Source organism: Edwardsiella ictaluri ATCC 33202 (assembly GCF_000264785.1).
Classification (GTDB): Bacteria; Pseudomonadota; Gammaproteobacteria; order Enterobacterales; family Enterobacteriaceae; genus Edwardsiella; species Edwardsiella ictaluri.
In genome coordinates, this window is sequence record NZ_AFJI01000033.1 from 1 (window position 1) to 43,434 (window position 43,434).

The 43,434-nt window shown below is 57.2% G+C and carries 38 protein-coding genes, 1 tRNA gene and 3 pseudogenes; 18 read left to right on the forward strand and 24 right to left on the reverse strand.

The features are described from left to right. Together EIEH_RS19480 and EIEH_RS04055 are read right to left on the reverse strand one after the other, a co-directional pair. Window positions 1-612, reverse strand: a 612-nt coding sequence (locus tag EIEH_RS19480; RefSeq protein WP_204365806.1) for a hypothetical protein, incomplete at its 3' end; no start/stop codon positions are given. An 82-nt stretch (window positions 613-694) separates the two neighbouring features. Next, window positions 695-1,093, reverse strand: a complete 399-nt coding sequence (locus EIEH_RS04055; RefSeq protein ID WP_015872044.1) for an InvB/SpaK family type III secretion system chaperone — start codon at window positions 1,091-1,093, stop codon at window positions 695-697. A gap of 294 nt (window positions 1,094-1,387) precedes the next feature. Between EIEH_RS04055 and EIEH_RS17300 the strand changes: the two are divergent. Then, window positions 1,388-1,574: pseudogene (locus EIEH_RS17300) on the forward strand (IS1 family transposase); the annotation flags it as partial. A gap of 78 nt (window positions 1,575-1,652) precedes the next feature. On the opposite strand, the gene EIEH_RS04060 reads toward EIEH_RS17300, so the two are convergent. The 4 genes from EIEH_RS04060 to EIEH_RS04075 form a co-directional block, all read right to left on the reverse strand. After that, window positions 1,653-1,727: transfer RNA gene (locus EIEH_RS04060), tRNA-Arg, on the reverse strand. A gap of 199 nt (window positions 1,728-1,926) precedes the next feature. Continuing rightward, window positions 1,927-3,591 (reverse strand): FUSC family protein, encoded by a 1,665-nt coding sequence (locus EIEH_RS04065; protein ID WP_015872042.1) that lies wholly within the window; start codon window positions 3,589-3,591, stop codon window positions 1,927-1,929. 8 nt (window positions 3,592-3,599) lie between these two features. After that, the gene (locus EIEH_RS04070) at window positions 3,600-4,589 is read right to left on the reverse strand and encodes an HlyD family secretion protein (RefSeq protein ID WP_015872041.1); all 990 of its coding nucleotides are present in this window, start codon (window positions 4,587-4,589) and stop codon (window positions 3,600-3,602) included. Between the two features lie 11 nt (window positions 4,590-4,600). Further along, the gene (locus tag EIEH_RS04075; RefSeq protein WP_015872040.1) at window positions 4,601-4,810 is read right to left on the reverse strand and encodes a DUF1656 domain-containing protein; all 210 of its coding nucleotides are present in this window, start codon (window positions 4,808-4,810) and stop codon (window positions 4,601-4,603) included. Between the two features lie 425 nt (window positions 4,811-5,235). Between EIEH_RS04075 and EIEH_RS18380 the strand changes: the two are divergent. The 11 genes and pseudogenes from EIEH_RS18380 (at window position 5,236) to mlaA (ending at window position 14,432) form a co-directional block, all read left to right on the forward strand. Beyond that, window positions 5,236-6,040 (forward strand): annotated as a pseudogene (locus tag EIEH_RS18380) (IS5 family transposase). 366 nt (window positions 6,041-6,406) lie between these two features. Further along, entirely contained in the window at window positions 6,407-7,030 is a 624-nt protein-coding gene (gene ccmA / locus EIEH_RS04080; protein ID WP_015872038.1) for a cytochrome c biogenesis heme-transporting ATPase CcmA, read from the forward strand. Continuing rightward, the gene (gene ccmB / locus EIEH_RS04085; protein ID WP_015872037.1) at window positions 7,027-7,686 is read left to right on the forward strand and encodes a heme exporter protein CcmB; all 660 of its coding nucleotides are present in this window, start codon (window positions 7,027-7,029) and stop codon (window positions 7,684-7,686) included. The genes ccmA and ccmB overlap by 4 nt, the downstream gene beginning before the upstream one ends. A gap of 175 nt (window positions 7,687-7,861) precedes the next feature. Continuing rightward, window positions 7,862-8,614 carry a heme ABC transporter permease gene (locus tag EIEH_RS04090; protein WP_015872036.1) on the forward strand — a complete coding sequence of 251 codons (753 nt, stop codon included), beginning with the start codon at window positions 7,862-7,864 and terminating at the stop codon, window positions 8,612-8,614. Further along, window positions 8,611-8,844, forward strand: a complete 234-nt coding sequence (gene ccmD, locus EIEH_RS04095) for a heme exporter protein CcmD (RefSeq protein WP_015872035.1) — start codon at window positions 8,611-8,613, stop codon at window positions 8,842-8,844. Before EIEH_RS04090 ends, ccmD begins: the two co-directional genes overlap by 4 nt. After that, entirely contained in the window at window positions 8,844-9,368 is a 525-nt protein-coding gene (gene ccmE / locus EIEH_RS04100; RefSeq protein ID WP_035608796.1) for a cytochrome c maturation protein CcmE, read from the forward strand. The genes ccmD and ccmE overlap by 1 nt, the downstream gene beginning before the upstream one ends. Continuing rightward, window positions 9,365-11,332: a heme lyase CcmF/NrfE family subunit gene (locus EIEH_RS04105; RefSeq protein ID WP_015872033.1), complete on the forward strand. Its 1,968-nt coding sequence runs from the start codon at window positions 9,365-9,367 to the stop codon at window positions 11,330-11,332. Before ccmE ends, EIEH_RS04105 begins: the two co-directional genes overlap by 4 nt. Further along, entirely contained in the window at window positions 11,329-11,883 is a 555-nt protein-coding gene (locus EIEH_RS04110; protein WP_015872032.1) for a DsbE family thiol:disulfide interchange protein, read from the forward strand. The genes EIEH_RS04105 and EIEH_RS04110 overlap by 4 nt, the downstream gene beginning before the upstream one ends. After that, window positions 11,880-12,383: a cytochrome c-type biogenesis protein gene (locus tag EIEH_RS04115; protein ID WP_015872031.1), complete on the forward strand. Its 504-nt coding sequence runs from the start codon at window positions 11,880-11,882 to the stop codon at window positions 12,381-12,383. Before EIEH_RS04110 ends, EIEH_RS04115 begins: the two co-directional genes overlap by 4 nt. Continuing rightward, a complete protein-coding gene (gene ccmI / locus EIEH_RS04120) occupies window positions 12,380-13,594 on the forward strand; it encodes a c-type cytochrome biogenesis protein CcmI (RefSeq protein WP_015872030.1) in 1,215 nt (404 codons plus the stop codon). The genes EIEH_RS04115 and ccmI overlap by 4 nt, the downstream gene beginning before the upstream one ends. Before the next feature lie 70 nt (window positions 13,595-13,664). After that, the gene (mlaA, locus tag EIEH_RS04125; protein ID WP_015872029.1) at window positions 13,665-14,432 is read left to right on the forward strand and encodes a phospholipid-binding lipoprotein MlaA; all 768 of its coding nucleotides are present in this window, start codon (window positions 13,665-13,667) and stop codon (window positions 14,430-14,432) included. Between the two features lie 292 nt (window positions 14,433-14,724). On the opposite strand, the gene fadL is transcribed toward mlaA, so the two are convergent. Continuing rightward, entirely contained in the window at window positions 14,725-16,041 is a 1,317-nt protein-coding gene (gene fadL, locus EIEH_RS04130; RefSeq protein WP_015872028.1) for a long-chain fatty acid transporter FadL, read from the reverse strand. Between the two features lie 396 nt (window positions 16,042-16,437). On the opposite strand from fadL, the gene EIEH_RS04135 reads away from it, so the two are divergent. Together EIEH_RS04135 and sixA are read left to right on the forward strand one after the other, a co-directional pair. Further along, window positions 16,438-16,734 (forward strand): YfcZ/YiiS family protein, encoded by a 297-nt coding sequence (locus tag EIEH_RS04135; RefSeq protein ID WP_015872027.1) that lies wholly within the window; start codon window positions 16,438-16,440, stop codon window positions 16,732-16,734. A gap of 382 nt (window positions 16,735-17,116) precedes the next feature. Then, window positions 17,117-17,593 (forward strand): phosphohistidine phosphatase SixA, encoded by a 477-nt coding sequence (gene sixA / locus EIEH_RS04140; protein WP_015872026.1) that lies wholly within the window; start codon window positions 17,117-17,119, stop codon window positions 17,591-17,593. Window positions 17,594-17,643: 50 nt separating this feature from the next. On the opposite strand, the gene smrB is transcribed toward sixA, so the two are convergent. After that, window positions 17,644-18,189, reverse strand: a complete 546-nt coding sequence (smrB, locus tag EIEH_RS04145; RefSeq protein WP_035608785.1) for an endonuclease SmrB — start codon at window positions 18,187-18,189, stop codon at window positions 17,644-17,646. Between the two features lie 210 nt (window positions 18,190-18,399). Here smrB and prmB point away from each other — a divergent pair, with 210 nt between their 5' ends. The 3 genes from prmB (at window position 18,400) to mepA (ending at window position 21,342) form a co-directional block, all read left to right on the forward strand. Then, entirely contained in the window at window positions 18,400-19,332 is a 933-nt protein-coding gene (gene prmB / locus EIEH_RS04150; RefSeq protein WP_015872024.1) for a 50S ribosomal protein L3 N(5)-glutamine methyltransferase, read from the forward strand. A gap of 86 nt (window positions 19,333-19,418) precedes the next feature. Further along, entirely contained in the window at window positions 19,419-20,504 is a 1,086-nt protein-coding gene (gene aroC / locus EIEH_RS04155; protein ID WP_015872023.1) for a chorismate synthase, read from the forward strand. Between the two features lie 13 nt (window positions 20,505-20,517). Further along, window positions 20,518-21,342 carry a penicillin-insensitive murein endopeptidase gene (gene mepA, locus EIEH_RS04160; RefSeq protein ID WP_015872022.1) on the forward strand — a complete coding sequence of 275 codons (825 nt, stop codon included), beginning with the start codon at window positions 20,518-20,520 and terminating at the stop codon, window positions 21,340-21,342. A gap of 620 nt (window positions 21,343-21,962) precedes the next feature. On the opposite strand, the gene EIEH_RS04165 is transcribed toward mepA, so the two are convergent. The 16 genes from EIEH_RS04165 to EIEH_RS19615 all read right to left on the reverse strand — a co-directional run bounded on the left by EIEH_RS04165 (window position 21,963) and on the right by EIEH_RS19615 (window position 42,748). Continuing rightward, on the reverse strand, window positions 21,963-25,745 hold the full coding sequence (locus EIEH_RS04165) for a type VI secretion protein IcmF/TssM N-terminal domain-containing protein (RefSeq protein ID WP_015872020.1): 3,783 nt from the start codon (window positions 25,743-25,745) through the stop codon (window positions 21,963-21,965). Continuing rightward, window positions 25,742-26,392: a DotU family type IV/VI secretion system protein gene (locus EIEH_RS04170; protein WP_015872019.1), complete on the reverse strand. Its 651-nt coding sequence runs from the start codon at window positions 26,390-26,392 to the stop codon at window positions 25,742-25,744. Before EIEH_RS04170 ends, EIEH_RS04165 begins: the two co-directional genes overlap by 4 nt. Next, entirely contained in the window at window positions 26,389-27,777 is a 1,389-nt protein-coding gene (tssK, locus tag EIEH_RS04175) for a type VI secretion system baseplate subunit TssK (protein ID WP_015872018.1), read from the reverse strand. Before tssK ends, EIEH_RS04170 begins: the two co-directional genes overlap by 4 nt. Before the next feature lie 96 nt (window positions 27,778-27,873). Next, the gene (gene tssJ / locus EIEH_RS04180; protein ID WP_035608788.1) at window positions 27,874-28,503 is read right to left on the reverse strand and encodes a type VI secretion system lipoprotein TssJ; all 630 of its coding nucleotides are present in this window, start codon (window positions 28,501-28,503) and stop codon (window positions 27,874-27,876) included. Beyond that, window positions 28,490-29,560, reverse strand: coding sequence for a type VI secretion system protein TssA (tssA, locus tag EIEH_RS04185; protein WP_015872016.1), 1,071 nt, complete (start codon window positions 29,558-29,560; stop codon window positions 28,490-28,492). Before tssA ends, tssJ begins: the two co-directional genes overlap by 14 nt. 13 nt (window positions 29,561-29,573) lie before the next feature. Beyond that, window positions 29,574-29,876 (reverse strand): PAAR domain-containing protein, encoded by a 303-nt coding sequence (locus EIEH_RS04190; RefSeq protein WP_015872015.1) that lies wholly within the window; start codon window positions 29,874-29,876, stop codon window positions 29,574-29,576. Between the two features lie 94 nt (window positions 29,877-29,970). Then, window positions 29,971-31,956: a type VI secretion system Vgr family protein gene (locus EIEH_RS04195; RefSeq protein ID WP_015872014.1), complete on the reverse strand. Its 1,986-nt coding sequence runs from the start codon at window positions 31,954-31,956 to the stop codon at window positions 29,971-29,973. After that, on the reverse strand, window positions 31,947-34,568 hold the full coding sequence (gene tssH, locus EIEH_RS04200; RefSeq protein ID WP_015872013.1) for a type VI secretion system ATPase TssH: 2,622 nt from the start codon (window positions 34,566-34,568) through the stop codon (window positions 31,947-31,949). Before tssH ends, EIEH_RS04195 begins: the two co-directional genes overlap by 10 nt. A gap of 119 nt (window positions 34,569-34,687) precedes the next feature. Then, window positions 34,688-35,713, reverse strand: a complete 1,026-nt coding sequence (tssG, locus tag EIEH_RS04205) for a type VI secretion system baseplate subunit TssG (RefSeq protein WP_015872012.1) — start codon at window positions 35,711-35,713, stop codon at window positions 34,688-34,690. Next, the gene (gene tssF, locus EIEH_RS04210) at window positions 35,710-37,551 is read right to left on the reverse strand and encodes a type VI secretion system baseplate subunit TssF (RefSeq protein ID WP_015872011.1); all 1,842 of its coding nucleotides are present in this window, start codon (window positions 37,549-37,551) and stop codon (window positions 35,710-35,712) included. The genes tssG and tssF overlap by 4 nt, the downstream gene beginning before the upstream one ends. A gap of 3 nt (window positions 37,552-37,554) precedes the next feature. Continuing rightward, on the reverse strand, window positions 37,555-38,031 hold the full coding sequence (gene tssE, locus EIEH_RS04215) for a type VI secretion system baseplate subunit TssE (protein ID WP_015872010.1): 477 nt from the start codon (window positions 38,029-38,031) through the stop codon (window positions 37,555-37,557). A gap of 8 nt (window positions 38,032-38,039) precedes the next feature. After that, window positions 38,040-39,251 carry a hypothetical protein gene (locus tag EIEH_RS04220; RefSeq protein ID WP_015872009.1) on the reverse strand — a complete coding sequence of 404 codons (1,212 nt, stop codon included), beginning with the start codon at window positions 39,249-39,251 and terminating at the stop codon, window positions 38,040-38,042. A 129-nt stretch (window positions 39,252-39,380) separates the two neighbouring features. After that, window positions 39,381-39,872, reverse strand: coding sequence for an Hcp family type VI secretion system effector (locus tag EIEH_RS04225; RefSeq protein WP_015872008.1), 492 nt, complete (start codon window positions 39,870-39,872; stop codon window positions 39,381-39,383). A gap of 69 nt (window positions 39,873-39,941) precedes the next feature. Next, on the reverse strand, window positions 39,942-41,429 hold the full coding sequence (gene tssC, locus EIEH_RS04230) for a type VI secretion system contractile sheath large subunit (RefSeq protein ID WP_015872007.1): 1,488 nt from the start codon (window positions 41,427-41,429) through the stop codon (window positions 39,942-39,944). Next, on the reverse strand, window positions 41,429-41,941 hold the full coding sequence (gene tssB, locus EIEH_RS04235) for a type VI secretion system contractile sheath small subunit (RefSeq protein ID WP_015872006.1): 513 nt from the start codon (window positions 41,939-41,941) through the stop codon (window positions 41,429-41,431). Before tssB ends, tssC begins: the two co-directional genes overlap by 1 nt. A gap of 249 nt (window positions 41,942-42,190) precedes the next feature. Beyond that, window positions 42,191-42,748, reverse strand: a complete 558-nt coding sequence (locus EIEH_RS19615; protein ID WP_172468355.1) for a hypothetical protein — start codon at window positions 42,746-42,748, stop codon at window positions 42,191-42,193. Window positions 42,749-43,119: 371 nt separating this feature from the next. Here EIEH_RS19615 and EIEH_RS04245 point away from each other — a divergent pair. After that, window positions 43,120-43,434, forward strand: a pseudogene (locus tag EIEH_RS04245) (transposase); the annotation flags it as partial.

The window sequence follows — 43,434 nt, forward strand, 5'->3', positions numbered from 1 at the left end:
TCCATCGACTACCGTCGCATCAGCAGAAGCGCTGCTCGTTAATCGGATATCTTTGGTATCTTGGTGTACACCGATATTAGAGAGTATTTGTGCAACCATCCCCATGGTAAAGTATCTATCACCAACCGTTATAGCGTCTAGCCCTGCCTTCCCTCCGCCAACGATGTATATTTTTTGATCCGGATTAAAATTAAAATCCCCCGCGTAGTGCGCGTCTATGTTCTTTATTGCATAAAGAAAAGCATGATTTAGGCCTTTGTCGTCATTACTTCGCGGAGGCGGAGTTGCTGACGCCTCCGGAAGCTTGTCCCGTAGTTGACAGAATGTCTCATACCCTTGTCTAGTCGAAAAGACCAAAGGATACTGTGCTAAATCCTTATTCCCTAGGCGATGCAGGTAGCCACCTATAGTAGAAAGAAGATCCTTCTCCATTGTGATATCGGCACTTTGTGGCGTTCCTAAGAATAGCGTAACCCTCTCATGTTGATTGGATATAGGACTACTGGCATTGGAGGAGCTTACTCCTGTCATCAATGATGAGACGCTTGAAACGTGTCTCATCGGATTAAGGCCTACAGTAGGCTGGCCGGTCTGTATGGTTATATTTGGCATAGATAATATCCTGTGTGTTTGATTATCTTTTGAGATAATTTCCCATCCATTTAATTAACTCATGAGATAATTTCCCATGTGTTCAATTAACTTCTGAGATAATTCCCTGCAATTTTCTGATAAACCCTTCGATAGTTAACTTTACGGATTCGCTTGAGTTGAAATTTGTTGCAGTCATTGATGCCTTTAACTCCAAGCCATTGTCTGTTTGTAACATGAAAACTCCAGCGCCATCAGCGCCGTTAAGTGTGGAAGATAAAATATCAATAATTCTTAACGCGCCAGGTGAGTCTATTTTATTCAGCCCAAACGGTAATAAACTCCACATCCACAGTTTGTCATCATGACAAGAAATAAAAACATCCGGAGTGTCTTGTATATGCATTGATATAGCAGGGTAATTATCCATTTCATCAATAATTGCACGAGGTAAGCCAAATGAAATCAATACTTCTTTAATTATTTGCCTATCGATAATCACAGACAGTCTCCATCACTATTTGTATCATGATATACTAATCATTCAATTTGTAAAAAATTAGCTTGGAATAGAATCTCTTCGTTGATTATATGTTGATTTTTCGTGATTTTGTGTGATGAATTCACCACTTCGGTGAGAGGCTTCACTATCATTATTTTATCTATAGTACTTTCCTATTTTTACTTTATAAATTAATGAAATTTTGTTTTTTATATGATGCGTATGGTGGACTGAGCCCACCCCGGAGGTAAACATGGGCTGGCAAAAGTGTAGCGGTATTCGGCGCGGCTATTTAGGGAGGTTCCCCGCGAGATGCATCTGAGCGGGAAAATCTTCATGCAGCGCATTGAGCGTAACAACCTGACCTGACGTTCAGAACACGCATCAAGCGATTCGCTCTAAAACCATCTGCTTCTCTCGCTCTGTGGAGCTCCATGATCAGGTGATGGGTGCCTTTATCGAAAGGTACCACTTCGACTGACTAGAGGCATCACCAACAAGAAATTGAGTTTTAATTCAGTAAGTTATGGAGTGAGTTGGACTTGCTGAGATGTGATTATGGCGTTCCCTGCAGGAATCGAACCTGCAACTAGCCCTTAGGAGGGGCTCGTTATATCCATTTAACTAAGGGAACACGCAAATAAGATGTGACGCTGCGGCGCTATCCGTGCTGAAGCGTTGAGCTATCCTACCGTATTCCCTCTCTTTTTTTCAAGCCGAACTGGGGGATAAGGGAGAGAACGCGTTATTTTTACGCACTGCTGCCTGCTAAATGCGCAGTCTACGGCTCCTCGCTGAACGGGGGATCCGGTGGTGGCGTAACCCTATGGGTATCAGGCGCTCGTCGATGTGGCGGGTGTTTCGAGATACTCCCAGCGCTGGATACGCGTCAGCATCAATGGTATCGCTGATATCCTTTTACGCCAAATCTCCTGCTGCGCCGGATCGAGTTTGCTGTACAGGCTGAGGATGATATCGGTGCGGCGCTCCAGGCGTACCAGTATCTTGCTCCGTTCCTGGCCGCGGTGGCTGAGAAAACGCTGGCGCTCTTTGGCCCATCCTTCGATTTGTGCCTTGAGGCGGGTCTCGGTATCGTTCACCACCAGCAGACTCAGCACAGCCGAGCTGATGGTGATGACGGCGATCAGGGCGAACAGGAAGGTGGTGTAACCGTTAAAATAGTCATTGCCGGGCACGTAGTTGTGGCTGTTGGCGTTGATCATGACGGCGACGGCAAAGGCAATCAAGGGGATCGCCCGTACTTTGTATTGTCCATTCATCACAAAGGCCACCGGAAAATAGATTAACAACATACTGAGCCAGAATGCGTTGGCGTTGTGTAGGTTAGGCAATAGAAAAATAAAGATCGGGAAGGCGAATAGCGTGCCGATGCTAAAGCCGATGGCGAACCCTTTGGGCGACATGCGCTCACCGTATTGACACATGACCAAAAGCACCGCAGTCAAGAGCATTACCTGCGGACCGCCGGGCCAGCCATAACGCCAGAGCAGCAGACTCAGAATACAGCTGACGAAGAACAGCAGTGAGCTGGTAAAGGCGGAGTCGGTTCCGGCGCTGAACATGCGGTTTTGCCACTGCCAGCGAAAGCGGCTTTGCGCATCAGTGCTGGCATTTTTCTGCACGATGCTGTGCAGATCGGCGGCGATTAGCGTCAGCAGTGAGGCGTAGCGCGATGAGTGTGCCATCGTAACCGGGGGGATGGGCTCATACGCCTTGACCGCAGTGATAGCCGCGCTGATCCATGCTTTAGTCTGGCTATCCAGGGCGTGTTGCATCCGTAGGGAATAGAGGTGACGGCTGAACTTCTCTAGCGCATAGATGCTATTGATTACATTGTATTCATGGGCATAGATGATTCGGTAGTCGCCATAGTTTAAGGACAGAGATTGGCGCAACAGGTCGATCTTTTGCGATAGCTCCAGGTATAACGCCACCGCATCCGCATCGTCTTTATTGAGTAGGGTGTCCAGCTTTTCCAGGATTGCGTGATACTGCTTCTGCCATGACGCGGCATACTCCAGCGGCCACAGCAGGTTGAATATGAAGATCACCGAGGAGCCAATGAACACGCAGCCTACGCGGTCGAACAATACGCTGAAGGCGCGGCTGGGACTGGAGAGAGAGGCGCTAAAGACGATGATGAAACCGATAATCACCCAACGCCACATATCCTTGTATTGGAAATGGGTCAGGCTGATGTAGGTGCAGACGCTGCCAAACAGCGCAGCGCAGAGCATGATGCTGAAGGGATCCTGCGCTAGCCACCAGATGACGAAAAATCCGATGCTGCCACCGACAAAGTTACCGACGATGCGCTGCCACCAGCGGCTGCGAATTTGGCCGATCGTTCCCAGCGAGACGATCAGCGCGCTGGTTACGGCCCAATCCGGCGAGTGCATCCCCAGTCGCATGGCAATATAGAGCGAGAGCATGACGGCTAGGGTGAGCCGCAGGGCTTTTAAACTTTGCAGTAGCATGGGGCGCCTTACTTAATGATATTGACGGTCGCGCTGAGTCCCGGAATGAGATTCTCCATATTGGTACCGGGATCCAATTGAATATTGACCGGAACGTTTTCCGCCAGGCGAACCCAGTCAAAGACTTGCGGCAGTTCAGAAAGTAAGCCCGGATTTGGCAACTCTTTGGAGTTGATCGCCGAGCCGATGCTTTGTACATGGCCGTGGTAGACGGTGTTGGTATCGGCCATCAGGTAGATCCTGGCCTTATCGCCGACGCGAATGCCGGTGATGACGGTTTCCGGGAAGGCGCCCTCAACCCAGACATTATCGGTATCGACCTCAGCCAGAACCGCGCTGCCGGGACGAGCGTAGTCGCCTGCGTTCAGGTTGACCGTGGCGATGTTGCCGTTGCTGGGCGCATAGACCCGGGTACGGGAGAGATCCAGCTCGGCCTTGGCCAAGGCTGCCCTGGCGGTCAGCAGCTGGGCGTTGTCCGGGCCGATGGCACCGCGTGCGGCGATTGCCTGCTGCAGACGTGCCTGCGCAGTGGCCACATTTCCCTTGCTCACGCTGAGATCCGTCCCGGCCTGCTGGTAATCATTGGTCGAGGCAAAATCACGTTGCTTCAGGTTACTGATGCGCTGGAAGTTTGCCTGCATATAGCTGCATTGGCTCTGCGCGTTTTGCAGCGCCGCCTTGGCCGAGAGAACCGCCGCGCTCTGCTCTAACAGCTGTTGTTCGACGTTAGCCAGATTCGCCTGGGCCTTCTGGACGCTGATCTTGTAGTCGCTGTCGTCGATGGAAAAAAGCAGCTCCCCCTTTTTGACTGACTGATTGTGGCGCACATTGACCTGAGTAACCAGACCGCTCACCTGAGGCGCGATATCGATGATATTCGCCCGCACAACGCCATGGCGGGTACTCAGTTGCTGGTTGTACTTGTGGATGCCAAAGATAATGATCGAGAAGGTAATGGCGAGAAATAGCGCCGTGCGTGAAGCGGGTGACTTTAACATATCATAACCTGTTAAATATAAATGATGGCGATAACCAGTAATGCATAGATGGCTGATGCATAAGCCCAGACGATCAGACGTGGATGCCAGAAATAGCTTAATAGACGATAGCGTGCGGCAAATTTCACCGACAGCTGAGTGATAATGAAACAAAGAATGCCTAAGACCACCAGCTTGGGGATAAAGGCATTCAGCAACACGATATCGTTAAAGAGTTCCATGATTACCTACAGTTATTATAATAGTAGTTCTATTTTGGTATTATATATCACACTATTGATAATATACATTACTATTTCGTGTGATAATGAAACAGATTTTTATAAGCAAAGATATTGCATACATAAAGCCCACGCACTGTCTGGATTGATCGGGTTTATAAGAAAAATAATCATATTTATCATGTTATTATAATCGCTGTCATCCGTTGTGTCAGCGCGAGTGGTGCAATGGGCAGGTGAGTGTAGATGCACCCAGCATCACGGGTTGTATGTGCTGTAACGCCGGGGGATCCCATTCGGAGGACGGCGAGGACCATGCTTTTTAATCTGCAATGGTGGTATTTGTTTTTATAATATATATTCTTTATATATCAGCATAATATAATTAATCGCCTATCCTAAAAGGAGTTGTCAGTTAATACATCATGACAATTTCTGAGAGCGAAATATGGCAGGCAGCTGATCTGCGATCAACCCGGGAAAAGATGGCACCACTTATCCCTGGGCATAAACCCCTTCATCTTCTGGGTAGACACCGTAAACACGTTGAGCATCGTGCGGTAATGAACGCCGTATTCTTTGTGCTCAGAAGGGGTTGCCAGTGGAGTGCACCCAACGCGACAGATATCAGCCCATCATGCTCTGCCCATCGTCGTTTCCAGGAATGGTGTGATGCCGGGGGTGTTGAACGGTTCTGGCAGAACGGATTGCGTGCCTGTGAGCAGTTGGATGCCATCGACAGAGCATGGTTATCGGTGAATGGGTGCACCGCTGACCGGTTTAAAAAAAACAGGCCACAATCCCACAGACAGAGGGATGCGGGGGGAGTAAGGTGAAGTCTGATGACAGACGGGAATGGATTTCCGCTCTCACCGCACCGGCCGTCGCAGGGGCAAACACTCTCGGCATCACGCGGGTTGCAGAGACTCTCACTGCTCTTCCGACGGGCAGAACCGGCAGAAGGCTTAATCTGTACATGGATAACGTTTATGCAGCCGAAGGGCTGGAGGACTCCCCGAAAAGCCGTCGTCATGAACTGCATACCCGGCCACGAAAAAAGGAGGCCGATGCCATCAGAACGGTGGATGTTAAAGCACATGGCAGAGTCATGGGGAAATGCCCCGCGGGGCGAACCGCAGCTGCCGCATCCTGACTCGCCGGGAGAAAAAGGCCGGAAACTATGAGGTCATGCTGTATTTTTCCTGCGGCATCATTTTATTTCTGGAGTAAAAACCTATTGGGATAGGCCCCAAGAAATAATGAAACCTCCGTTGCGCCGGGCGATGATTATCGGTTGCCGGGGAAAGCGTATGGTGCGCGGAGGCTGACGCGAGCGTGTTCTTCGCCCCCTTGTTCGCGCTGCGTCTCTCCCGACGCCTTTCCCGCTGCCGACTGACCACGCGCCGGGCGGTAAAATGTGAACTACGTCGGCATGGGCGGCATTTTAGATGCCTTAGCGGGATCTAACCGGTGTTTATCCTTGATCCCACGCGTTATTTTACCCCAAATGAGTTAGGTGGAGGGAGTTTACGGGGGTTCGGGGGATGAAGAGCTTATGCTATTATGCAGCGATTAAAATCAGGACAGAATCTATCCATGTTGACCATTTCCCGGCTGGGATGCCGCCGCGATGAGCGTGTGCTGTTTGACGATCTGGACTTTCGGGTACAGGCGGGGGAGATCATTCAGATTGAGGGGCCTAACGGGGCGGGAAAGACCACGCTGTTACGAATGATGGCGGGGCTGGCCTTACCGGATCGCGGCGAAGTCCTGTGGCAGGGGCACTCCATCCGTCGCCAGCGTGAGATATATCAGCAGAATTTGCTGTACTTAGGGCATCACCCCGGCGTCAAAAGCGTGATGACGGCGTTTGAGAACCTGGCGTTTTACTGCCGGGTACTGGGGCGGGCCGATGAGGCCCCGATTTGGGATGCGCTGGCGCAGGTCGAGCTGGTTGGCTTTGAAGATGTTCCTGTCGCCCAGCTGTCGGCGGGGCAGCAGCGCCGGGTGGCACTGGCGCGCCTGTGGCTGAGCCAGGCGCCGCTGTGGATCCTGGATGAGCCGCTGACGGCGATCGATAAACTCGGGGTGGCCCGGCTGATCGGGCTGTTTGAGCGCCACTGTGCGGCCGGGGGCGCTATCGTGCTGACGACCCATCAGGAGCTGAATTATCCCGCCATGCGTCGCCTGCGTCTGCGCGGTGAGGAGAGGGCGGTATGATACTGGCGGTCATTCGGCGTGAGCTCCGCATCGCGCTGCGCAGCGGAGCGGAAATTATCAATCCGCTATGGTTTTTTCTGATTGTGGTCACGCTGTTCCCGCTGAGCATCGGCCCGGAGCCGCAGCTGCTGGCGCGCATTGCACCGGGGATCGTCTGGGTCGCGGCGCTGCTGGCGGCGTTGTTGTCGCTGGAGCGGCTGTTCAGGGACGATTTTCTGGACGGCTCGCTGGAGCAGCTGGTGTTGCTCCCGGCGCCGCTGACGCTGACGGTGCTGGCCAAGGTGATCGCCCACTGGCTGCTGACCGGATTGCCGCTGCTGATCCTGTCACCGCTGGTGGCGCTGCTGCTGTCATTTAACGCGGCGACCTGGCAGGCCGTCGCGTTGACGCTGCTGCTCGGTACGCCGACCCTGAGCTTTATCGGGGCTATCGGGGTCGCGCTGACGGTCGGGCTGCGCAAGGGCGGGGTGCTGCTGAGCTTGCTGGTGCTGCCGCTGTATATCCCGGTGCTGATTTTCGCCACCTCGGCCATCGATGCGGCCTCGATGGGGATGCCCATCAGCGGCTATCTGGCGATCCTGGGGGCGATGCTGGTGGGCAGCATGACGCTGGCGCCCTTTGCCGCCGCCGCCGCGTTACGGGTAAGTATTCAGTAGGGTGACAGTTATAGGCCGATTCTTATATGCAGCGATAACTAAAACCATGTTGATACCAAGGCTATCTGCAGGACAAAATTTGCGGCGTTTATTGTATATAAATGCTGAATTTGAATGAGTTTTCATCATTCCGGGCTTCAGCCCGGACCATTCATTACAATTGTGAGCAATCGCTATGTGGAAATGGCTTCATCAGCTTGCCATGCCGGAACGGCTCTATCGGCTGTGCGGCAGACTGACCCCCTGGCTGGGGGGGCTTGGTATCCTGTTTCTTCTGGCCGGCCTGATCTGGGGATTCGGCTTTGCACCGGCCGACTATCAGCAGGGCAACAGCTACCGCATTATGTATCTGCACGTTCCCGCAGCTATCTGGTCGATGGGGATCTACGCCGGCATGGCCGTGGCAGCCTTTGTCGGGCTGGTCTGGCAGATGAAGATGGCGGATTTGGTCGGTGCGGCCATGGCACCGGTCGGCGCGGTGTTTACCTTTATTGCGTTGGCGACCGGCTCGGCCTGGGGTAAGCCAATGTGGGGCACCTGGTGGGTGTGGGATGCCCGTCTGACCTCCGAGCTGGTGCTGCTGTTTCTCTACCTGGGGGTTATCGCCCTGTATAACGCCTTTGAGGATCGACGTCTCGCCGGGCGGGCCGCGGGCATTCTGGTGCTGGTCGGGGTGGTCAACCTGCCGATCATCCACTTTTCCGTAGAGTGGTGGAACACGCTGCACCAGGGATCCAGCAATATGCAGCAGAGCATCGATCCCAGCATGCGTGCCCCGCTGCGGCTGAGTATCTTTGGTTTCCTGTTTTTCTTTGCCACGCTGACGCTGATGCGCCTGCGTAACCTTATTCTGCAGCAGGAGCGGCACCGCCCCTGGGTCGCCGCATTGCTGTCGTCGTCGGTTTCTCCAGGGAGGCGCCCGCAATGACACCGTTCTTTGTTTCCTGGCAGGCGTTTTTTGCGATGGGCGGCTATGCCTTCTATGTCTGGCTGTCGGTTGCACTGACGCTGCTGCCGTTGCTGGGGGTGGTGCTGCATACCCGCCTGCGCCGACGCGCGTTGTTTGGCGAGATCCGCCGCCATCAGGCGCGGGAACAACGGATACGCCAGGCGCAGCAGGCTATGGGTGACAATAACCGGGAGAGTGACCTCATATGATGAATTCACGACGTAAACATCGTTTATACCTGGCCGTGGGTGTCTTGCTGGGGCTGGCCGTCACGGTATCGCTGGTGCTGTATGCCCTGCGTGCCAACATCGACCTGTTCTACACCCCCGGTGAAATCATCATGGGGAAAGGGGCACAGCATGAGAAGCCGGAGGTGGGCCAGCGCCTGCGTATCGGCGGCATGGTGATGCCCGGTTCGGTGCAGCGCGACGCTGATAGCCTGAAGGTGAGCTTCAAGCTGTATGACGCCCGTGGAGTGGTCGGAGTGACCTACAACGGCATTCTGCCCGACCTGTTCCGTGAAGGGCAGGGGGTGGTCGCTCAGGGGGTGTTGGCGCCGGGCAACGTGATTCAGGCCAAAGAGGTGCTGGCCAAACATGATGAAAAATATACCCCGCCGGAGATTGAGGAAGCGATGAAAGAGAATCATTCGCCGGAGATCGAGGCGGCGGTGAAAGAGAACTCTCATCAGTCCGTATCGGGCGCAGAGCAACGGGACGGTAACCCATTATGATCCCAGAGATCGGTAACTTTTTACTGTCGTTGGCGCTGGCGCTTTCCGTGCTGCTCAGCGTCTACCCCTGCTGGGGCGCGGCGCGCGGCGATCGGCGCATGATGGCACTGGCTCGGCCGCTGGCCTTTGGGTTGTTCGCCACCATAACCCTGTCCTTTATCTGCCTGGTGTATGCCTTTATCGCCAATGATTTTAGCGTGGCCTACGTAGCAGCCAACTCCAATTCGCAGCTGCCGGTCTACTTCCGTATTGCCGCGACCTGGGGATCCCATGAGGGGTCACTGCTGCTGTGGGTGATGCTGCTCAGCTGGTGGACGCTGGCGGTATCGCTGCTGAGCCGTCGCATGCCGCTGGATTCGGTGGCGCGGGTGCTGTCGGTGATGGGGATGATCAACATTGGCTTCCTGCTGTTTATTCTGCTGACCTCCAATCCGTTTATTCGCACGCTGCCCGGCTTTCCTATCGATGGGCGGGATCTGAACCCACTGCTGCAGGACGTTGGGCTGATCTTCCACCCGCCGCTGCTGTACATGGGCTATGTCGGTTTTTCCGTCGCCTTTGCTTTTGCCATCGCCTCGCTGATGGCCGGGCGTCTGGACACCGCCTGGGCTCGCTGGTCGCGTCCCTGGACCATGGCCGCCTGGGTGTTTCTGACGCTGGGGATCGTCCTGGGATCGTTCTGGGCCTACTATGAGCTGGGCTGGGGCGGCTGGTGGTTCTGGGATCCGGTGGAAAATGCCTCTCTGATGCCCTGGCTGACCGGCACCGCCCTGCTGCATTCGCTGGCGGTGACCGAGAAGCGCGGCACCTTTAAGGCCTGGACGGTGCTGCTGGCCATCACCTCCTTCTCGCTGTGCCTGCTGGGTACCTTCCTGGTGCGCTCCGGGGTGCTGGTCTCCGTCCACGCTTTTGCCTCCGATCCGGCGCGCGGCATGTTCATTTTAGCCTATCTGGTGGTGGTGATCGGCGGTTCGCTGCTGTTGTATGCGCTGCGCGGCGGTCAGGTGCGCAGTCATACCCGCCATGAGCTGTTCTCCCGCGAGACGCTGCTGCTGGGGAACAACGTGCTGTTGGTGGCCGCGACGCTGGTGGTGCTGCTGGGGACGCTGCTGCCGCTGGTGCATAAGCAGCTGGGACTGGGCAGCATCTCCATCGGTGAGCCGTTCTTCAATACCATGTTCACCTATCTGATGGTGCCGTTCGCCCTGCTGCTGGGCGTTGGCCCCCTGGTGCGTTGGCGTCGAGATTCGCTGGGCCGCCTGCGCACGCCGCTGCTGGCTGCGCTGGTGCTCAGCGCGGCGCTGGCGCTGCTGCTGCCGTGGTTGCTGCAGGATAGCATTGTGGCCATGACGGTGCTGGGACTGCTGATGGCTCTGTGGGTGGTGGTGCTGACGCTGGTGGAGCTGTACCAGCGGGCGGCCCATCGCGATGGTTTCTGGCGCGGATTGGGTAAGCTGTCGCGCAGTCAGTGGGGTATGGTGCTGGCCCATCTCGGGGTGGCGGTGACGGTAATCGGCATTGCCTTCAGCCAAAACTACAGCATTGAGCGTGACGTGCGAATGAAGTCCGGTGACACCCTGCAGATCCGCGACTACCGCTTTGTCTTCCGCGATGTGCATGAGATCAGCGGTCCGAACTACAGCGGCGGCGAGGCACTGATCGACGTGCTGCGTAACGGTAGGCCGGAGACCACGCTGCGCGCCGAGAAGCGCTTCTATACCAACGCGCGCAGCATGATGACCGAGGCTGCGGTAGACGGTGGCCTGACGCGGGATCTGTATGCCGCGCTGGGCGAGGAGCTGGATGATGGCGTCTGGGCCGTCCGGCTGTACTACAAACCTTTTGTTCGCTGGATCTGGTACGGTGGCGTGCTGATGTCGCTCGGTGGGATGCTGTGCATGCTGGATCCACGTTACCGCAGCGCGCGTCGCGCCAAGGATGCTCAGGAGAAGAAAACGGCATGAACCGTAAACTGCTTTTTATTCCGCTGGCGCTGTTTTTACTGCTGGTGCTGGCGTTTCTGATCCAGCTGCAGCGTAACGCCAGCGGCGAAGACCCCACGATGCTGGAGTCGGCGCTGATCGGTAAGCCGGTACCTGAGTTCCGCCTTGCCTCGTTGGATACGCCGGGAAAAACCTACAGCCAGTCGGTTTTGCGCGACGGAAAGCCGCTGCTGCTGAACGTATGGGCCACCTGGTGCCCAACCTGCTATGCCGAACATCAGTATCTGAATACCCTGGCGGCGCGCGGAGTCCGGGTGGTCGGCCTGAATTATAAGGATGACCGTCAGAAGGCGATAAAATGGCTGAACGAGCTGGGGAATCCCTATGCGTTGAGCCTGTATGACGGTGACGGCATGCTGGGGCTGGATCTGGGGGTTTACGGTGCACCGGAGACCTTCCTGATCGACGGCAACGGCATCGTTCGCTATCGTCACGCCGGCGATCTTAATGAACGAATCTGGAAGGAAGAGATTGAACCGCTGTGGCTGAAATATCAGGGAGGTCAATCATGACGGGACTACGCGGAGCCCTGCTGGCGCTGGGATTGCTGTTGCCCGGCGTCCTGTGGGCGGCGGTGATCGATACCTATAACTTTACCAGCGAGGCGCAGGAGCAGCAGTACCGCGAGCTGACGGAGCAGCTGCGCTGCCCCAAGTGTCAGAACAACAGCATTGCCGACTCCAACGCCATCATCGCCTCGGACATGCGCCAGAAGGTGTATGAGCTGATGCAGCAGGGCTATAGCCAGCAGCAGGTGGTGGATTACATGGTGGCGCGTTACGGCAACTTTGTCACCTATGAGCCACCGGTGACGCCGGCGACCCTGATCCTGTGGATCGGGCCGCTGCTGGCGATCCTGGGCGGGGGGTGGGTACTGGTGCGTCTGGCCCGTCGCCGTCCGGCGCGCGTGGCGCTGCGCGATAGCGAGGTGGCGCAGGCTGACCTCAGCGAGGCCGAGCGGCAGCGCCTGCGGCGCTTGCTTAACCAAGAGCGTGACGGAGAGCCGCGATGATAACCTTTTGGCTGATAGTGCTACTGTTGCTGGCCGTCGCCGCAGCGCTATTGTTGATCCCGGCGCTGCGTACGCCGCGCGGCAACGACGGGGCGGATCGCGATCGCCTGAATACCCAGCTGTACCATCAGCGCCTGCGTGAACTGGAGCAGGATGAGGCGCAGGGGCTGGTGGAAGGCCACGCGGAGATGTTGACGGATCTGCAGCATAACCTGCTGAATGATGTGCCGAAGCAGGCGGTGCAGCGTGTTCAGCCGATCGGGCGCTGGGCGTTGCTGCCGGGCGTGCTGGTGTTGGTGGCGCTGTCGTTGGGCTGTTACCTGAAAACCGGTGGCTGGAGTCAGGTGGCCGAGTGGCGGCAAGTGATGACGCAGCTGCCGCAGTTGCGTGGGCGGGTGATGAGTGAGGATCAGAAGCCGCTGGATCGCGAGGAGCTGACACGCCTGGGGCTGGGGCTGCGCACCGAGCTACAGTCGCAGCCGGACAACGTGGCGGACTGGGTGATGCTGGGGCGGATCGGGATGACGTTGAATAACGCAACGACGGCCACGCAGGCTTTTGCCCATGCCTATAAGCTGGCGCCCGGCGAGCCTGAGGTGGCGCTGGGCTATGCTGAGGTTCTGACGCGCTCCAGTGACGCACAGGATAACCGCGAGGCCACCGTGCTGCTGCGTCGTCTGCTTAGCCAGGATCACCAGAATACTCAGGTGCTGAGCCTACTGGCGTTTAACGCTTTCGAACAGGGCGAGTTCCGCCAGGCGATCGGTGCCTGGGAGATGATGCTGAAGCTGCTGCCGCCAGATGATCGGCGCCGTGATATGATCGAACGCAGCATTGCGCAGGCGCGGGTACAGGCGGGAACCGATGCTGCGCAGGTGCGGGTCGAGATCAGCATGGATCCGGCACTCGAGCGTCAGCTACCGTCCGGCAGTCAGCTGATGATTACCCTGACCGACGGCAACAACCCGCTGCCGGTGGCGGTGAAACGGCTACCGCTGGGCCATTTCCCGCAGACGGTGACCCTGTCAGATAGCGATGCGATGATGCCGGATCGGCTGCTCTCTTCGCTGGCGCAGTTTAAAATACGGGTATTGGTGGTGCCGCCGGGCGCAGAGGCGGACGGGCAGAGCGATGTGTTCGGAGAAAGTGCCGTTTTACGCTATACTAGCGGTAAAATGGTGGCGATAACCCTTAGCCGTCAGGTACCTTAAGCGGCTGGGCGAAGTGTAAGGCTGTTGAAGGGCGCCCCGTTGAGGGGCGCTCTGGTTTATGGAGCAAATTATGAAATCTCGTCTGGCGGGGGTGGCCCTGGCAAGCGTGGTACTGGCCGGTTGTGCCACGGGATCTTCCCGGCAGGATACACAGGGGCGATCGGATCCGCTGGAGGGCTTTAACCGGGCCATGTTCAACGTTAACTATGATTACCTTGACCCCTATTTGGTACGGCCGGTTGCTGTGGTATGGCGTGATTATGTTCCCAGCCCGGCGCGTAATGGTCTGATGAATTTCTTCGTTAACCTGGCGGAGCCAGCCAGCATGGTGAACTGTTTTGCCGAAGGGCGGATTTATGATGGCTTTCGCCACCTTAACCGCTTTTTCCTCAACACGACGCTGGGGATAGGGGGGCTGATTGACGTTGCGGCGATGGCTAACCCTGATAAGCTGAGCAAACAGGATCCGCAGCGCTTCGGCAGTACGCTGGGCTACTACCACATTCCCTATGGGCCCTACCTGGTGCTGCCGGGCTACGGTAGCTTTACCCTGCGTCAGGAGGGGGGGAATTCGGTGGATTACCTCTACCCACCGCTGGGATGGCTGACCTTCTGGATGTCGGCCGGTAAGTGGGCGCTGGAAGGTATTGAAACCCGGGCTCAGCTGCTGGACTCCGATGGTCTGCTGCGTAACTCGCCCGATCCGTACATCACGGTGCGCGAGGCTTATTTCCAGTACAATGACTTTCTGGTCAACGGCGGCCAGGTTCAGCCAGAGGCCAATCCCAATGCCCAGGCGATCCAGGATGATTTGAAAGATATCGACTCGGCCAACTGAGGTATTTGGCGACGTGGGTGCCCGACGAGCACCCGCTTTTTAGCACGTTGCTGACGACATTCGTATCTCCCCTTCTGTGGCCTCTCCCGCGTCTGCGTCCGATCACCTCTCTCGGCATATCAACAGATGCCAAAGAACATGGGCTGCTTTTCCGCGCAAAGCCAGCCTCTTTTGGTACGCCCGATCGGGTTGTCTATCGCCATCATTGCCGGTACTGCTTTGGGGGTGGTCGTGGGGGTGGAGATAAAAAAAACGCCCCCACAGGGGCGCTCGGTTTCCGGTAGCGTCACTATCAGAAAGCGTAGTTCAGGTTGGCACCGTACAGCCAGGCCTTACCGACGGAGCGGAAGGTATAGGGGCCTTCCTTGAAGTTAACGTGGGAGCCGTGCATATAGGAGGCGCCAACGTCCACGGAGAGATCGCGGTTAAAGGCGTAGCTGAAGCCGCCGCTCAGCCAGGCGCGGTTCTGATCCGGAATGGAGATAGAGCGGTGCTCGGCCGGTACCGGCGTCGCGTCAAAGGCCACGCCGCCGCGGAAGGTCCAGCTATCGTCGTAGTAGTAGGTGGCCCCCAGTGCCATACGATAAGCATCGTGGAACTGCTCATCTTTCTGGAATAGGGTATCGTTGTTGTCATTGGTGGCCTTCAGCTCTTTAAACTGGCTCCAGGTGGTATAGGCCAGGCTGTAGTGGATAGCCCACTGCGATGCCACGCGGTTATAACCGGAGACCTCCAGCATCGCCGGCAGGGTCATGCTCAGCTTGCCGGGGATCACCTGACCGCTGCTGCCCATCGGCAGACCGATGACGCCCAGGATTGGGTTCAGATTAGCGGGCAGGGCGCTGCTGTAGTCGCCTTTAAAGTCGAGCTTTACCTCTGAACGGTAGGTCAGGGCGTAGCGGTTACGCTCGTCTACCTGGTACAGGATCCCGGCGTTCCAGCCATAGCCCCAGGTGTTGCCTTTCAGGTGGGCGATTTGGGTATTGGCGGGAATGTTCATGGCCATTGACTGATACGGCTGCGGCAGCTTGGTGGCCAGCATCTGCGGCAGATCGCCGGCATAGCGTTCGATCTTTGCCTTGGCGTATACCGCGTTGATACCTAGGCCGAAGCTCAGCTGCTGGTTGAGGCGGTAGGCGGTGCTCAGATTAAAGTTGGCGGTCATCAGATCGGTGGTACCGCCAAAGGCGCCAGCGGTGTAATTATCGTTAAAATCGGTGGCGAGACCGTAGTTGCTGGTGGCGGAGGCGCCGATGGACCAGTGTTCGTTCAGCGGCTGCACGTAGTGCAGGTTGGGGATCAGCTCGCTCGGCGCGATGTTGTGCGCGTTCAGACTTTGGCCGGTCGGTGATGTTCCGGTGATATCGACGCCGGGATCGATATAAATGCCGCCGACGGAGATGGCCGGGCGGTCGAAGGTGCTCAGCACTGCCGGGTTGCGGCTGGCGGAGGCCGGTGTATCGGTCATGGCCCCTTCGCCGGAGAAGGCGCGGCCCAGTCCGGCCGCGGAGAATTCATTGAGCTGAAAACCCGCTGCGTTGACGTTGGAAGAGAGTAGTGCTACCGCCGCGGCTAACGCCGATCGAGTAAACAGTTTTTTCTGGCGCATATCCGAAGCCTCGTAGAACTCTTTTTAAATAATGTTACACGTCGTAACAAGGAGCACGGATTGTAGGGGGGAGCAGCGGCCTAACAAATCAGACCAGTGTCATATCGGTATGGGACAATAGCTGAGCATTGCAAAATTTATCTTTAACTTCATTTGCTTACTGTTTTTAATTTGTTATGTTTATTATCGATTTATTGCCGAGTTGGGAAGGAATAGGCTAAAAATACCGCGATCAGCCGAGATTATGTCATTTTAGCGTGATGGGTAATTCCGTCCTTCTGGCGCTAGTGTGAAAAAGGCGGGCGGGGTAAAATAAGCATCAATATCCTGTTTTTTGAGCCAGATCACCATTGGCCCGACTATCGGGGCAGTTGCCCCACTGAGGAGACAAGCGAAATGACCGATGCAATCAATAAATGCAGCGCGACTGAAACCGCGGCATGCTGTTGTGTAGACGTAGGTACCGTAATGGACAATACCGACTGTCCCGCATCTTACCGTCATCTATTTGCCAGTCAGGATGAGGCTCAGACAATGCTGGCTCAGCTGACGGAAAAGGCGCAGTCCGTTGCGTCAGAGCCGTGTCAGATCACCAGCAGCATTGCGCAGAATGCACAGGGCTTTGAACTGAATATCGATTTTCTGTTCTGCTGTCAGGCTGAGACGCTGATTTTCCAGCTGGGTTTGCGCTAAGCACGGGGGTAAAAACGCACGGGATACCGTGCGTTTTTTGTAACCTGAGGTTATCCACCGTGTCGGCCGATGGCGTCAGGTCAGCCGCAGAGGGGGGCGCCGGATCACTGGCTGCAACTCTTTTATCTTTAAGCACTGTACAGTCTGCGGTGAACGGGGTAGCTTTCGTCCCTGCGGTGTACGGGGTGTGTTGTCAACTGCGTGCTTTATAACGGTGCGTGCCGCCTCGTGATAACAACAAATCGGTGGTAGCCCCACAGCGATCCTTTGCTCTTCCGGCTTGTCCGGGAAAAGGATGCATTGAGCAACGATATTTTCTTTCCATCAGGGTGTAAAGGTCACGCACGGTAGCGGCGGCTTTTACCAACAGTAGCGGTGCAATATGCAAGTTTTTATTATGCGTCACGGTGAGGCGGCGCTTGAGGCCGCCAGCGATGCGCAGCGTCCGTTGACGCAGGCCGGTCATGCTGAATCTGTTCGTATGGCGGCCTGGCTGGCCAGCCAGGCTGGAAAAATCGATCGGGTGCTGGTCAGCCCCTATCTGCGGGCGCAGCAGACGTTGGCCGCGGTGCGTGAGGTGCTGCCGCTGCCGGGCGAGGCCGAGACTCTGGATGATCTGGTGCCGGGCGGTGATGCCAATGTTACCGCCAGCTATCTTGAGGTGCTGTCACAGCAGGCGTCGCAGCGGGTGCTGGTGATCTCACACCTGCCGCTGGTTGGCTATCTGGTTTCTGCCCTCTGTCCACAGGAGATGCCGCCGATGTTTTCGACCTCGGCTATCGCTGCGGTGACCCTGGACGGGGCGACGGGTGAGCTGGAGTGGCAGGTGAGCCCATCCCAGCTGGCCGACGGCCTCTGATCTTCTCTTCGGCCCCATCATCCGACGGCGGCCGTCGTGGATCCCGCGCCTCAGAGGTGCGGCACCTCCCGCTCATCAACGTCAATGAGCACCAGCAGCGCGGCATCGCCGCCCCATTCGCGCGGTGCCTGGTAAAAGGCGCGAATGTCGGGATGCTGTGCCAGCCACAGCGGCGTCTGCTGTTTGAGGACGTGTTTGCCGTGACCGTGCATGACGCAGGCGCAACAGAGGTGCTCACGGCGGCAGGCGGCAATCAGCGCGCCCAGCTCCTGTTTGGCCTGTAGCTGGGTCAGGCCGTGCAGATCCAGAAACATCTCTGGTGTATAGTCGCCGCGGCGCAGCTGCTTCAGCTCAAAGTGGCTGACGTCAGGGCGAACGTAATGGGTCGGCCCGTCGCTGCTTAAGTTGGGTTGAAACTCATCGGAAAAATAGAAGCTGGCGTCGATCTGCTCCTGCAACACCTTTTGCGGCGCCACCTGGCGCGTCAGGCGCGCCGGGCGATGGGTCACCTTGTCCTGGCTCAGGGGGCGGATACCGGCGACGACGGTGTGGAACAGGGCGGCGTCATCGCCGTTGATGGAATGTTTCTTGCTCATACTGTGACGGTTCGCTGATTTCTTACTGATAATCACAGTGTAACCGCAGATGGACGTCGCGCTAAGTAAAACCGCCGTCGGCAGCGGATCCTTGCTGATTTGTCCGTGGCTTCATGGCACACTACAGCCGCTATACCCTGACGGGTATTACCCAATATTATGTAATCCATGTCGTGAGGCATGACTTTCCGAGCGCTGCTGGAGGCTACTTTGGACAAGATTTTCGTCGATGAGGCGGTAAACGAACTGCACACCATTCAGGATATGCTGCGCTGGACCGTCAGCCGCTTTAACGCCGCTGAGGTTTACTACGGCCATGGCACGGATAACGCGTGGGATGAGGCGGTGCAACTGGTGCTGCCGACGCTCTATCTGCCGATGGACATTCCCGAGGATATGCGTAGCGCCCGTCTGACCCTGAGTGAGCGTCACCGTATCGTTGAGCGGGTGATCCGCCGTATCAATGAGCGTATTCCTGTCGCCTATCTGACCAATAAGGCCTGGTTCTGCGGGCATGAGTTCTATGTGGACGGGCGGGTGCTGGTGCCGCGTTCGCCGATCGGCGAGCTTATCGATAATCGCTTCTCCGGTCTGATCGGTCATGAGCCGCGGAATATTCTGGATATGTGCACTGGCAGCGGCTGCATCGCCATCGCCTGTGCCTATGCGTTCCCGCAGGCTGAAGTGGACGCGGTGGATATCTCCAGCGATGTGCTGGCGGTGACGGAGCATAACATTCAGCAGCACGGCCTGGAGCAGCAAGTGACGCCGATCCGCTCCGATCTGTTCCGTGAGTTGCCGCCGCTGCGCTATGACCTGATCGTGACCAATCCGCCCTATGTTGATGAAGAGGACATGTCCGATCTGCCCGATGAGTTTCGTCATGAACCGGCGCTGGGACTGGCCGCCGGCAGCGATGGCCTGAAACTGGTACGCCGTATCCTGGCCTGCGCGCCGGACTATCTGAGCGATGATGGGGTATTGATCTGTGAAGTGGGCAACAGCATGGTGCATCTGATGGCGCAGTATCCAGAGCTCCCGTTTGTCTGGCTGGAGTTTGATAACGGCGGCGACGGCGTCTTTATGCTGACGCGTCAGCAGTTACTGGAGTGCGCGGATCATTTCGCGCTTTACCGCAGCTGACCGCGGGGCAGGTGGCGGGCCTCCCCCTTTACCGGATGCAGAGACAGGCAGTCCCCTGATGGCGTCAGGGCAACCAGGAGAGTGACATGGCGGGAAACAGCATTGGCCAGGTATTCAGAGTAACCACCTTCGGCGAGTCACACGGTGCGGCGCTGGGCTGCATTGTGGACGGCGTTCCGCCGGGAATGGCGCTGAGTGAGGCGGATCTGCAGCACGATCTCGATCGCCGTCGCCCCGGCGCGTCGCGCTATACCACGGCGCGGCGTGAGGCGGACCGGGTGCGGATCCTTTCGGGTGTCTTTGAGGGAGTGACCACCGGTACCAGTATTGGACTGCTGATCGAGAACACCGATCAGCGCTCGCAGGATTATAGCGCCATCAAGGATCTGTTTCGCCCGGGCCACGCCGACTACAGCTATGAGCAGAAGTATGGACTGCGCGACTACCGGGGCGGTGGACGCTCTTCGGCGCGGGAAACCGCGATGCGCGTCGCCGCCGGTGCGATCGCTAAAAAATACCTTCAGCAGCAGCATGGCATCGTTATCCGCGCCTGCCTGAGCCGGATGGGCGATATCGTCTGCCGTCAGTACGACTGGGCGCAGGTAGAGCAGAATCCCTTCTTCTGTCCTGATGCACAGCAGCTGGAGGCGCTGGATGCCCTGATGCGCGATCTGAAGAAGTGCGGAGACTCGATCGGCGCCGAAGTGACGGTGATGGCGACCGGGGTTCCCCCCGGACTGGGCGATCCGGTCTTCGATCGTCTGGACGCCGACCTGGCCCATGCGCTGATGAGCATCAATGCAGTTAAGGGTGTAGAGATAGGCGATGGCTTTGCGGTGGTGGGGCAGCGTGGCAGCGAGCATCGCGATGAAATCAGTCCGTCGGGATTTCTCAGCAATCATGCCGGTGGCATTCTGGGCGGGATCAGCAGCGGTCAGCCGCTACTGGCGCGCCTGGCGCTAAAGCCGACGTCAAGCATTATGGTGCCGGGGCAGACCATTACCCGCGCCGGCGAGGCGACGACCATAGTCACCCACGGCCGTCACGACCCCTGCGTGGGGATCCGGGCGGTGCCGATCGCCGAGGCAATGATGGCACTGGTGCTGATGGATCATCTGCTGCGCCAGCGTGCGCAGTGTGCGGATGTCGCCTGTACGGTGCCACGCTGGTAAAGGAGTGGTCACAGTGAGTAAATGTGCGTGGTTATGGCTGGCGGCGCTGTGCGCGTTGCCGGCGCTGGCTCAGACGCCCTGGCAACGCATTACCCAACCGGTGGCCGGTGCGCCGCAGGCCATCGGCAGTTACGCCAATGGCTGTATCATCGGCGCCCGGGCACTGCCGCTGGCGTCGGAGAACTATCAGGTTATGCGCAGTGAGCAGCTGCGCTACTTCGGCCATCCGACGCTGTTGGCGTTCGTGGAGCGTCTGGGTACCGAGGTCCGTGCGCAGCATCTGGGTACGCTGTTGATCGGCGATATGGCGATGCCGGCCGGCGGGAGCTTCAACGGCGGTCACGCCAGCCATCAGTCGGGGCTGGATGTGGACATCTGGCTACAGCTGCCCCAGGTGCGCTGGACGCAGCAGCAGCTGCGGCAGCCGGTACCACAGGATCTGGTGGCCGTCGGCGCTGACAGGGTGATCCCATCGCGCTGGACGCCGCAGATCGGTAAGCTGATTAGGCTGGCGGCGCAGGATCCTCAGGTGGTGCGCATTTTTGTCAACCCGGCGATCAAGCGTCAGCTGTGCGACACGGCCGACGGCGATCGCGGCTGGCTGCATAAAGTACGCCCGTGGTTTGCCCATCGTGCCCATATGCATGTGCGCCTGCGTTGTCCACCGGGTAGCGCGGCCTGTGAGGCGCAAACGCCGCCTCCTCCGGGCGATGGCTGCGGTGCGGAGCTGGCCAGCTGGTTCTTGCCTCCGCCGTCGCGCAGTGCGCCGTCCAGGCCACAGACGCCACCGCCGCTGCCACCGACGTGTCAGGCGCTGCTGGCGCAACTTCAGGGCTAAGCCGCCGCTCGCCGCGCCTGCCGTGGTCTTCAGGCCATTATCGCGACACCGGGCCATCAGTGAGAGGTGCTGGCAGAGTGCCGGTACCGCGTTAGTTAGGGTGTCCGCCCGCCGCTTCAGTGCGGGGAGTGTGTCAGCCATAGCAGGGGGTAAGCCAGACGCTGGTCCGGGGCGGTCGATTCTGCCCTGTGGCGCGGGTGGGCCGACAGATTGATGTACTCCTCCGCTTCTAAGGCGTATCAGCCTCTCCCTGTCGCGTCAGCAGCCCGATACGGAGGCTGGCCCCCTATAGCAGCAGAACCCATTCATGTGTACCCCGGGAGAGGATACGCCCGATACGCAGGTTTCCGCTGCGGAGGATATCGTTAAATAGCCCGTAGGAGAGGGGTGCGGGAATCTGCCTGAGCAACCCTCCTGTGTGCATAGTCTGATCTCCAGGCGGAATGGTTACAGGGCGGCAGAGGTTGCGGCCTGTTCCGGCAGGGACTTTGCTCCATCTCCGTTTCTTACGGACCAGCCCCCTGACATCAGGCCGCGATCGGACCGGTGACAGGGGGCTGATCACGTACGGGATAAGCGGTGATCCTGCCATCCCGGAAACAGGTCCCCCGCAGGCGGCATTAGGGCTTGTCGGTTAACTGTTTGGCGACCAACTCACTCATTAACTGACCAATGCTGCCGTTTTCTCTGGCAAGGCGAACATCCCCCCGCCAGCACTGTCCGATGCGCTCCGGTACACCCATCACATTCAGCACCGGCAGCTGATCCACAGCCGGAGGGATCTCCGGTGCGGTCGGCTGATTCAATGTGATCAGGGCTTGCTGTGCCTGCTGCTGGCGACTCTGGGCTGACTGAATATCACTTTCTGTCTGTATCAGCTGAGCGGCGTCTTGCAACAGGGTCTCCTGCCCAGAGATACGGTAGCGTACCGTAATATGGGTTATCCCGACCGCTGCCATCCGGTTTTTGTCAGCGGGGAAGTCCGCCGGGGTAAAACGGCGTGCTCCGCCCGGGAAATCCCGTAAGAAGTTGACAAAGCCCCTAGGCCCGGGATAGCTGCGCGTCAGCGTAAAGGCAGGGAGCCTGATCTGCAGCGTCACCTGGCCGCACTGATGCTGTGACCACTGTATACTTTGCATTACGGCAAAGTTAAGGTTGTTTAGCCGGAGCGTGGCATTGGAGCACTGCATGGTCAACAGGGTTCCTACGACCTTGGCCCTGGCATCGCTGTTGACGTCCGTGGGCAGTCCCATCAGGGAGACGGGATAGCTATTCGCTTTCAGGGTATTGGCGGTGGTGTTCAGTTCGGCCAGTTTTTCGGCAGACTCTGCGGCAAGGGTTTGCCACTGTTGCTTCTGCTGCTGCTGGGCCAGGGTGGCCAGCTGCTGTTTCTGATGCTGTTCGATTTTTCCAGCTTTCAGATCAACCTGGCGAATCAGGGCCTGATTGATAAACGGCAGGAAGTCTGCGGTAAAGGGGACTGATTGTCCCAGGGTATCCACCACCTGCCAGCCCGAATCGTTACGCTGGATAAACGGCTTAATTGGACCGGACAAAAAGGTCCAGATCACTCCATTCTCACCATACAGCTTATCCGCCCGATCGGCCTGATTAAGGGTCCAGCGCGATGGTGCGATGACGTTGTCCTGCCACGCGTTCTGCAGGAAACAGGAGGCTTGCTGATCGGCATAGCGTATAACCAGCTGTAAGGAGCCAGCCATCAGCCCCCAGGTGAGCTGTTCGTCCGGCCGATTGTGTCCCAGCAGGCTGCGTAGACTTATCAGGCGTGCATAGGCCGTCTGCAATGGGGACTGTCCGTTCTGCTGGCTGTCAAAGCCATGGAAGTCCGCCGCCACTTTGGTGGCCTGAGCCTGACTGGTGACGACGCTGTTCATTGCCTGGGTTATGGCCGCCTGATACTCCTGATACAGGCGAATGGCATCGAGTCGGCTGACGAGCTGGCTGCGGGGCTGATCCAGTCCCCCCTTCTGCGCCGCCCCGCGCAGGATCATGCTGCCCATATCACTGACCAGCCCGGGAACCCTGACGATGGCCTGCTGGTGGGCGCGCTGGCGTACCTCCAGCCACTGCGGGAGCACACGGAGCCAGCCCGGGCGCAAGTCATCCGGCATGTCGGCGAATTCGCTCAACAGACGGCGGGCAAGGCGCAGATACGGGTTGTCATCATGGGGCAGTCTGCCAATGGTACTCTGCCACTCGCCCTGACCGGCCAGGATCTGCTCTCCCTGAGAAAACTGGCCGACGAAATCCTGCCAGGCCTGCAATCGTTTCTGCGCATATTCCTGCCTGAATACGGTCAGCTTTTTGTCGAAGGCGGAGTCGTTCGGCATGCTGTTGCGTATCTCACTCAGGAATGAGTGGATACGCCGCTCTCCATTCAGGGTATAGGCCGCAGCGACCTCCGGCAGTTTATTCGGCCGCAGTGAGCCCTGCCAGAAGTCGGTCAGGGTTACGCTTGCCAAATCAGGCTGGGCGTTTGCCCATGGAATGACCCAGTCCAGGGTGGCACTTTGTGCCGCCAGCTGTCGGAGCCTGTCTTGCAGGTGCAGCAGACGGGAATTTTGCAGCTGGAGATCCGATGACCAGGCAAGTTGGGACAGGAACAGGTCATTGAAACGGGATACCGTATTCGAATCCAGGGTCGGATAGAGTAACTGTAGGGACGGGGTCGGTATGGGGGGCATGGCCATCAACGCTCCATAGCTGGAGCCCCGCAGCCTCGCCCGTAGTAGGTTCGCGCGGCGGGCTTCGATCTGAAAGGCATTCACCAGTCCGTCCGGATGGGATGTGATGTTTTCCTCCGTGGTACTCTGGCGAATGGCTTTATCCAGGCTGGGCAATATATATTTGCTAAAATCATTTACATACTGTGATTTTGCATCAGCTTCAACATATTGAAGCTGATGCTGGAATGCCAGTACCCGGCTGGCCCACTGCGCGTTTCTCTTTTCCAGCCAATAAATCGCATCCCGCTGTGCAATCATAATCCGCATATCGTGGGGCAGGGTGTTATTCATGATCATGGTCTCCGGATAGCGCTGGCGCAGATCATCCAGCGTACGCTGCCAGTATACGGCCGATACGCCGAGATACCCAAGGGCTGCGGCTACACACAGCCACCAGGCAAACAGGCCCAGATGACGGTTCAGACGCCGCCAGGGACTGGTCACGGCAACAGGGCGGCTCAGGTCACGGTCTGCCGGCAGAACGCGGTTGAACAGATCCCGGACAAAGATCCCTTGTTTGACGGTATCATGTGCCGCCTCTTGCAGCGCAATCTCCTGCTGATCCCGGGACCCGCTGCGGGTGTTCCCCTCCTGAACCGCACTGGTGAAAAAGGCGCCACGCAGTATGGGTGACTCCAGATAGGGGCTGTCTCCCAGGGCATGCTGGACATAGCGCTTGAGAGGCTCGGCCAGTCTGGCCAGCTCGGTAGGGAACATCAATAGGGCCGGATCGGCATCCGGGTGCCGCAGTATCATCGCCAGCTGCATGGTTTTCAGTCGGCTATTTACCTTGCTCAATACGATATCGATCACATCACGGACATCGTGACCGATCTCCGGTTCGTCCACAATGTGACCCATGGCCTGTTCCTGTACCTCTTGGGGCAGCAGGTGGGACCAGGCCTCCATGCCGTACAGGCTGTCAATTTGGGTTACCAGTACGTAGACGGGGAAGCGTCTGTCGAACAGACGGATCAGTTGCTCTATCCGGGTTCGGATTAGCCGCCCCTCATCGATCAGGTCTTCACCATTCGCTGACAGCAGGGTCTGGGCCGACACCGTGAGCACCAGCCCACTCAAGCCGGCCTGGGCGCGATCGCGCCCCAGCAGATCCAGCATTCTGTTCCAGGTCGTACGGGTATCCTGCGATGCCTCCGGCTGTACAAACTGGCCGGAGATATCCAGGATGACGGCCTTGTCGAAATACCACCAGCCGACAGGCGCCTTACCGTCATGCATCTCATGGGGCAAATCCAACGGTGCGGCCAGGCCTGACTGTGTCAGCAGCGCCGATTTACCTGAGCCTGGACGGCCCAGCATCATAAACCAGGGTAGGACTTGCAGCGGGTGGCGGAAACGGCGCAGCTGGGAGTGCCTCAACAGGGTTGTGGCCGCTCTCCACTGGCGCTGTAGCGTTACGGGATGGCGTTCCGTGGCGCTGTTTTTTTTAACCGGCTCCGCCTCCAGGCTGCGGGTACGCCATGCCCGTACCTTACGCCAGATATAGCGTGTCAGCAGGGCGCCGGCCAGAATGGCGAGAAACAGTACCCATGCGGCAGCGGCAGGCCAGCGTTGCCAAAACGTGAGCAGCCAGCACAGCATCGCCAGCATGATCAGAATCAGTGCAATCGCTATCCATTTGAAGATACGTTTCATGGCAGCAACTCCAGCGCGACATCCGCATACTCATATAATACCCAGTTCAGAATTCCATACAGTGCGACCAATATGACCAGCGGCACCACGATGGTGGTAAAACGGCTGTTGGTCAGCAATCGCTTTTGCTGCGGCGGTTTGACTGAGGGTATCGGATAGGCCTCCGGAAATAGACGCTGTGACTCCTCCCATATCTCGCCGTGCAGGGTCTTCAGTTGGTGCATCCTGATCTGTTCCAGCGTGGCCTGACCCATGCTGCCGGTATGGCGCCCCTCAAATCCCAGAGCCAGACACAGCAGATAGACTTCTCTGACGTCGTCGGCTTCGGGGCTCAGTGCGGACAGCCTGTCGAAAAAGTCAACTCCGGCGCAGACGGTGTTGAAGTAACTGGCCTGCAGTGGCTCACGGCGCCATGTTGCAACGCCGTCCCAGTCCGAACACATGATCGTCTCATCTATCCAGGCCACCACGGCATACATAGCGGAATCGATCGTGGCCGGGGTTTCCCCTCCCTCCTGGGCCCGGCTCCGGCTGAGGTGCAGGTATGATCGCAGCCGTTCACGAAATAATGATGCATCCCCTTCGGGCGCCTGTAGAAATTGCCGCACATAGAGCATGGGCTGAATAAATGCTTCCGATAAACTCACCGGTTCACTCCTACCAATTCTACTTTGACGTCATCTGGGGCATCGAACCAGCTGAATGCAATATGGCAACTCTGGGCGGCCTGCCGCCAGGCTTCACTCTGGGAGTCGATCTTGAAATAAAATGAGCAGGATCGCCGGGGCAAGCCCTCGGGAACTGACGATAGCGGCGTCAGCGTGATCCCCGGTAAGGCTCGCTGGATCAGTAAGGGCATTGCGCTGGCCTCGGCCAGTCTGGCCCTGGCCCGGAACGAGTCCTGCAGGGTATCCGGTGCCATGTCGCTGCGGACGATCAGGTAGAAACGGTTACGCTCCTCCAGCAGACTATTGGGTAGCTGTGCCGTCAGATACTCTCCGCTTGGCTCAAGGGTGATCAGGAAATCAGGTCCGATCGATATTTCATTCAATAGCCGAATAATCAGATCGCGTACCGTTAAGAGACCCGGAGCGAGATCCTGATGGCGGTAGGGTGGGAGCCCCGGGCTGTTTTCATCCGTGGATCCCAGCATGTCGCAGTTCTCGCTGAAGGTGGACAGCTCGCCGACGATCTGCCGCAGTACGTCGTAGACTTTGCGCGGATGGACCAACGGTGATTCGGTCAGCTGATACAGCAGCGGTACATAGCGGTTGAGGGTGCGCAGGGCCAGCAGAAACATCAGAAAGCTGGCATCAAACTCCGCCTTGCGGATTTCGCGCGGACTTTTATAGGCCTCCAGCTGGCGGGCGCGTCCTGCCAGATCGTCCCGTACATCCCGTACCACCCGCATCAGGGGCTCGGAGCCACCCATGATGTAACACGGCGGAATGAAGTGTCTGGACTGCTGAATCAGCTCTCCCTTACGCTCCAACCGGGCGATTGGCAGGATATTGTAATCCGTCAGCTGTTCAACCTCATTTTCCCACAGCACCTGCAGTACGTAGTGCAGGCTCTGGATCTCGGCTTCGGGCCCATCCGAATATAAATCAGCGTGCTTGTTTCCCTGTTGGGTCGTCACGCAACGGACATTCCGGTCTGCGCCATCCTCAAGCTGTGGCACGACGGCCACATTGGACTCTATTGTGTCCTGCTTTTTTAGCCCCAGGTAGACATTGAACGGTCGGCTCTGATCCAGCCAGGCAGAGGCGAAGGATCGTGGCTTAAGGATGGTGTTACCCGGCCATATGACATAGCTTTGATCCTGGAAGATCAGCTCAGCCGACAGGATATTAAGCAGCTGGTTACCCAGGGCTGACTCTGAAATGGTCAGCGCTCCCACTCCCCAAAAATCTTGCAGTCCGGAATTCAGGAATGGCTTGATCTGAAACTGAGTATGCAGGTCTGCCAGCTGAAAATGCTGCGGCTGTAAAAACATGCCCTGATGCCAATAAATTGGTTTGTGAATTTTCATCTATCACCCTAAAGGCAAGTATGGAGAGTCGGCGCAGTTTTTCTCTAACTGCATGTGTCATCTGTTATTTATAACAGGCGATCCGTCGGCCTGAGCCTATTGTCCACTGATATCGCTCAGCCGGATTGGCGTCGATGCTGTCGGTGCGCTGGCCGAGGGGATGCTATCCACCGGATTCATTACCGCCTCGCTTATCCCGCTGTTACCCAGTTTCAGGTTCAACGCCATAGGGGAGGGGGCGGCTTTCCAGTCCGGGAACAGTATCCCCGAGCGGGTCACTTTTACCGGGATATCAAACAGGCGGGAGGTCTGCGCCACCGGTAGACCGTAGAAAGCGGCGATGAGCCCCACCTGGTGTGCCTCCTGCAGGCGATCCAGGACCAGGCGGAAATCGTGGCCGGGCTCCAGCGCATAGCGGCTTACCTGCAAAATTCCGTCAGGGGGACGTCCGCCCTGCAAGACCTGGCCGACGAGTTCGGATGTTTGGATTAACTGATAAAAGGCGTCAGGTGAACGGGCCTGAACCACCGCTAGTACCAGGCTGTGCGACTCGCCGTCGTAGCTGTTCAGGTCCGGGGCCGTTTGTACATTAACCAAAACGGCCTGGCTGCCATACAGCCACTGCGTATTGCGGCGTGCCTGCTGCTTTGCCGGATCGGATGAGCAGCCGGTCAGACTGAGCAGCAGGCAGCCGATGACTCCCCAGATCGTCTTATTCTTCATCATAACCCAATACACCCTTGAGCATCCGCCGGGTACCGTTGTCATCCACGACCTCCCGGATCCATTCATCCAGTCTCATATTGCCCCAGCGGACAGCTTTATCCACAATGTAGGAGACGGGGCTGTGCGGCTCTGTCTCCCTGAAAAACGTGGCAATACCGTTGAGTTGCTGAATGGCCTCCTCGCGGGTTCTGGGTGCGCCGGCCACGCCGGGGGAGGATGTAGTGACCACGGGGATCGCCTCCGTGCCTGCCGGTGTCAGCGGGTTCTCCCCGGTGCCGTTGGTAACCGTCATCCCTTTTCCCTCCACCAGACGCGTCACCAGCCGGAGCATCTGCTCCAGCCGCTCAGCCACATTGCTTATCCGCGGGACATCCCGTCCAAATAGCGGATCGAGCCGCTGGGATAATCCCTGGAATGCACTGATGGCTTGTTGAAGATCGCTCTGTAACGTCAGATAAAAGGTGCCTGGCGTATGACTGACAGCGAGATCCCACGCGTCCGGATCCGTTTTTCCTTCGCCTAAGGCTGTCTGAGCCGCTTCATTGTTCAGCCGCTTCAGGTTATCGACCTCCCGGGAGGCCTGCCAGTCCAGCCAGCCATATGCCCGTCTGTCCTGTGCTGCCGTCAGGGGGAGTAAGCCCAGCACCGGGGGTAAGACCTGGTTGAGCCACTCCAGACGGCTCACCCGGCCTTCCAGCTCCCCCTCAGTCAGCTCCGGATACATTTCCGCCCAATAGTGCTCCAGCAGGTTATCCAGTAAGAGCAGCCCTTCCTGCAGTCCTGGCAATCCATGCCGTTGCACCAGAGCCTCGCACAGCCACACTGCCAGCTGCAGATCTTTGCTGCGTGTCTCCAGCGCCTCGCTGGCCAGGCGGATCACCTCGGCCCAGTTTGACTGTTTGAGTGAGCTGACCCACTCTCCCTGTCCCAGGTAGTCAGCGTCGGCCCGGCGGGCTTCCCGAATCTGGTCGTATAGTGGGTCGAAGCTGATATCCTCTCCCGCCGGATGGTGCTCACTGATGGGAGCCAGTAAACGCGCCATATCCAAGATATTCATATAACACTCTCCCTTAACCGCCAATCAACACGGTGGGGCAACCCAGCGTGATGGTGCCGCCGTGAGCTGTGCTGTCCCCCATGCGGGCGGCGGGCTTGCCACCGATCAGCACTGTGGCACTGCCCTTGACAATGGTGTCGGGAGGACCAACACAGGTCAGCATGTCACCCAGTACCGCCGCCGGCAGTCCACCGATCAGTACCGTGGGAACGCCGGGGCCGATGACTGGCCCGCCGACGTGCGGTACCGGGGGGACGCCCGGGGTCTGCATCGGGCAGACATGCATATCCGTCAAACGTGCGGCAGGTTGTCCCATGGATAGACTCCTCATTCAGTTGTATAAATACCAATACCATACCGCAGAGCCTGAACGGAAAAGGGGAGGCTCTCCGGGGGGCAGATACAGAAAATCAGTTGATCTTGACAATGCCGCCTTTGATGGAGGTCATCACGGAGGAGGAGACCTCCACCTCTGCCGAACTGCTCAGGCTGGCCGATTGGGTTCCCTTTATTGCTACGCTCAGGCCGGAGGCATCAATGGACTGTTTACCCTTCACCGTGATATCCATGCCCTCGATGAGTACGCCGCTGCTGTCAATGACGATACGGTTGCTGCCTACGCTCAGGGTTATCGAGGTTCCGGCCTCCAGATGAAGGCTGCCTGCCGAGACTCTGGTGGCGTGATCCCCCCTGTCTACCTGTAACGTGCTGTTGCCTGACTTGACCTCCGTTAAGGTATCGCCCTCGATCATCCGGGTATGCTTTCCCTTGGTAATACTCTGCAGGTAGTTCCCCTCGGAGACCGTCTCAGAGCAGTCATTCTTGATGGTCACCCGGCGGTCATGCTCTACCGTAAGCTCGTCATCGTGCTTCACCAGACGGCGAAAATCCCGCGCCGACTGCATGAACACCTCTTCCGCGCCCATCTTGTCCTCGAAGCGCAGCAGGCTGAAGTGCTCCGCATTGCCATTGGGCGTGCTGCGGGTCTGAATGCCGCTTTGGGTCTTATTGTCAGGCAACTTGAAGGGGGGCGTCTGGTTGGCGTTATAGACCCGGCCGGTAATCAGGGGCGCGTCCGGATTGCCATCGATAAAGTCCACAATCACCTCCTGTCCCACCCGGGGTAGCTGCATCCCCCCCCAGCCCAGCCCAGCCCAGCCTTGCGCCACCCGAATCCAGCAGGAGCTTTTATCATCCTGCTTTCCCAGTCGATCCCAGTGAAAATGGACCTTAACCCGGCCATATAGATCGGTGTGGATCTCTTCACCCTGCGGGCCGGTGACCACAGCCGTCTGTACGCCATGGATCACCGGACGGGGAGCCTGGCTCAGGGGGCGGTAGGGCAGGGATTTAGGCAGGCAGACGAAGTGGTTCTGGTAGTTCACCTCTTGGTTCTGCCACGGCAGGTTATTGACGATCTCGTGTCGTACGCTTAACAGCAGATAGTCATCGTTACAGTCTTTGCGGAAATGTTTTTGCAGGCTGAACCAATAGCCCGGGGCCAGCGTGCGGCAGCGTCCGCCGCCCTCTATCCGGGCCTGCATCGCCTCCAGTCCCTCCATTCTCAGCTTGGCTCGCCGTTCGCCCTCCCGGGTCTGCGTATAGCCGTCCGTAAAATCATAGACCGCCACGTCACTCAATTTGCCCTGTCTGGCCACCGAGGCAGTGGATGTCAGCAAACTGGCGGTAGGCTGTTCAAAGGTATAGGTGTTTAGGAAGACGTTGGCCGGCACGACCGAGAGAGAGGGCATCCACAACTGAATATCATCGCCGGACTCACTCATATGCTTTGGCCGGTAGACAATATCTGAGTGCGTCTTGCAGGGCTGAACCGCGGCGTTGCTGTCGGCCAATACCATCACATGGTGGCTTTCGCTGTGATCGAACCAGTAGAAGATTCCCTCTTCTTCCATCAGCCGGCTAATAAAGCTGAGGTCCGATTCGCGATACTGTACGCAATATTCCCGGGGGGCGTAGTGTTGCGACAGGGATAGACGAAAATCGCTGATGCCCCGAGCCTTAAGTACGGTTTCAATAATCTGCGGAACCGTCTTCTCTTGGAAGATCTGACACTCCTGCGCGTGCTGCAGCCAGGCCAGGTGCGGTACCAGCTCGGCATAATAGGCATATCCGTGTTGCTCGGCACCCCGGTATGAGGCCTGGCCGATCACGCCATGCCAGTAGCGGGTCTGGCCATCCGGTAAGGCCAGCCGCAGCGCGGCGGCCTGCCCGACCAGCTTTTGCCATTCCAGGGTGGGCTCCGTGGAGAACAGCTCCAGCTCGAAGCGGTAGAGGTCGGAGACCGACTCTTCACCACGGCACTGCACCACCTGTAAGGTATTCTTGCCCAACGGGGTGGATAAGGACAATAGCCGGTTATCCGACGTTAATTCCATCCTTCACTCCCCTCTAGCGATCCTGTCAGTCGGCCGTGCTCATCCATCGCGATGGTGATATCGGATACCGGCTCGCCGGCGGCCATCTGTGCCAGCACCGCGTCCGCCATACCGGATAACAGCTGGGCCGACAGAATATTATCGATCAGGCGGGCGCCGCTGTCCGGCTGGGTACAGCGTTTGGCAATGCCATCCACCAGGGACTCATCGTAATGGAGAGTGGCCTGATGATTGCGCTGAAAGCGTCGGGCAATCTTATCCAGCTTGAGGTGGATAATCTGTTTCAGCACCGTACCCCGTACCGGGTAGTAGGGTACCACCTGCAGGCGTCCGAGAAAGGCAGGCTTGAAGGCCTGGGTCAGGTCATCCCGCAGCACCTCACACAGCTGCTCCGGTTCGGGCTGTGCCATACCGTCCTGACAGTAGGCCATCAGGGTATCGCTGCCGACGTTGGAGGTCAGCAGGATAACGGTATTGCGGAAGTTGATCTCCCGCCCCTCGGCATCATCCATGACCCCTTTGTCAAACACCTGAAAAAATACCTCCAGTACATCCGGGTGGGCTTTCTCTACTTCATCCAGCAAGACCACGCTGTAGGGCTTACGGCGTACTGCCTCTGTCAGCACACCGCCTTCACCATAGCCGACATAGCCCGGCGGTGAGCCCCGCAGCGTCGAAACGGTATGGGCCTCCTGAAACTCCGACAGGTTGATGGTGATCAGGTTACGCTCACCGCCATACAGGGTTTCGGCCAGCGCCAGCGCGGTCTCGGTTTTTCCCACGCCGCTGGAGCCGACCAGCAGAAAGACGCCGATGGGCTTGTCCGGATCCTCCAGTCCCGCACGGGACAGGCGAATACCCCGGGCGATGGTATCCAGGGCATAGGGCTGTCCGATGACCCGTTCTGCCAGCCGTGTCTGTAGCTGGCGGACCATCTCCAGCTCATCCTGCACCATTTTACCCAGCGGGATCCCCGTCCATGCCGAGATCACCGCCGCAATGGCGGACTCATCCACACAGGTCTGCACCAGCGGCTCCCGGCCCTGCATCTGCTCGAGCGCCAGAACGGCCTGCTCCCGTCGGGCCAGCATCTCACTGCGGTCCGGACAATCCTCCTGCTCCAACTGCACCTGCAGCGCCTGGATGATGGCGACCTGCTCACACTCCTCGATCCAGCGCTGCTCCAGAGTCTGATAATGGTCTTGGGCGACCCGGGCCTGCTCCTGTAGTGTCATTAGCCGGCTACCATGGTCGAGGCCACCGGCCTGCTCCTGCTCCAGCAGCGCAATTTCGGTCTGGAGGTGCGCCAGATGGCGGCATGCATCCTCGACGGGGGCTGGCAGGGTACGCTGCCCGAGCGCAATCCGGGCGCAGGCGGTATCCAGTACGCTGACCGCTTTATCCGGCAGCTGTCTGCCGGTCAAATAACGGTGTGACAGCCTGACGGCGGCCGTTACCGCCTCATCCAGAATCCGTACCTGGTGGTGCTGGCGCATTTTACTCAGCATGCCACGCAGCATCACCATGGCGATCTCCTCGCTGGGCTCCTCCACTTTGATGGCCTGGAAGCGCCGCGCCAGAGCAGGATCTTTCTCGAAATACTTTTTGTATTCACTCCAGGTGGTGGCGGCAATGGTGCGCAGCTCTCCCCGGGCCAGTACCGGCTTCAGCAGATTGGCGGCATCATTCTGACCTGCTGCACCTCCTGCCCCGATCAGCGTATGGGCTTCATCGATGAACAAAATGACCGGTTCACTGCAGGCCTTCACCTCGTCGATGACCGCTTTGAGACGACGTTCAAACTCCCCTTTGACACTGGCACCCGCCTGGAGCAGGCCCAGATCCAGCATCCGTAGGGCAACATTGCGCAGGCTATCCGGAACCTCTCCGTCCGCAATGCGCAGGGCCAGCCCTTCCACTACGGCGGTTTTCCCTACGCCGGCCTCACCGGTAAGAATTGGGTTGTTCTGCCTGCGGCGCAGCAAAATATCGATCATCTGCCGAATCTCGCCATCCCGCCCGAGAACCGGGTCCAGCTGATGCTGGTGGGCCCGCTCGGTCAGGTTTACCGTGTATTGATCCAGAGCGGGTGAGGGGGAGGCGCCCGCATGAACTCCCGGCGCGTGCCGCGCCGTCGCCTCCCGGCTGCCGACGACCAGCGCGGGCCACTTGTGCAGCAGATCTGCCGCAGACCACGCAGCCCACTCTGGCGACAGCGCCCTGGCGAGCTGCAGCAGCACCGTGTCACCCAGTAGGGCCATGACCAGATGACCGCTGCGGATCTGGCTCTCGCCACAGTTGACGGAGGCCACCAGCCAGGCATCAGACAACAGTCGTGGCAGATGGGGGGAGAGTACCGGCTGTCGGCTGCATCCGTCCTTCAGGCGATCCAGCGCCTGCTCCACGTCCCGCTGAAAACGGCCGGCGTCGATCCCATAGTGCTGCAGCAGGTGATCCAGATCCGTGTTGCCCGTCTCCAGCAACTTGAGCAGCACGTGTTCGATCTCGACCTCGTGATGGCCTCGTGACAGACACAGGCCTGCTGCAGCCTCCAGTGCTTGATGGCAGGTCTGGTTCATTTTCCCCGTCAAGGCTTTCAAATCTGTATTCACCAAACTCTCTCTCCGAAAAAACAGGTTTCCCCGTTAATGAATGTAAGTCACATCGCGTGGTAGGTCGCTTTCAGCCTGAATAAGCGGTGGGCGCCGGGCGTCTTGCCTGTGCACCCGATTTATCGCGCGTGCAGCCTGTCCCTCGGCTCCTGTAATACCACGTCGTCGGCATCGCCCAGTCTGGAGGGGCGCTCTCCCAGCCAGCCAATCCATCCGGGGCGGGCCGCTCCGGCCTGGCTATCACCCAGTGTGCAGGGCGGTACCTCACGGGCGTCCAGTACCAGCTGAATATCGAACGTTACGGCGATTTCAATGGAAAAACGGACCAACTTGGTCAGTGCCCGAAAGTCCTTTCCCCCCGGTAAAAATGCCTGAAACTGCTTATAGTTCATCGGCCCGAGGCGGATCCTAAACTGGCTTTGGGCATCCCATACCTGCCGGCCCAGTACCGGCCACTCTCCCAGAGTGCAGTTCTGACGCCCCAGAGCCAGGACATCCGACTCATCCAGCTTCAGCCACTGTCCCTGAAAGGGCTGGATCTCAACCGGTACGGAAAAATACTCTGTCAGCAGTGTGCGCAGTCCCTCCTCGCTGAGCGAGCGTGCGCCGAACCGCCCGGCGTAATAGGCAAAGACATCATCATTGACACCATCTTTTATCAGCCGGTTTTGTAGTCCCGGCGTGCCCAGACCGGCCAGGGAGAGCAGCATCTGACGCCAATCGGCCTGCAGGCCACAGGCCAGATCAGCCGTCGCCTGATGTTTGCGCCACGCCTGGTAAAACAGAGTGATCAGACGGTGGTTGAGCAGATCAAAAAAATGGTGAGCGGTCTGATCCCGATGCTGCAGGCGTCGCTCCAGCAGCATCTCGGTATACCGTGTCGGTAATGCCCCAGAGGGGCCGGTCAGTCCCATGAAGTTGATGGTCATGACCTGCGGCTGATCTGCTACGGGGGGCTGCAGCGCATAAATACTGCTGGCCGGGGTAGCCAGGGAGAGATGGGTACGGAAGCGCAGCGGAAGCTCCTGGCAGCCACACCTTAACTGCTGCAGCTCCAGTATCCTGACGGCCTGAAAAAAATCGAAGTCATAGGGCCGGGCATACAGCTGCTCCAGCACGGACTGTCGGTTCTGGGGGGCGCTCATGACAGCACCGCCTTACCCGCCCGCGGCGGCCAGCGCTTGAGCGCTTGTTCCCGCTGCTGGGTGCGTACATGCAGGCGGGTAAAACTGTTGATGGCGCTATACTGGCTGACGAATCGCTCTACCACGGCACTGAACAGATACACCCCGGCTCCCTCAAATTGGCTCTCATCCAGCACCAGTGTAATTTCGATGCCCCGAACCACCGCCGCCTGATTCCGGCTGCACAGGCGCGCCGTCGCCGGCTGGCTGTTGATACTGACAATGCCGGCAATCTGCTGACGCAGGGCGGGGGAGTCGCTGAAGTTATACAGTCCGAGCAGCTCCCTGAATGCCTCGGTTGCCTCCTCGTTTTCACCGGTGATGGAGAGCAGGTTCAGGTTCAGGTGGGAGATCAGCCGCCACATGGCTGCCCTGCCGTGGGCAGGGCGCAGGGTCGATGTCGGCTTGCGCAGGCAGTGGATCCGGGTGACGAGAGAGCCTCCGTCTACCTCGAAGTCCCCTTGGTCACCGCCGAAGGGCAGCAGGGAGGGAAATTCTCGGTTAGTGCAGGTCACATCGATGCTCAGGGTTTCCGATGATGACTGATTGGGGTCAAAATCCAAATCCACCAGGGATAAATAGACGTCCTTGCCCGGGTCATCCCCGCGGATCCCGCCACGGCGATTTTCCATCCAGAATACCCGCTGTGGCTCACTGTCGTTGGCGTGATGCAGGCCGAACAGGGGACGGTAGAGCTTCGTCTTCTCTTGCCCATCATTCTTGACCTGTTTACTGACGGCATCGACCGAATAGACCTCCATGCCCCAGGGACGGCGTATATCGGGAATAATTTGGTACTCGGTTTTACGGTGGGTTATCTGCAAAGGCTCTGCCCGCTGCCGGAACAGGTTGACCACCGGGCTGCATCCCAGCCGGAACGTTGAGGCATCGATAGTATCGGTCAGTTTGGTCAGGCGTCCCTCCCGTTCGAACTCTGACAGATGGATCAACAGATCGATCTCCTGGCAGGCCTCAGGCAGCGGAGTTGCCTGCAGCAACCCGGTCATATCAAAAAACAGGAACTTGTCAGGAAAAACAAAGTATTCGTGCAGTAGGCGGTAGGCCTGGGACGAGCGGGCATCGTAGTCAAACAGGTTCTCATCCTCGTCGAATCCAACCGGTGAGATGATGCTGGCAGGCAGGGTCCACTCCTCCGCCCCGGAGCGCAGGACCACCTTGGTCACATTGTTGAACAGCAGCTCATACAGGGTGTGCACCACGGCAGGCTCACCCTGAAGAAAGAAACGCAGTCTATCCATTCCCAGGGTATTCAGATGATGTCCCGGATGGGCTTGCAGCTGAATACAGATCAGACCGGCGCTTCCCTGCTGTTGTACTGACAGGCTGGTTTGTCGCGCGGGGGAGAAGCAGGCATGGATGACTGACACCGGCCAAATTTCCACCGGGTAGGTGGTCCGGAACCGGCATGCCATGCCATCCACCTGGCGGGATAGCAGGCTGGTATGTCGTGGCAGCCGCAGCGGGCCTGACAAGTTGGTCTGTGCCGGATCGACCGAAAACTGGACCAGAGATATGGAGGGAATCGGGCGCAGGTAATGGGGATAGAGGATCCCCAGCAACGCATTGGTTATTTCGGGGAACTGCTCATCTATCTTGTGATGCACGCGGGCGCAGAGAAATGCCACGGCTTCGATCAGCCGCTCGACATGAGGATCTTCCGATACTCCCTCCTCCAGCAGAAGGCGGCCGGCTACCTTGGGATACTGGGAGGCGAACTCACGTCCCAACTGGCGGAGGAACGCCAGTTCCCGGTTATAGTAGGGCAATAACTCGGCCATGCATCACCTGTCTATTCGGTACAGCTGTGTTGAAACATCCAGAACGGCATCAAATACCACCGGCTCTGGAGAGGGCTCCACGTCCAGTAATGCCTCGATCCTGAATATCATCTGGCTGATGCCGGTTTTCTCATCCAGATGGATTTGAACCCGGACCTGACGTAGCCGGGGTTCAAACAGGTCAATCACTCGTTCGATATGCTGGCGGATCCACTCCCGATCCTCGGCATTGGCGGCACTCAGGTTTGAGCAGTCCGGCAGGCCGTAATTCAGGGGGGATTTTTCCAGCTCAGGCCACTGGCTTATATCCAGTGCCAGCGCGGATCGCGAATTCAGAATATCTTCCACATCCCGTCTGACGGTCCAGCGAAAATGGGCCAGTTCATACCGGCGATCTGATGTCCGTTCTGTTCCCTCCTGCGGGAAATCATCGAACAAACGATCCAGCACGGAAGGGCGGAAGATACGATGAAGGATCATGGCTCAACTCACGGGATTGTCTTTTTTAGGTTATCGACGCCGTCGGTCGACAGCATGACTGCCAGCGTTTTCAGATACCCGTCTTTGGTTCCGTGCTCTCCCATCAGCAGTGCGATGGTGGCGATGGCGGTCGGGCAGCCCGGAGTGGTGACCTGAAAGCCTGGCATACAGGGCTTTCCGTTCAGCGGTGGCGCCCCGGGAGTTCCTTTCATCTGGGTTCCCCGGCTTCTGGCAGCCTGAATCATCTGTAAACACATCTGGTGTTTGTGGGAGGCGGTGCCTTGCCTGTGGTGGTGCAGCTTGCGTATCCCCATCGCCATCATCGGGAGCAGTCCCACCATGATAAAGCCAGCGGCAAAGCCCACCGCTTTGGCCATATTGATTTGATCATAGCGGTCGATAATAAACTTGAGCCGTCCATCGCACTGACCGCAGGTACAGGGGTACAGATGCTGGCGCAGATCCCACAGCGTGCCATAAACATCCATGGTCGAGGCCACGCTGGCCGTGGTCACGGCCAGGTTCAGTATGACCCCGACCGGAGTGGCGGCAGCCGACAGCGCCGTACCGACACCGCCGCCCACGGCCTGGCCAACGGTGCTCAGGAGCGCATTGCCACCGGCGGAGACACTCCCCTGGGTGGCATTGATAATCTGCTGGGTCAGCGCAACGTAGGGAGAGACCCCCTCCGCAATATTGTTCACCGCCGTCAGTGCCGTTTTGGCCGGTCTGGGTAATAGAGAACCGGCGGTGTTGATCAGCCCCACGGTACCCAGCACATTGGATACCGTTGATGCAGAAAAGGATGCGATGCCCCGTGCGTCTATCGGTAACGCCCCAGATGCCGACTTGATATAGCTGGCCAGTGAAGCCTCCTGGTTGGCTCTGTTGATCGCTGTACCGATGTCGCCTATTATCTGCGGGACGTTGATACTATGTCCCCCCGCATCAGCAGGATGACTATCGATAGGCCACTGAGGCGGACGTAGCAATGAGGTGGATTTTTGCTTCATCACATCATCTAGCGATTCCTGTAGCATCTTCAACAGCGCGCCAAAGGATGTTGAATCGAACTTCAGCTCATGACTGATGACAACATCCGCCATGCGTAGTACCTCGATAGGCATCACCGCCGCACTGTAAAACCCGGCTTGCCGCTTTGGCTTTGGGCCCAGTTGTTGCCACCGCTTGTCATCATCAGTGAGATCGTCAATATTCATTATGTGCTCCTGCCGATGTAGCCTATCTGTATAAAGCGGAAGGGGTATCGCCTATCTGTGTAAAGAGGGGAACGGTACAGGGTGACATATTTGCGACGCCACCTGTACCTGACCCCCAGCTTGATGGTTTTACTTCTTCTGGTTGGTAATAAGACTCCAGCCCTCGGGCCCAATTTTACTGCCCGCCTTACCGCTCTGATCCTGGGGAATATATTCCCAAGTCACTTCCTTATAGGCGAAATCAATGGTTTCCTGCGGGCGGTCGCTTCCGCCAGAGGCCCCGGAGCAGTCATAGCTGGAGATGGCTACATTAGTAAATTTATAGATACAGAAGGCGAACTTATCGCCAGCCTGGGTACAAATCTCCACTTCCAGCGAGGGAAAGTTCTGGCCCTGAACGGCGGCCGAGGCCAGCTTGACACTGGCGCAGTCCATCCATTTGGTTATACGGAATACCGACATTGTGGCCTTACCGGTATTCAGACCCTGGGTACCGCTCTCCATTGAGCACTCATTGCCTGCTCCCCATGCAAAGCCCAGTACTTCAATCCATTTTTTGTGCTTAGCATCGGTAGATTCCCCATCAACCTTATCTAGTTTGATATAGGTATCAAAAGCCATAGCGGACCTCTCTTGTGACAAGATAAACTGTGTTTTAGATATATGTGATAGATAAATTCGGCTAAATAGTTAGCCTTGCGCCGGTGGCGGCAGATCGGCGACCAAACGTAAAGATGCGGTCAGCCCCTCCAGCTGGAAATGGGGTTTTAAATAGGCCACTGCCTTATAGAACCCCGGTTTACCTGGAATATCGCTGACATCAATACGGGCTTCCCGTAATGGGTATTTCGCCTTAATATCCTGGCCTGCATCATCTGAACCGACCACATAATTACTGATCCACTGATTGAGAAAGTATTCACATTCGCTACGGCTCATAAAGCTGCCGAGCTTGTCGCGGACCATCGATTTTAAATAATGGGCAAAGCGCGAGGTGGCCATAATATATTGCAGCTGGCAGGCGATCCTGGCGTTGGCATTAGCTGAGTCACTGTCATATTCCTTGGGCTTTTGTGCCGACTGGGTCGAAAAGAATGCGGCATAGTCGGTACCCTTACAGTGGGTCAGGGCGATAAATCCCAGGTCGGCCAACTCTTTCTCCCGGCGATCGGTAATGGCCACTTCGGTGGGACACTTGAGCTCTACTTCGCCATCATCGGTAGTAAAGGTGTGCGCCGGCAGTCCCTCCACCAGACCACCTCCTTCGACTCCCCGGATGGCGGCGCACCAGCCATATTTGGCATAGGCCTGAGTCAGGCGGGTACCCAGCGCATAGGCCGCATTCAGCCACAGATATTTGCCATGCTCCTTGCCGTTGACATCTTCCTCAAAATTGAATGCCTCTACCGGTACCGTCGCGGCACCGTAAGGCAGTCGGCCAAGCACGTGGGGCAGGGCCAGGGCGATATAGCGGGCATCCTCCGACTGGCGCAGCGATTTCCACTTGGCATACTCAACCGTATCAAAGCCTTTGGCCAGATCCCTGGGGATCGACAGCTCTGTCAGGCTATCCAGTCCGAACATTCCTGCGCTGGCGGCAGAGAGGAAGGGAGCATGGGCTGCCGCCGCAACGTGTGAGATCTCCTCCAGCAGAAACAGATCCTCCGGGTGGTTGCTGAACTCATAATCCCCGATCATGGCTGCAAAGGGGGCACCACCAAAGGTGCCGTACTCCTCCTCATAGACTTTCTTGAACAGGGCGCTCTGATCAAACTCGGCGGCACTCTTAAAGTCGCGGATCAGATCTTTTCGGCTGACATTCAGCATGCGGATTTTCAGGCCGGTACCGGTTTCGCTTTGATGTACCAGGTAATGCAGTCCACGCCATGACCCTTCCAGCTTTTGGAAAGCCGGCTCATGCATAATGGTGGACAGCTGGGCGGAGAGCAGCGCATCGATCTGGGCAATACGTGCCTCAATACTGGCCAGTACGTCACCGGAAACTGTCACCGTTCCCGACAGAACCTCACTTACCCATTCCCCCAACAGGTCCCGCGCCCGCTCTCTCTCCAGGTCACTGCGTGCCATCCGGGTTTCAGCAATGATGCTATCCAGCAGGCTGTCCTCTGGAGCCGCGCTCTCGACAGCGGCACTTTCTGGCAAGTTCTGTTCGCTCATTATTGCTGTTCCTCACTAAAACCGGTCTCTTTACCCAGATTTTGCAGTTTTTCGGTATCTTCAATGATGCCCTGCAATACCTCACCCAGGCGCTCGTTGCTGTACATCTTGTTTTTCAGATCGGAGAGTCGGCTGCGGATATTCATCAGCTTGCGTAGTGGTTCGACCTGTGCCGCTATTCGCTCAGGAGTGAAATCCGCCATACTTTGAAAATGCAGCTCCACCGACAGCTGGCTGTCATCTCCTGCCAGGGTATTTTCAGTGCGGAATGACAGATGTGGATGTATCCCTTTGATAACATCGTTGAAGTTGTCACGATCAATCGAAACGAATTTGCGTTCTTTCAGCTTGGGAAGCGGGGTCGCCGGTTGCCCTGAATAGTCACCGAGAACCCCCATGACAAATGGCAGCTCCTTCATCTCCTGCGCATCGCCAATTTCAACATCATAGGTAATCTGCACTCTTGGCGAGCGGACCCGATCCAAAGTATGCTGCTTGCTTTCACTTGCCATGAATTCATCTCCGTAACATTTCTTACAACACCGTATAATGTTATAGATGGGGATTATATGTGAATGAATTTGTCCATCTTTGTAAAAAATACATATTCATTTCAATATCGACGATCCGATAATCCCCCCGTATTCCACACTTTCCCTAGGGTAAAAACGGCGCAGATGGCAGGCCGCTAATGTCTGGGTGAGGATGACTGTAACCGGGGACAGCCCCCGAAAGGGGGATTATTTTTGAAGTAATTAGTGCTATTTCAATGCTGAAAAGTTGTACCTACTAATATGCCAGACCGTCAGGTTCGGAATGTAGAACTGTGTGGCTCCGCCAGGTAACATTGACCCCCTACCTTTTTTTTCCAAGGCGGCATTTCGGCGAGAGGAAAAATCGGCATCAATACGCGGCATTCCTTTAAATCCACCGAACCAGGCATAGACGGGAACCTTTAGGGTTATTTCAAGCAACCAGTCGAGAGAGTTCCAGTTTTCTTTGATAACGGAGGTGAGTCGTCCCCATTCCCTCATTGATACTCCGTTTTGCTTAGCTAATAGCATACGCTGCTGCAGGCCTCCATCATGCCGGAAGGGCTGGATGGGACTCCACCAGGGAGACAGCAGGGTAGCATCAGTGACTTGGCGTCTTGACAATGCATTCGAACCATTGAATTTATATAATCCTGTCCCTGCAGGAAGAAGCTCTTTAGTTGGCAAACCATACGATATTTTAAATGCATCGCAGACGGTGGTTCCTGGACCGGTAGAAATATTACCGACATGGTTCCAGTCTAGATCAGAGTTCAAAATAGACATAATGCGCTATCCTTTTTCAGTAGATTTGAGCGTGCTATTATAGAAGATCTAATTAACAGATCTTTGCAAAAAACACATATCAATAATCTATATGCTAAGAGTCTATCCCATTAGGCTATTTGATTTTCCATTTTGGTCCTGGTCTGTGCTCACAAACCTCATGTACTGCGTGTACGCTCCGGTTGTTGTGCGCTGTCCGTGTCCAAGCTGGGTGCAACAATATATGCCTACTGGGATAGGAACTAAATATGACCTATCCGATTATCTATAGAGGCCTGTAAGCCTCGTATTTTTTATTTTCTGATGACTTAGAACCTATCCCTGAAGGGATTGTCAGAATGTCGTAACTGATAATGTCTAAAGGCGAAAATATGACAGGCAGCCAATGGCGGATCAGCGATGAACTCTGGGAAAAAATGGCACCGCTTATCTCTGAGCACAAAACCAGCCATCCACTCGGTACACACCGGAAACGCGTTGATAACCGTGCCGCAGTGGATGCCATCTTCTTCGTCCTCAGAACCGGATGCCAGTGGAACGCACTGAATGCCAGCGGGATATGTTCATCGAGTTCTGCACACCGGCGCTTCCAGGAATGGCGTGATGCAGGCGTCTTCGAGCGCTTCTGGCAGAACGGATTGCTGGCCAGTGAACATCTGGACGGCATTGACTGGCCCTGGTTGTGA

Excerpts from the sequence above, each read along its gene's own strand:
- EIEH_RS04065 (WP_015872042.1), bottom strand. The coding sequence starts at position 3,591 with ATGCTACTGCAAAGTTTAAAAGCCCTGCGGCTCACCCTAGCCGTCATG.
- EIEH_RS04070 (WP_015872041.1), bottom strand. The coding sequence starts at position 4,589 with ATGTTAAAGTCACCCGCTTCACGCACGGCGCTATTTCTCGCCATTACC.
- EIEH_RS04075 (WP_015872040.1), bottom strand. The coding sequence starts at position 4,810 with ATGGAACTCTTTAACGATATCGTGTTGCTGAATGCCTTTATCCCCAAG.
- ccmA (WP_015872038.1), top strand. The coding sequence starts at position 6,407 with ATGTTGACCATTTCCCGGCTGGGATGCCGCCGCGATGAGCGTGTGCTG.
- ccmB (WP_015872037.1), top strand. The coding sequence starts at position 7,027 with ATGATACTGGCGGTCATTCGGCGTGAGCTCCGCATCGCGCTGCGCAGC.
- EIEH_RS04090 (WP_015872036.1), top strand. The coding sequence starts at position 7,862 with ATGTGGAAATGGCTTCATCAGCTTGCCATGCCGGAACGGCTCTATCGG.
- ccmD (WP_015872035.1), top strand. The coding sequence starts at position 8,611 with ATGACACCGTTCTTTGTTTCCTGGCAGGCGTTTTTTGCGATGGGCGGC.
- ccmE (WP_035608796.1), top strand. The coding sequence starts at position 8,844 with ATGAATTCACGACGTAAACATCGTTTATACCTGGCCGTGGGTGTCTTG.
- EIEH_RS04105 (WP_015872033.1), top strand. The coding sequence starts at position 9,365 with ATGATCCCAGAGATCGGTAACTTTTTACTGTCGTTGGCGCTGGCGCTT.
- EIEH_RS04110 (WP_015872032.1), top strand. The coding sequence starts at position 11,329 with ATGAACCGTAAACTGCTTTTTATTCCGCTGGCGCTGTTTTTACTGCTG.
- EIEH_RS04115 (WP_015872031.1), top strand. The coding sequence starts at position 11,880 with ATGACGGGACTACGCGGAGCCCTGCTGGCGCTGGGATTGCTGTTGCCC.
- ccmI (WP_015872030.1), top strand. The coding sequence starts at position 12,380 with ATGATAACCTTTTGGCTGATAGTGCTACTGTTGCTGGCCGTCGCCGCA.
- mlaA (WP_015872029.1), top strand. The coding sequence starts at position 13,665 with ATGAAATCTCGTCTGGCGGGGGTGGCCCTGGCAAGCGTGGTACTGGCC.
- fadL (WP_015872028.1), bottom strand. The coding sequence starts at position 16,041 with ATGCGCCAGAAAAAACTGTTTACTCGATCGGCGTTAGCCGCGGCGGTA.
- EIEH_RS04135 (WP_015872027.1), top strand. The coding sequence starts at position 16,438 with ATGACCGATGCAATCAATAAATGCAGCGCGACTGAAACCGCGGCATGC.
- sixA (WP_015872026.1), top strand. The coding sequence starts at position 17,117 with ATGCAAGTTTTTATTATGCGTCACGGTGAGGCGGCGCTTGAGGCCGCC.
- smrB (WP_035608785.1), bottom strand. The coding sequence starts at position 18,189 with ATGAGCAAGAAACATTCCATCAACGGCGATGACGCCGCCCTGTTCCAC.
- aroC (WP_015872023.1), top strand. The coding sequence starts at position 19,419 with ATGGCGGGAAACAGCATTGGCCAGGTATTCAGAGTAACCACCTTCGGC.
- EIEH_RS04165 (WP_015872020.1), bottom strand. The coding sequence starts at position 25,745 with ATGAAACGTATCTTCAAATGGATAGCGATTGCACTGATTCTGATCATG.
- tssK (WP_015872018.1), bottom strand. The coding sequence starts at position 27,777 with ATGAAAATTCACAAACCAATTTATTGGCATCAGGGCATGTTTTTACAG.
- tssJ (WP_035608788.1), bottom strand. The coding sequence starts at position 28,503 with ATGATGAAGAATAAGACGATCTGGGGAGTCATCGGCTGCCTGCTGCTC.
- tssA (WP_015872016.1), bottom strand. The coding sequence starts at position 29,560 with ATGAATATCTTGGATATGGCGCGTTTACTGGCTCCCATCAGTGAGCAC.
- EIEH_RS04190 (WP_015872015.1), bottom strand. The coding sequence starts at position 29,876 with ATGGGACAACCTGCCGCACGTTTGACGGATATGCATGTCTGCCCGATG.
- EIEH_RS04195 (WP_015872014.1), bottom strand. The coding sequence starts at position 31,956 with ATGGAATTAACGTCGGATAACCGGCTATTGTCCTTATCCACCCCGTTG.
- tssG (WP_015872012.1), bottom strand. The coding sequence starts at position 35,713 with ATGAGCGCCCCCCAGAACCGACAGTCCGTGCTGGAGCAGCTGTATGCC.
- tssF (WP_015872011.1), bottom strand. The coding sequence starts at position 37,551 with ATGGCCGAGTTATTGCCCTACTATAACCGGGAACTGGCGTTCCTCCGC.
- tssE (WP_015872010.1), bottom strand. The coding sequence starts at position 38,031 with ATGATCCTTCATCGTATCTTCCGCCCTTCCGTGCTGGATCGTTTGTTC.
- EIEH_RS04220 (WP_015872009.1), bottom strand. The coding sequence starts at position 39,251 with ATGAATATTGACGATCTCACTGATGATGACAAGCGGTGGCAACAACTG.
- EIEH_RS04225 (WP_015872008.1), bottom strand. The coding sequence starts at position 39,872 with ATGGCTTTTGATACCTATATCAAACTAGATAAGGTTGATGGGGAATCT.
- tssC (WP_015872007.1), bottom strand. The coding sequence starts at position 41,429 with ATGAGCGAACAGAACTTGCCAGAAAGTGCCGCTGTCGAGAGCGCGGCT.
- tssB (WP_015872006.1), bottom strand. The coding sequence starts at position 41,941 with ATGGCAAGTGAAAGCAAGCAGCATACTTTGGATCGGGTCCGCTCGCCA.
- EIEH_RS19615 (WP_172468355.1), bottom strand. The coding sequence starts at position 42,748 with ATGTCTATTTTGAACTCTGATCTAGACTGGAACCATGTCGGTAATATT.